Origin of the sequence: Rhodoferax sp. (assembly GCF_028714215.1) — a bacterium.
Taxonomy (GTDB): Bacteria; Pseudomonadota; Gammaproteobacteria; order Burkholderiales; family Burkholderiaceae_C; genus Rhodoferax.
The window spans coordinates 1-56,237 of sequence record NZ_JAQTMS010000001.1 but is presented as its reverse complement, the minus strand read 5'-3'; the positions used below and the strand labels follow the sequence as shown (position 1 = coordinate 56,237).

Here is a 56,237-nt window from a genome sequence, read left to right as displayed (position 1 = left end):
CTCTGGAGCGGGTCAGGGACGTTAAGCAATTGGGTCTGAATTACCGTGTTCCCCTGTATCGGCAGGGCGGCGTGCTGGGCCTGGCCTACACCCGTTCCGACGTGGTGGGCAGCTTTGGTACTTTCAACAGCACCGGTGCCGGGCAGACCTTGGGCGTCAATTACAGCCATTACCTGGAGCCCGACGGTGGACGGCGAAGCTATGTGACGCTGGGGCTGGATCAGAAACTGTTCAATGTCGCCCTGGTCAATGATGTTCCGGTGCCGGGCCAGCTGGAGCGCGGCAGTCGGCCCCTGAGCGTCGGCTACACCGCCCGGGTCGAGTCGGATGCCGCCGTATGGGGCTACAACACCGAACTGGCCATCAATCTGCCGGGCAGCCGCGGCAATGATTTGGCCGCTTACCAAAGTGAGGATGTGCGCGTCACCAGTGTCAACTGGAAGGCCTTGCGTGGCGGCGCCAACTACCTGTCGTCCTTCGGGTCGGGCTGGATGTGGAGTGCTCGCGGGCAGTTTCAGTACAGTGCCGGCGCGCTGATTTCGGGTGAGCAGTTTGGTCTTGGCGGCGCTTCCTCGGTGCGCGGCACCGGCGAGCGTGCCATCGCCGGTGACAGCGGACTGTTTTCGTCGCTGGAGATCACCGGCCCTGAACTCAGGCCGGGACTGCGTGCGCTCGGTTTCCTGGATGCCGGCTGGTTGCGCAACCGTAACCCGGATTTGAATCCCAACAAACCCGGCGCGGATCATCTGGTCAGCATTGGGCTGGGGTTGCGCTACGGTTCGGGTGCTTACGGTTTCTCGTTGGACTGGGGTCTTTTGTTGGTCGGCAGTGTCTTGCCGATGACCAGCAACTCGGACTTGCCGCAGACCGGAGATCAAAAAATTCATCTCAATTTGACCGCCAATTTCTGAATCGGTTTTCGCAGATGAAAAATACCGGCTTCTTCAAACGCCACGCGCTGCGCATCGGCCTCAGTTTGGTGATGACGACGCTGATGGCCTTGCATGTGGAGGGAGCCTATGACCTGGGATTTGTCAAGCGGCTCGAAAATTTCAGCTACGACCTCAGGCTCAAATGGACCATGCCGGCGGAACGTGATCCGCGCATCGTGATCGTCGACATTGACGAGAAAAGTTTGCAGGAACAAGGTCATTGGCCGTGGTCGCGGAACAAGTTGGCGCACTTGATCGATTTGCTGTTTGACAAGTACAAAGTCGACGTGCTGGGTTTCGACCTCATCTTTGCGGAACGCGATGAGAGTTCCGGGCTCAATCGCATGGAAGCGCTGGCCCGGGCGGAACTGAGCGGCGACGCAAATTTCAAGTCGGCGCTGGACCAACTCAAGCCGCAACTGAATTACGACCAGTTGTTTGCCGACAGCCTGAAAAACCGACGCGTGGTCCTGGGCTATTACTTCCGCCATGAACAGCAGCAGCGCAGTGCCGGTGTCGGTACCTTGCCGCCGCCGGCGCTGCCTCGAGGTGGTTTTGAAGCTGACATTGTCGGCGCCGCCGATGCCAGCGGGTTTGCCGCGAATCTGCCGGAATTGCAGGCCAGCGCCGCGGCCGGCGGTTTTTACAATGCCTCGCCGATGGTGGATACGGACGGCGTGTTCCGGCGCATTTCGCTGCTGCAAAGGTATGACGGTGCCTTGTACGAGACCTTGGGGCTGGCCGTGGCCAGATTGAATTTGCGTGAGCCCAAAATTGAACTGGGCTACGAGGACAACGAGAAGACCATCGACGCCCTGACTTACCTCAAGCTGGGCACACGGCACGTTCCCGTCGATCGCGATGTTGCGGCCCTGATTCCGTTTCGCGGCAAGCAGGGCAGCTTTGCCTACGTCCCGGCCAGTGATGTGTTGCGGGGCAAGGTGTCGCCCGAAATCTTGCGCGACACCATTGTGCTGATCGGCTCCACGGCGCCGGGACTGATGGATTTGCGCTCGACACCGATGCAGGACGTTTATCCGGGCGTGGAACTGCATGCCAACGTTATCGCCGGCATCATCGACAACAACATCAAGGGGCGCCCGGCCGATGTGCTGGGGTTCGAATTGAGTTTGGTGCTGGTGATCGGTGCGCTGCTGGCGCTGGCGTTACCGGTGCTCAGCCCCTTGTGGGCCAGCGCGCTGTCGGTGGCGGTGCTGGCGGCCCTGCTGGCTTTCAATCTGTCGATGTGGAAGTTCAGTCACGAGGTCTGGCCCCTGGCTTCGGGCCTGCTGCTGGCGACGGCCCTTTTTGTCTTCAACATGGCCTATGGCTTTTTTATCGAGTCGCGCGGCAAGCGTTTATTGAGCGGCTTGTTCGGCCAGTATGTGCCGCCCGAACTGGTCGATGAAATGGCGAAAGACCCGGGCGCTTACTCGCTGGCCGGCGAAAGCCGGGAGTTGACGGTACTTTTTTCAGACGTGCGCGGCTTCACCACGATTTCAGAGGGCCTTGATCCGACCCAGCTGACGCAGTTGATGAATGAATTTCTGACCCCCATGACGCATGTGATTCACCAGCATCGCGGCACCATAGACAAGTACATGGGCGATGCCATCATGGCTTTCTGGGGCGCCCCGGTGCGTGACGAGCAGCACGCCAGGCATGCGCTGCTGGCCGGGCTGGACATGATCAAGGGTCTTGAAGCGTTGCAGGATCATTTCAAGGCCAAGGGCTGGCCGCCGATCAGGATTGGTGTTGGCATCAACACGGGCGAAATGACGGTTGGCAACATGGGTTCGGAGTTCCGCCTGGCCTATACCGTGATGGGCGACGCTGTCAATCTGGGTTCCCGGCTGGAAGGCTTGACCAAGGAATACGGCGTGCAGATCATGGTTAGCGAGTTCACCCGGGCTGCCGTGCCGGACTTTGTCTACCGCGAGCTTGATCGCGTGCGCGTCAAGGGCAAGGAAAAACCGGTGGCCATTTTTGAGCCGATCTGCCCTTCGGGACAGGAAAGTCCGGCACTGAAGGAAGAACTGGCACTGCACGAGGCGGCGTTGGGCTTTTATCGGGAACAGAACTGGCCACTGGCGGAAGCCAAATTTGCTCAGTTGCAGGGGCTCTACCCGGATCGCTACCTTTACGACGTGTATGCAAAACGCATAACGTACTTGCGCCAGCACCCACCCGGCACCAACTGGGATGGGGCGTTTACCTTCACCACCAAGTGATTGCACAATAATAGGCATTGCCTGGCTACGGCTTTTCCCGAGGTGGCGGTCCTGTTGTGGCTGGAAGCGTGGTACCGTGCATTGGCAGTTGGGGTGCACGCCGCTTGGGCGTGGACCGGTTTCATATTGGTTTTCAACTCGCAAAAACGGGTTGTCGAGGGTAATTTCAAATGGCAGGTTTGCAATCAGGCGCTCCGACGCCGCAGGCGATTACGGTGCACGGTCAGTCCAGGGTGCTGGAGGTGAGTTTTTCGGACGGCGCCGAGTTTCGCATTCCGTTCGAGTTGATGCGGGTGTACTCGCCCTCAGCCGACGTGCAGGGGCACGGACCGGGGCAGGAGGTGTTGCAGACCGGCAAGCGACAGGTGGAGTTGACCGCTCTTGAGCCAGTCGGCAACTACGCTGTGCAGCCGACTTTTTCCGACGGCCATGACACCGGCATTTTTTCCTGGGATTACCTTTATTTCCTGGGCTCCCGGCAAGAGCAGCTGTGGGCCGACTACGAGGCCCGTCTGAAAACCGCCGGCGTCGAGCGCGATACCCCCATGCCCGAGAAGGCCGGATCGAGTTGCGCCAGTCGCTGACAGCGTACTCGGCGCTGACGGCCAGCGACGCGGCTGCCTTGAACCCCGTGATTGTGGCGAACTGGCAATAGCAGGGGCCCGTAGAGACGGCAAAGCGCGTTTTGTCGGTGCGAAAGTCAGCCACGCTGCTACCATTGGAGCCATGACAACAACACATTTTGGTTATCAATCGGTTGAAGAAACCGAAAAAGCAAAGCACGTGCGTGGCGTGTTTGATTCGGTGGCGCCCAGGTACGACCTGATGAACGACTTGATGTCGATGGGGCTGCACCGTGCCTGGAAGGCCTTTACGGTACTGGTGGCCAACCTCCAGGAGGGTCATCGGGTGCTGGACATTGCCGGTGGCACGGGCGACTTGGCGCTGGCCTTTTCAAAGAAGGTCGGGAAAAGCGGGTGCGTGGTGCATACCGACATCAATGAAGCCATGTTGCGCACCGGGCGGGATCGCTTGCTGGACGCCGGCGTGGTGCTGCCAACGCTGGTTTGTGACGCCGAGAAGCTGCCTTTTCCCAGCAACCATTTCGACCTGGTGAGTGTGGCCTTCGGTCTGCGCAACATGACGCACAAGGACATCGCGCTGGCGGAGATGAACCGGGTGCTCAAGCCGGGCGGCAAGTTGCTGGTGCTGGAGTTTTCCAAAGTGGCGCCACCGCTGGAAAAAGCCTATGACTGGTATTCCTTCAATGTTTTGCCCCAATTGGGCAAGCTGGTAGCCGGTGACGATGCCAGTTATCGCTACCTGGCGGAGTCGATTCGCATGCATCCGGGACAGGAGGAACTGAAAACCCTGATGAAGAGCAGTGGCTTCGGTCATGTCGATTACCATAACCTGACCGGCGGACTGGTGGCCTTGCACGTTGGAGTCAAGTGCTGAGGCTTGTGATTTTGCTAACCGTCCTCAACTGATCGATTGAATATTTGGGAGATATTATGAAATTTTGGTCCTTGGTACTGGCGGTATTTTTTCTGCTGGTAAGCGTCAATGCCGACGCCGCGCGTCTTGGTGGCGGGAGGTCTATTGGCCGGCAGTCAAGCAATGTGACGCAGCGTCAGGCGGTGCCGGCGCAGAACGCAGTGAAACCTCCCGCACCGGCGCCCGCCGCTCCGGCTACTGTCGCGCCCAAGCGGCCCTGGGGTGCCATGCTGGGCGGCTTGGCGGCCGGCTTGGGCCTGGCCTGGCTGGCAAATTCACTGGGCCTGGGCGAAGCCTTTGGTCAATTCATGATGTTTGCGCTGCTGGCGCTGGTCATCATGATGGCGGTCGGCTGGTTCATGCGATCCCGCAGGGCGGCGCAAACCGCGAATGCCGGCAGCACGCCATTTGCATTTCAGGGCGCGTCGAGCGCAAACACGATTCAGGCACCGGTCAGCTATCGACCGGAAAACGTGGGTAACGACGCCTCCGCCCGACCTTGGGAACGCAGCAATTCGACGTTCGATGCGCTGAAGGCTTTGCCCGCGGGTTCGGGGTCCATGATTGGTTCGGGCTTGTCCGGTTCGCAAAATTGGGGAATTCCGGCTGGTTTTGATACCGAAGGTTTTCTCAGGGCGGCGAAAGCCAATTACGTTTCCTTGCAGGCAGCGTGGGATAAATCCGATGTCAATGCCTTGCGCGTCATGATGACCGATGGGATGCTGAAGGAAATCCAGGCGCAACTGGCCGAACGCGAAGTGGGTGGCGGTGCAGCCAGTCTCACCGAGGTTGTGATGATTGAGGCGCAACTTCTGGGCATTGAAGATCTGGGCGACGACTACATGGCCAGTGTCGAGTTTTCCGGCATGATCCGCGAAGAGCCGTCGGCTGGAGCCAGTCCGTTCCGCGAAGTCTGGAACATGACCAAACCCAAGAGTGGCCAAAGTGGCTGGTTGGTGGCTGGAGTGCAGGCCTTGCAATAGACCACAAGCCGGGTCTGCGCCTAGGCGCTTGGAGATTCAGGGAATAATAGGGGGCTATGGCAACACAGTCCCCTTTTTTATGGCTGGAAGGTTTTCTTCAGAACCTTCCCCTTCCCCCCTTGCAACCTCCCGCGTGGGCGGTGGATGAGGTCCGACGGCGCGTCGTACTCTTGTTGAATCACATTTTGCTCCAGGAAAAAGAGGCGACAAACCGCCTTTTGGGGCAAAAAGGCCGCGTTGTGCATCTGCAATGGCGCACTTTTTCCATGACCTTGGTGGCAACCCCGGCCGGTCTTCTGGATCTTGCCCCTGCGCAGGCGAAGCCGGATCTGGTGCTGGCCGCCACCGAGGAATCTCCGTTGGTACTGGCGCAAGGGGTGCTGCGTGGAGACCGGCCGGCGATCCGAATCGAGGGCGATGTGCAACTGGCGGCCGAGGTGAACTGGCTGGTTGACCATGTCCGCTGGGATATTGAGGAAGATCTGGCGCGCGTGATTGGCGATGCGCCGGCGCATACCCTGGGCCAAGCGGCCCGCGGCATGGCCAAGGCCTTGCGTCAGTTCATTGGCGGCACGATGGCGAGCGGCTCCGACAAGGCGACGCAATGACGCGTCTATTTCGGGGCGGTTTCATTTTCTGGGTGATATTTCGCTATGGCCTGGATCAGCTGTTCCTGACAAGTTTTCAGAAGCCCTGGCTCAACGGCATTGCCAGAATCCTGTCGATCGGACGAAATCTCGAGGCCCCCCGCGGGCAACGCATTCGCGAAGCGCTGGAGCGACTAGGCCCTATTTTTGTCAAATTCGGACAGGTACTGTCGACCCGGCGCGACTTGATGCCGGTCGACATCGCGGATGAGCTGGCCCGCTTGCAGGACCGGGTGCCGCCTTTTGACAGCGACGTGGCGATTGCCACCATCGAGCGCGCCTTCCAGAAGAAGGTGACTGACATCTTTGTTTCGTTTGACCGGGAGCCGATTGCCAGCGCCTCGATTGCGCAAGTGCATTTTGCGGTGCTCAAGGACCGGACCGGCCAGGCCCGGGAGGTCGCTGTCAAGGTGCTCAGGCCGGGTATGTTGCCGGCGATTGAAAAAGACCTCAGCCTGATGCGCATGATGGCCGGCTGGGTGGACGGTTTGTCGGCCGGTGGCAGGCGCCTGAAACCGCGTGAAGTGGTGGATGAGTTCGACAAGTACCTGCACGACGAACTGGATCTGGTGCGTGAGGCCGCCAGTGCGGCGCAGTTGCGCCGCAACATGGCCGGGCTTGACCTGGTATTGGTGCCGGAGATGTTCTGGGACTATTGCATGCCCGAAGTCATTGTGATGGAGCGCATGCACGGGGTTCCGGTCAGCCAAGTCGATCGCTTGCGCGCGGCCGGGGTGGATATTCCGAAGCTGGCGCGGGACGGGGTCACGATATTTTTCACGCAGGTTTTTCGCGACGGCTTTTTTCACGCCGACATGCACCCCGGCAACATACAGGTCAGTATCGAACCAGCGACCTTTGGCCGCTATATTTCACTCGATTTCGGCATCATCGGCACACTCAGCCGGTCTGATAAAGAGTATCTGGCGCAAAATTTCACGGCCTTTTTCCGCCGCGATTACAAGCGCGTGGCGGAGTTGCACATCGAGTCAGGGTGGGTTCCTCCAGCCACCCGGGTGGACGAGTTGGAGTCCGCCATTCGCTCGGTGTGCGAGCCGTACTTTGACCGGCCACTGAAGGATTTTTCGCTGGGACTGGTGTTGATGCGCCTGTTCCAGACCTCCAGGCGTTTCTCCGTTGAAATCCAGCCGCAATTGGTGCTGTTGCAAAAGACACTGCTCAACATCGAAGGTCTGGGGCGTCAACTGGACCCTGATTTGGACCTCTGGAACACCGCCAAGCCGTTTCTGGAGCAGTGGATGATCGATCAGCTTGGTCCTAAGAAACTGATCGATCAACTGCGCAACGAGGCGCCACTTTACGCCAAGTTACTGCCCGAGTTGCCGAGACTCTTGTTCGACTTTCTCAAGGACGGCAAGTCCGGCCCGTCCCGCGCGCTCGATGAGCTCCTGCTTGAGCAGAGGCGGACCAACCGCTTGCTGCAAGGACTCGTGTATGGTTGTGTCGGCTTTGTGCTGGGTCTGCTGGCAATGCAATTGATTGCGCATGTTCGGCTTTTCTAGGCGGGACATTGAGGGGCATGGGCTGACAGGAGCAACGCCTTATAATTAAAGACTTTGCAACCTGAAATCAGAGTCTTATTGTCATGCCGATTTACGCGTATAAGTGCGAGTCCTGTGGTTTTACCAAGGACGTGCTGCAGAAATTGTCGGATGCGCCGCTGACAGATTGCCCTGCCTGTGCCGCGTCCACTTTCAAGAAACAGTTGACGGCGGCAGGTTTCCAACTGAAGGGCTCGGGTTGGTACGCCACTGATTTCAAGGGTGGCAGTGCCGCGGTGCCAGCCACAACGGCCAATTCCGACGCTGCCCCGGCTGTTACGCCGAGCACCAAGCCGGCTGAGACTTCGGTTGCAAAATCGGACTCGACGGGCAGTGCTGGCGGCTGTGGTGGTTCCTGCAGTTGCCACTGAGGACGCGCTGGCGAAAACCTGGATTTTTCTGTGCCAATCAAGAAGTACCTGCTTACCGGCCTGCTGGTCTGGTTGCCGCTGGCCATCACCATATGGGTGTTGTTGTGGCTGGTGGGCTTGCTGGATGCCATATTTGGCGGCTTGCTGACGGGCATTGGCGCTTTGACGCCGAGTTCAACGGCCATCTTCATCGAGCCGCTGCGTCATATCCCGGGTTTGGGCGTGGTTCTGGTTTTTTCGGCCTTGCTGGTGACCGGGGCGCTCGTTAGCAATGTGGCGGGTCGCTGGTGGTTGGCGCAGTGGGACCGGTTGTTTACCCACATTCCGATCTTCAGGTCAATCTACAACAGTGTGAAAAAAGTGTCGGATACGCTTTTTTCCAGTAATGGCAATGCTTTTCGCAAGGCCATGCTGGTCCAGTATCCGCGGGCCGGTGTATGGACCATCGCGTTCCAGACCGGCACCCCCAGCGGCGAGGTGGCAGGGCATCTGGGCAGCGACTTTGTAAGTGTCTACGTACCCACCACCCCGAACCCGACCAGTGGCTTTTTTTTACTGTTGCCACGCTCTGAGGTGATCGAGTTGCAGATGAGCGTCGATGAGGCGCTGACCTATGTGATTTCCATGGGTTCGGTGGCACCGGTCGCTCCAGTTGCCACTGTTCCAAAATAGTTTTATCCGTAACCTGTGCCGCCATTCGTGGTCGGCTATGAAAGTTGTCTATGGCCATGCGTTCCCACTATTGCGGTCTTGTGACCGAAGCCCTGCTGGGCCAAACCGTCAGTCTGTGCGGCTGGGTCAACCGTCGCCGGGATCATGGCGGTGTGATCTTTGTCGATGTTCGAGACCGCGAAGGTTTTGTGCAGGTGGTGTGCGACCCGGATCGTGCCGCAATGTTCCAAACCGCCGAAGGCCTTCGCAACGAGTACTGCATCCAGGTCAAAGGCCTGGTGCGCGCCCGCCCGCAAGGCACCACCAATGACAGCCTGAAGAGCGGCAAGGTCGAGGTGTTGTGCCATGAATTGACTGTGCTCAATCCTTCCGTCACGCCGCCGTTTCAGCTTGACGACGAGAACCTGAGCGAGACCACCCGATTGACACACCGGGTGCTCGATTTGCGCCGCCCCTACATGCAAAACAACCTGATGCTGCGTTACCGCGTGACGATGGAAGTGCGCAAGTTTCTGGATGCAAATGGTTTCATCGACATCGAAACGCCCATGTTGGGCAAGTCGACACCGGAAGGCGCGCGTGATTACCTGGTACCCAGCCGCGTCCATGCGGGCCACTTTTTTGCCTTGCCGCAGAGTCCCCAGTTGTTCAAGCAGTTGCTGATGGTGGCCGGCTATGACCGTTACTACCAGATCACCAAATGCTTCCGGGATGAAGACTTGCGCGCCGACCGCCAGCCCGAATTCACGCAAATTGATATTGAAACCTCGTTCCTCGGTGAGCAGGAAATTCGTGACCTGTTCCAGGGCATGATCACTACCGTGTTCAAGACCACGCTGAATGTCGATCTGGGCGAGTTCCCGGTCATGGCCTACAGCGAAGCCATGCACCGCTACGGCTCGGACAAACCTGACCTGCGTGTCAAGTTGGAGTTCACCGATCTGACGGATGTCATGACGGACGTCGATTTCAAGGTCTTCGCCAGTGCCGCCACCATGCCCGGTGGCCGTGTGGTTGGTCTGCGCGTTCCGGGCGGCGCACTCGAGACTGGTGGTCTGAGTCGCAGCGAAATCGATGCTTATGCCGAATTCGTCAAGATCTATGGAGCCAAGGGTTTGGCCTACATCAAGGTCAATGACTTGGCCAAGGGCCCGGGTGACAAAACCCTTCGGTGGCCCGGCCTGCAAAGCCCTGTCGTCAAGAATCTCCACGACAAAGCATTGGCCGAAGTGTTGGCACGCACCGGTGCGCAGAATGGCGACCTGATCTTTTTTGGTGCCGACAAGGCCAAGATCGTGAATGACGCGATCGGTGCCCTGCGCATCAAGATCGGGCATAGCGAGTTCGGCCGCAAGACAGGGTTGTTCCAGGATGGCTGGCGCCCAATGTGGGTGGTCGACTTCCCGATGTTCGAGTTTGACGAGGAAGCGCAGCGCTACACGGCGACCCACCATCCGTTCACGGCGCCCAAGGAAGGCCATGAAGACTGGATGGCGACGGCCCCCGAGAAGTGCATTTCCCAAGGCTACGACATGGTGCTCAACGGCTGGGAGATGGGGGGCGGCTCGGTCCGTATCCATCGCGCCGACGTGCAGAAAAAAGTATTCGATGCCTTGAAAATAACGCCCGAGGAAGCCCAGGATAAATTTGGTTTCCTGCTTGACGCCCTTCAATATGGCGCGCCGCCTCATGGTGGACTGGCGTTTGGTCTGGACCGGATCATCACCTTGATGACGGGTGCCGAATCGATCCGCGATGTGATCGCCTTTCCGAAAACCCAGCGTGCCCAATGCCTGCTGACCCAGGCGCCATCCCATGTGGATGAAAAACAGTTGCGCGAACTGCACATCAGGTTGCGCACGCCGGAGACGGCAAAACCAGTCTAGGTGGTTCCCGGGCTGGTATTCAGGCAGAATGAAAGGGCGCTCAATCGGCGCCCTTCTTATGTCGCGCAGCTACAAAATTCCCCAATCGGTACTGGTGGTGATTTACACCCCGGCATTCGATGTGCTGCTGATCAAAAGGGCCGATGCGGACGATTTCTGGCAATCCGTCACCGGCAGCAAGGACACGCTGGAGGAGTCTTACGCGCAATGCGCGGCGCGCGAGGTGCTGGAAGAAACCGGAATTGAATGCAGTTGCGGCACTTCGCTGGGAACAGGCCTGTGCGACTGGCAGTTCGAAAATGTGTATGACATCTATCCGCGCTGGCAACACCGCTATGCGCCTGGCGTGACACGCAACACCGAGCGCGTATTTGGTTTGAGGGTGCCGCCAGGAACGCCCGTTCGTTTGAGCCCACGCGAACATACGGCTTACCAATGGCTGCCCTACCGGCAAGCCGCGGCGCGCTGTTTTTCACCTTCCAATGCCGGCGCCATATTGAGATTGTCCGGTTTTGCAGAATCCGAGGTGCAAGCATGAATATCGTACGTGTTGCGACCTATAACATTCACAAGGGGGTCCAGGGGCTTGGCCCGCGGCGCCGGCTGGAAATTCACAACCTGGGCCATGCCGTCGAGCAGTTCGATGCCGACATTGTGTGCTTGCAGGAGGTGCGAAAACTGCACCGCCGCGAGGAACAGCATTTCACCCGCTGGCCGGATCTGCCGCAAGCCGAGTTTCTGGCGCCGGAAGGCTATGAGGCCGTCTACCGGACCAACGCATTCACCCGGCATGGGGAGCACGGGAACGCCGTCTTGTCGCGCTGGCCGGTGGTGACGCACCAGCACGAGGATATTTCCGATCACCGGTTTGAGCAGCGTGGCCTGCTGCATGTGGAGGTGATGGTGCACGGTTGTTCTGTGCATGTGGTGGTGGTTCATCTGGGGTTGATTCGTTCCAGCCGCACCCGCCAGGTGGCGCAGATGCAGCGCTTTATCGAGCGCGAAGTCCCGGCGGCCGCGCCGCTGCTCGTGGCTGGAGACTTTAATGACTGGGGAGCCCTTGTGCAGCGTGCATTGAGCGCTTCGCATTTGAGAGCCTTTGAGGGACAGCAGCATCCCACCTTCCCGGCCCGGTTGCCGCTGGTGCAACTCGATTACGTTTACGCCAGAGGTCTGACGCCGCTGGCGGTTCATGTGCCTCATGGGCATATCTGGTGGCGCATGTCGGATCATTTGCCGCTGATCGCCGAGTTCGGCCTGCCGCAAGTACCGTCCTCGACACTTTAAAGCACATGCATTCGCTGCGGCCCGGTCATCAAGTGCAACTGCTACAAGGCGGGCAAGCTTTTTTTGCCGCACTGGTGCAGGCCATTGACCGCAGTGCACATGAAATCCGGATGGAGACCTATATCTTCAACGTCGCAGCGAGCGGTGAGCAGGTGGCTGAGGCGTTGGAGCGCGCCGGGCAGCGCGGGGTGGAGGTTTATCTGGCCCTCGACGGGGTTGGCACACCCAGCCTGCCGACGCCATGGGTGGCTCGTTTTGCCGCGGCGGGCGTCAAGTGGTGCATTTTCTCGCCTCTGGGGCGTTTGGGCGTCCTGATTCCCAGTCGCTGGCGGCGTTTGCACCGAAAACTGTGTGTCGTGGATGGCACCGTGGCGTTTTGCGGCGGGATCAATGTGCTGGACGATTTTTATGATCCCAACCATGGCGTTCTGGACTCGCCCCGCTTTGACTTTGCGGTGCGCGTGACGGGCCCGCTGGTGCAGGCGGTGCATGAGGCGACGGCCCAGTTCTGGTGGCGCTTGCAGGCCGCCAGCACAGCGCGCAGCAGCGATTTCTCGGCCGCCTGGCGGGCCTTGCAGGAAGCAGTGTCACTGGCGCTACAGGCCCGTTCGGAGGCGCAGGCAGACGCGCAGGCCCCGGTTCCCGGCATTCTGGAGCACAGCACCCATGCGGAACTGGTGCTGCGCGATAACGTGCGCAACCGCTCCCGGATTGAACGTGCTTACCGAAAAGCCATTGGCCTGGCGCGGCAGGAGATCATTATTGCCAACGCCTATTTCCTGCCGGGCCGAAAACTGCGCAAAGGTTTGATCCTGGCGGCCCAGCGCGGGGTCCGGGTCCGTTTGCTGCTGCACGGGCGCTACGAGTATTTCATGCAGTACTACGCGACCCGACCGGTGTACGGTGTCCTGTTGGCGGCAGGCGTCGAAATTCATGAGTATTCGGTCGGGTTTCTGCACGCCAAGGTGGCCGTGATTGACGGCCACTGGGCAACCGTGGGTTCCTCCAATCTGGACCCGCTGAGTCTGCTGTTGGCGCGCGAGGCCAATGTGGTGGTGGACGATGCGTCATTTGCGCAAGACTTGCGCGTGCGACTTGAGAACGCCATGGCGCAGGGCGGCGTTCCGGTTGATCCGGCGGTTTACGCCAACCGGCCGTGGCGGCAACGTCTGCTGGATTGGATCGCGTTTGGACTGGTCCGGATTCTATTGTTCCTGAATGGGCAACGCTATTGATTCAGTAGCGTGTCATTCTCAATTGGCGTGCTCTTGTGGCCAAAAACCCTAGCTCTAAAACGCTGCTACCATTGTTCCATGTTAATGAAAAGTCAAAGCACCATGAATCCAGTCGATGCCGAAGAAGGCACCCCCGTATCGGTCAAGATCCGGGAGCGCTTGCTGGCGGCGCGCAAACGCTTCAATGCCAACGACAACATTGCCGACTTCATCCGGCCGGGTGAGCTTGATCGCTTGCTGGACGAGGTGGAAGAGAAGATGAAAGGCGTTTTGAGCAGCCTGGTGATTGACACCGAACACGACCACAACACCGACCAGACGGCACGTCGCGTTGCCAAGATGTACCTCAATGAGGTTTTCCTGGGGCGTTACGTCGATGCGCCGACGATCACCGAATTTCCCAACGCCGAACATCTGAACGAACTGATGATCGTTGGTCCCATTACCGTGCGCAGCGCCTGTAGCCATCATCTTTGCCCGGTGATCGGCCAGATCTGGATTGGTGTGCTGCCCAATGAGCACACCAACGTGATTGGTTTGTCCAAATACGCTCGTCTGGCGGAGTGGGTCATGGGACGGCCTCAGATCCAGGAAGAAGCGGTGGTTCAACTGGCTGACTTGATTCAGCAGAAAACCCAGCCGGACGGCCTGGCCATCGTGATGGAAGCGACCCATTTCTGCATGGGTTGGCGGGGCGTCAAGGACCTGGACAGCAAAATGATCAATTCGGTGATGCGGGGCAGCTTTCTTAAAGACCCCAATTTGCGCCGCGAGTTCCTTTCTCTGATCCCAAAGAAAGCTTGATCATGCTGGTACGTTTGCTTTATGCCAGTCGCGCCATCGACACCAGTGCCGAGGCCATCGACGCGATTCTGAGTCAGTCGCGCAAGCACAACCCGGAGTGTGGAATCACCGGTATTCTTTGCTATGGCGGCGGTATTTTTCTGCAAGCCATCGAGGGCGGACGCATGCCCGTGAGCGAGTTGTACGGCCACATTCAAAAGGATCCGCGCCACAAGGACGTGGTGTTGCTGCACTACGAAGAAATTCCGGAGCGTCGCTTCGGCGGTTGGACCATGGGGCAGGTGAATATGTCCAAGATCAACGCTTCCATTTTGCTCAAATATGCAGAAAAGCCGGAGCTGGACCCCTACTCGGTGTCGGGCAGTGTTTCCCTGGCGCTGCTGGAGGAATTGATGGCGACCGCCTGCATCATTGGTCGCGCCTGAGCCCTACCAGCGGACTCAGGGTTACTTGCCGGCAACCGGTGCCGCAATCGGGTCTTTGTAGTCGGCGCCGTTGACGGTCAGGCCTTGGGCCGAAAGTCTGGCGGCATTTTTCCGGCCCAGTCCCTTAACGCGCGCAATCAGGTCGTTCCAATCCTTGAAGGCACTCTTCTTGCGCTCGTCCAGAATCTTGCCCGACAGGGATGGCCCTATGCCCTTGATGCCATCCAGGTCGGCGGCGTTGGCCTGGTTCACTTCGACCGCGGCAAAGCAGGTGGCAGCACACAACAAGGCCACCACAGCCAGCATTTTCTTCAACATGAATCAACTCCCGAAGTTGACAAATAGAAAGATGAACACCGGCCTTGGCCGGGGCCAGCATCACAACGAGATCAATGCCTGGCGCGTTGACACGCCGGTGAGCGAATAGCTGGCGAAAATTTGGACTGTTCAGGCCTGGCCCGCCAGCCATTGCACGTATTTCGAGACCCCGCTCTGCACGTCGGCAAAAACATGGTCGCAGCCGGTGGCACGCAAGGCAGTCAAGTCGGCTTGGGTGTAGCACTGGTACTTGCCGCGCAGGGCCTGTGGAAACGGCACATATTCGATCAGGCCGGCCGCCGCGATGGCCTCATGCGTCAGCGCAGGCTCACCACGCTGCCCGCGCAGCGTGTTGACCACCGCGGTCGCGACGTCATTGAAAGGCTGTGCCCGGCCGCTGCCAAGGTTGAAAATACCGGAGACACCGGGGTGATCATAGAACCACAGGTTGACCGCCACCACGTCATCTACGAAAACGAAATCGCGCATCTGGGCTCCCGGGCCATAGCCACCGTAGTCGGCAAACAGTTTCACTTTCCCTTCGCTTTGAAACTGGTTGAACTGGTGAAAGGCGACACTGGCCATGTGGCCCTTGTGCTGCTCGCGTGGCCCGTACACATTGAAGTACCGAAAGCCCACCACCTGGCCGATCCGGCTGGCCAGCGAGTTCTGAAAGTTGACGCCACATTCGCGCCGCATGCGCTGGTCGAACAGAAGCTTGGAGTAACCGTAGACGTTCAGAGGCCGCTCAAAAGAGGGGTCCTCCCGGAACGTGTCCGACCCACCGTAAGTGGCAGCGCTGGAAGCGTACAGCAGTCGCGCGCCGCGTTTCTGGCAAGCGTGGAACAGGCTGCATGAGACAGTGTAGTTGTTGTCCATCATGAACTTGCCGTTGGATTCCATGGTGTCGCTACAGGCACCCTCGTGAAATACCGCCTCGATTTGGCCGAAGGAACCTCGTGTCAGCATGTCGTAGAAGACGCCGGCATCGACATAGTCCGAAATCTTCAGATCGGCGAGGTTGCGAAATTTATCGCCTTGCGTCAGGTCATCGACGGCGATGATGTCGTCGATGCCGCGGGCGTTCAAACCTTTGACGATATTGCTGCCAATAAAACCCGCGGCTCCGGTAACAACAACTCTCATGTGAACCTCTTGCGGGTTTCAGTGAAGACTAACTTGCGGGTGCAAGTTACGTCGGAGCTAAAACCCGCAGCTCCAGTAACTACAACTCTCATGCGAACAACTCCTCATAAGTAATCGTGGCGGTGCCGAATTTGCCCACCACCAAGCCGCCGGCCCGGTTCGCCAGGGGCAAGGCCGAGCGCAGGCTCATGCCGGCGGCCACCAGCGCTGCCATGGTCGCAATCACTGTATCGCCAGCACCCGTGACGTCAAACACTTCGCGTGCCTGGGCGTTGATATGCAGCGGTCCCTGGGCATCAAACAGCGTCATGCCTTCTTCGCTGCGTGTCAGCAGTACCGCTTGCAAGCCGAGTTGCTGGCGCAGGTTGTCGCACTTGGTTTGCAGGTCAGTCTCGTCCGACCAAGACCCAATGACTTGCGCCAGTTCGGTGCGATTGGGTGTGATAACACTGGCATTTTTATAGCGCGAATAGTCCGTGCCCTTGGGGTCGATCAGGATCGGTTTGTCGGCCGCGCGAGCCCGCGCAATCATTTCACTGATATGGGCCAAGCCACCTTTCCCATAGTCTGAAAACAGCACCGAATCGTGCTTCGGCAGCAGTTCGGCAAAAGTTGCGCTTTGCGAGGCCAGCACTTCGGTCTTGGGTACGTTTTCGAAGTCCAGGCGCAGCAATTGTTGCTGGCGTCCAATCACGCGCAATTTGACGGTCGTCTTGAGGCCGGGGTCGCGGCCAAAGTGGGCCCTGATGCCGGTTGCCTGGACCAGCGCTTCGAGCTTGTGGCTGGCTTCGTCTTCGCCCACCACGGTCAGCAGTGATGCTTGCGCGCCCAATGTCGCGACGTTATAGGCGACGTTGGCGGCACCGCCGCTGCGCTCCTCTTCGCGCGTGATACGCACAATGGGCACCGGCGCTTCCGGCGAGATGCGGTCCACTGCGCCGTACCAGTAGCGGTCCAGCATGACGTCACCGACCACCAGCACGCGTGCCCTGGATAAGGTTTCTTTGGAAATATTCATCATCTTTTGCATGAGTCCAGGCAAGCAACGCTGGTGTTCACAATTCCTCCACCCGTCTGGCCGGGTAACTGTCCCATGCCTGGCAACCCGGGCATTGCCAGAAGTGTTGCTTGGCCTCAAAGCCGCAGGCGGCGCAGCGGTAGCGCATCAGTGGTTTGACCGCGTGGTCCAGAGCCCTTTGTACCTGCGGGTGAAATTGCTCGTGTTCGAGTTTCTCACCGGCTATCCATTTGCTGGCGGCGACCAGTGAGGGTTCGTGTTCCAGATGCCGTACGTACCAGTCGCGCGCCGTTGACGACGGGTGTTTCAGGGTGGCTTCGAGTGCCACGATGGCATCCAGAACATCCAGCGAAGGGGACTGTTCGTAGTTGGTCTTGAGTAAATCAAGCGCCGCTACCGCATGCCCGGATTTGACCGCGAACTCGGCCAGGTTAGCGGCGATCAGGGGGGTTGCCGCAGGGGAAGACTCCAGTGCCTGCACCAGCGCCGCGTAGGCTGCTTCATGCTTGCCCTGGCTGTGCAATAGGTGTGCGATGGCGATGCGTGGTCGCGCTGCATCGGGCGCTGTAATGATCGCCTCTTGCAGCAAGGACAAGGCCGGCTCGGTCTGTTGGTTGGCCAGACAGGCAGCTGCCTGCTCGCACAGGTAGTGCGCCAGTCGGGCGTTGAAGCTGCCCTGGTTGGCGGCAGCCAGTTTTTGGGCGACTTGTGCAGCCTGCGGCCAGTCACGACTGCGTTCATAGTTGGCCAGCAGAGCCAGGCGCGCCTGCGCCTCAAAAGGCGTTCCTTCCAGCTTGAGTAGCGCGGCCTCGGCACGGTCCAGCAAACCGGCTTTCAAATAGTCCAGTGCCAGAGCATGCTGCGCGCGTTGATGATCGGTCAGGTTCAAGTCGCCACGTGACAGCAGATGTTCGTGAACCCGCACTGCGCGTTCGTATTCGCCCCGGCGTCGAAACAGATTACCCAGGGCAAAATGCAATTCCGAGGTGTCCGGGTCGTTCTGCACGGCCTCAATGAAGGCGTCGATGGCCTGGTCCTGTTGTTCATTGAGCAGGAAATTCAAACCTTTGAAATAGGCTTTGGGGGCCTGATGGTTCTCAATGCGCAACTGGCGAAGATCAAGGCGCGAGGCCAACCAGCCCAGCACGAAGGCCAGGGGCAGACCCAGCAGTATCCAGCTCAGGTCAAAATTCATGCGGGAACGGCGTAGGTTTGACCGGCGCCGTGTTGGATTCCGGTGACGCCTGGGTTCTCTGGGTCGCGGCGCGGCGCTGCTTCCACCAGCGCGGCACCATGCCCAGCGCGCCCACCGCCACCCCGGCGGCAAAAGTCCCCAGCACCACCAGGACCTGCGGTGCACGCCACTGGGTGCCAAAGAAAAAATGCACCGTGGTGTCCTGCTGGTTGTTCAGCGCGAAGGCAAACAAGGTAAAAAAAATGGCGGCTTTAAGTATCCACTTAAGCAGCCACAGGAGGTTTTTCATCGATCTTCCCAGTGACGGGTCGATTCTAACGGTCAGCTCTTGCTCTTGTTTTCGAGTTCGACCGTGCGCAGGTCCACTGCTTCACGCAGGGCCTTGCCCGGTTTGAAGTGGGGCACTCGCTTTTCTGGAACGGCTACGCTGGCGCCGCTACGTGGATTGCGTCCAATGCGTGGCGGTCTGTGGTTGATGGAAAAGCTGCCGAAACCCCGAATCTCGATTCGATGTCCGCGCACCAGCGCCTCGTTCATGGCGTCAAGAATGGCTTTGACCGCGAATTCTGCGTCGCGGTGGGTGAGCTGACCAAATCGGGCAGCCAGTTCTTCGACCAGGTCGGAGCGGGTCATTTTTGGCAGGTTAGTTGAGGACAGGGCAGTCAGTGGGCGTTGCCACATCGCTTGCCCTGTCCCGCTAGCGCATTACTTTTCGGAGTTGTCCAGCTTTGCGCGCAGCAAAGCGCCGAGGCTGGTCGTGCCGGCGTTTTCACGCGCCGAGGCCTGACTCAAGGTGGCCATGGCTTCGTTTTGGTCGGCTGCATCTTTTGCCTTGATGGACAATTGAATGTTGCGCGCCTTGCGATCCACGTTGACCACCACGGCGGTGATTTCGTCACCTTCCTTGAGTACATTGCGGGCGTCTTCCACGCGGTCGCGCGAGATTTCGCTGGCACGCAGGTAGCCGATGATGTCGTCGCCCAGATCGATTTCAGCGCCTTTGGCATCTACCGATTTGACCTTGCCGGTGACAACCTGACCCTTGTCATTGATGGTGGCAAAAGTGGTGAACGGATCGGAGTCCAGTTGCTTGATGCCCAGGGAGATGCGTTCGCGGTCAACGTCCACCGCCAGCACGATGGCTTCGACTTCCTGGCCTTTCTTGTATTCGCGCACAGCCGTTTCGCCGGGCTCGTTCCAGGACAGGTCGGAGAGGTGAACCAGACCGTCGATACCGGCTGCCAGACCGACGAACACGCCGAAGTCGGTGATCGATTTGATCGGGCCCTTGACGCGGTCGCCACGTTTGGTGTTCTGTGCGAATTCCTGCCAGGGATTGGCCTTGCACTGCTTCATGCCCAAGGAGATGCGGCGTTTGTCTTCGTCGATTTCCAGAACCATGACTTCGACTTCGTCACCCAGGGCAACGATCTTGCTGGGTGCCACATTCTTGTTGGTCCAGTCCATTTCGGACACGTGTACCAAGCCTTCGATACCGGGTTCGAGTTCCACAAATGCGCCGTAGTCGGCGATGTTGGTGATCTTGCCGAACATGCGGGTGCCTTGCGGGTAGCGACGGTTGACGCCCATCCAGGGATCGTCGCCCATTTGCTTGAGGCCCAGCGAGACGCGGTTTTTCTCGGTGTCGAACTTGAGGATCTTGGCGGTGATTTCCTGACCGGCTGTCACCACTTCGCTGGGGTGACGGACACGACGCCAAGCCATGTCGGTGATGTGCAGCAGGCCGTCGATGCCGCCCAAGTCCACAAAAGCGCCGTACTCGGTGATGTTTTTCACAACGCCTTGCACCACGGAGCCTTCTTTCAGGGTGTTCATCAGCTTGGCGCGCTCTTCGCCCATGCTGGCTTCGACCACGGCGCGGCGTGACAGCACGACGTTGTTGCGCTTGCGGTCGAGCTTGATGACCTTGAATTCCATGGTCTTGTTCTCATACGGAGACAAGTCTTTGGTGGGACGGGTGTCGACCAGCGAGCCAGGCAGGAAGGCACGGATGCCATTGACCAGCACGGTCAGGCCGCCCTTGACCTTGCCACTGGTGGTGCCGGTGACGAATTCGCCGGTCTCCAGGGCTTTTTCCAGACTCATCCATGAGGCCAGACGCTTGGCGGTGTCGCGCGACAGAATAGTGTCGCCATAGCCGTTTTCGATGGAACCGATGGCCACCGATACGAAGTCGCCAACCTGGACTTCGATTTCGCCCTTATCACTCTTGAACTCTTCAAGCGGCACGTAGGATTCAGACTTGAGGCCAGCGTTGACGACCACAAAGCTGTGCTCGATACGAACTACTTCGGCAGTGATAACTTCGCCTGGACGCATTTCGGTGCGTTGCAGGGACTCTTCAAACAGGGCGGCAAAGGATTCTGACATTTTTGATGCGGGGGTTCCGCGGTTTAGTTTGTTGAACCACACCAGCAGTGCGCAATGTGCTGCGCGAGAGGGCTGGCGTGGGCCGGGTACAACCCTTCAGATGGCTCCGAAAGGCTGTTTGCTCTGCCACCAGGTCAACACCAGATCGACTGATTCTTCAACCGTCAGATCCGAATTGTCCAGCAACCGGGCATCTTCAGCAGGTTTGAGAGGGGCGACACTGCGGGAAGAGTCCCGTGCGTCGCGTGCTGCCAGATCGGCGTGAAGAGATCGGAGTGTAGCCGAAATTCCCTTTGAAATCAATTGTTTGTAGCGCCTCTGTGCGCGTTGTTCAGCGCTGGCGGTCAAAAACACTTTGAGTGGCGCCTGCGGGAAGATGACTGTGCCCATATCGCGTCCATCGGCGACCAAGCCCGGTAACTGGCGAAAACCGTGCTGCAAGTCCACTAGCGCCAGACGGACTTGGGGCAAGGACGAAACCTTGGAGGCATTCATGCCCGCTGCCTCGGTACGGATGGCGTCGCTTACATCGATGCCATTCAAAAATACACGGTCCGATGCAAATTGAATCGACAAACCTTTGACCAAGTCTGCAATGGCTTGCTCCTGCGTCGCATCCAAGGCCAAGCCAGCCTGCACGGCAGCCAGTGCGGCGATGCGGTAGAGCGAGCCGGAATCCAATAAATGGTAGCCCAACTTTTGCGCCAGCGACGCCGCCAGGGTACCTTTGCCGGAAGCGCTTGGGCCATCGATGCAAATGACGGGGATGGTTTGCGCTGCTGCTTGAACCAGTGCAAACAGGGCTTCAAAATAGTCCGGAAAGGTCTTGGCCACGCACTTTGGGTCTTCGATGCGCACCGGCAGCCCTGCCGGGTTGAAGGCGGCCAGGGAAAAACACATGGCAAGCCGATGATCGTCGTAAGTGTGGATGCTGGCTGCCTTCCAATCGGAGGTGCTGGCCGGCGGTGTCACTCGAATGTAATCGCTGCCTTCTTCCACAGAGGCGCCGAGCTTGCGCAATTCACGGGCCATGGCGGCAATGCGGTCGGTTTCCTTGACGCGCCAACTGGCAATGTTGCGCAGCGTGGTGGTGCCATGGGCATACAAGGCCATCACCGCCAGCGTCATCGCTGCGTCGGGGATATGGTTGCAGTCCAGTTCGATGGCTTTGAGCGGCCAGCTGCCGCGTGACACTTCAAGCCAATTGGGGCCGCTGAGCACCCGAGCACCCATCATTTGCGCCGCTTCGACGAAACGGATATCACCTTGGATCGACTCCGCGCCGACGCCTTCAATGCGCAAGCCTTTTTGCCCCCTGGCCTCAGCGGCGATGGCGCCAACAGCGATGAAATAGCTGGCGGACGAGGCGTCAGCCTCAACGTGCAGCGTGCCGGGCGACGTGAACCGGCTGCCGGCTGCAATGGTGAAGCGTTGCCAGCCGTCACGCACCACCTGGATGCCAAAACGCGCCAGCAGATTGAGTGTGATTTCAATGTAGGGGCGGGAGATCAGTTCGCCCACCACCTCGATGATGATTTCTTTTTTGGCCACCAGTGGCAGTGCCATCAGCAGCGCGGTGAGAAACTGGCTTGATACGTCGCCCCGGACCCGGATCGGCGTGTCCAGCGAAAGCGTCGGTTTCCCGATGCGCAGCGGCGGGTAACCGTGCTGGCCCAGGTAATCGATTTGGCAGCCCAGTTGACGCAAGGCATCGACCAGATCGCCGATCGGGCGTTCGTGCATGCGGGGCACGCCACGCAATTCAAAATCGCCTCCCATCACCGCCAGCGCCGCGGTCAGCGGGCGGATCGCCGTGCCGGCATTGCCCATGAACAGATCGGCTTTGCGATTGCCCGGCTCGCCAGCCAGACCTTCGATCTCCACCGTGCTGCCGCTTTGGCGCACGGCACAGCCCAGCACCCGCAAGGCGTCGAGCATGACACGGGTGTCGTCGGACTCCAACAAATCGTGCAGCGTGGTTGTGCCCTGGCTTAACGCAGACAACAGCAGCAAGCGGTTGGAAATGCTTTTGGAGCCGGGTAGAACAATGGCACCGCTGGCTGTCGTGAGGTGCGGGATGTCGAGAAAGGCAGTGGCAAACATTATTTCTGGTTTTGCGCCATGCGCCACTTGGCACGGGTCAGACTGGCCTGGTCAATCAAGCCCTCAAGCGCCTCGCTATTGCCACTGGCGATCATCAGTTCCAGAGCCTGAAGGCTGTGCTGGAAAATCTTCAACTGGGTCAACAGTTCCTCGCGGTTGGACAGCAGGACGTCGCGCCACATCTTGGCATCGCTGGCGGCAATGCGGGAGAAATCGCGAAAGCCGGGACCGGCCAGCGACAGGTAATCTTTGCCCTGCGGTTGGCCCGAAATCGCATTCATGAGGGCAAACGAAAGCAGGTGCGGCAGGTGGCTGACAGCGGCAAAGGCGGCGTCATGCGACTCCGGCGACATGGTGACGACGCGGCAACCAAGCGCCGTCCAGACGTCCACTGCTTTTTGCAATTGGACCGTCAAAGTCCGTTCTATCGGCGTCAGAATCACCTGCTTGCCGTGGTAAAGCTCGGCGTCCGCATGCTCTACGCCGGAGACTTCCCGACCCGCTACCGGGTGGGCTGGCACGAAGGAGCCGATTTGCTCGCGCAGGGCCCGGCGGCCGGCGTCGATCACATCACGCTTGGTGGAACCTACATCCATGATCAGCATCGCCGGCGTTACCAGGTGTTTGATGGCTTTGAAAGTGGCTTCGGTTGCCGCAACGGGTACGGCGATCAGGACAATGTCGGACCCGGACACCGCCAGCATGGCGGAGGGTGCCTCCACATCTATGACGCCCATCTGGAGGGCGCGTTCGGTGCTGGAGGGAGATTTGCTGTAGCCGACGATCCGCTTCACCAGTCCGGCGTGTTTGAGCGCAAGCGCAAACGAGCCTCCCATCAGACCACAACCAATGATGCCTAATTGTTCAAACATTATTCAGCTACCGGGTAAGTACCCAACAATTTGTAGAACGCACAAAGTCCCTGCAGTTCCTTCAGGGCGGCGGCAACATGGGGCTGCGACGGGTGGCCCTGAATATCGATATAAAAATAGTACTCCCACTGGCCGGTGCGGGCTGGCCGCGACTCGAAACGGGTCATTGATACACCATGTGTCTTGAGCGGGACCAGAAGGTCGTGCACCGCGCCGGGGCGATTCGGCACGGACACAATCAGACTGGTGCAGTCCTTGCCCGAAGGGGGCGGTGTTCCCATCGTTTGCGGCAGGCAGATGATGGCGAAACGGGTCCGGTTGTAGGCGTCGTCCTGGATCGCATGCGCCGCAATATGCAGGCCAAACTGGGCTGCCGCACGTTCACTGGCCAGGCCCGCCCAGGCCGGGTTGGTGGTCGCCAGTTTGGCGCCCTCGGCGTTGCTGGAGACCGGACGGCGCTCGGCGTGCGGCAAGTTCTTTGACAGCCAGCTCTGGCACTGGGCCAATGCCAGCGGATGCGCCAGCACGGCTTCAATTCCATCCAGCGAGTTGACCAGCCGCAGCAGGTTGTGACGAACCAGCAGCGTGATCTCGCCGATCACATGGGTGGGTGAATGCAAAAACAGATCGAGTGAGCGCGTCACCATGCCTTCGGTCGAGTTCTCGACCCCGACGACGCCGAATTGCGCGCTGCCGGCCGCGGTGGAATGAAACACCTCATCGAAGTTGGCGCAGTAGATCAGGTCGGCGGCGCCACCGAAGAATTCAATCGCGGCCTGCTCGCAAAAGGTGCCGGCCGGCCCCAGCACGGCGACCCGCTGCGGCGCTTCCAGGGCCAGGCAGGCTGACATGATTTCGCGCCAGATGGCCGCCACATGCGGATTTTTCAGAGGCCCCGGATTGGCCAATTGAATCTTGTCGATCACCTGGGCCACGCGATCGGGTCGGAAGAACGCCGTGCCTTCGCGCTTTTTTACTTCCCCGACCTTTTCCGCCACCAGCGCGCGGCGATTGAGCAGCGTCAGCAACTGCTGGTCGATGGCGTCGATCTGGACGCGCAAGTCGGACAGACTCGGCAGCGGGGTGAGGGGCTTGGTCACGGGTCAGGCTCGCTTTTGTTCGAATTCCCGCAGGTAGTCCACCAGCGCCTGCACGCCCTCCATCGGCATGGCGTTGTAGATGCTGGCGCGCATGCCGCCGACCGATTTGTGGCCTTTGAGCTGCAGCAGACCATGGGCACGGGCACCGGCCAGAAACGCCTCGTTGAGGCTTTCATCACGCAAAAAAAACGGCACGTTCATGCGCGAGCGGCAATTGCCGGCTACTTTATTCAGGTACAGCTGCGAGCGGTCAATGGCGTCGTACAGCAGTGCTGCCTTGGCCTTGCTGCGGGCCTCCATGGCGGCGATGCCTCCCTGGCGCTTGAGCCACTGAAACACCAGCCCGGCCATGTAGATGGCGTAGGTGGGAGGGGTGTTGTACATCGACTGGTTGTCCGCCACCGTTTGGTAGTTGAAGGCGCTGGGGCAGATCGGCAGTGCCTGACCCAGCAGATCTTCCCGCACCACCACCAGCGTCAGGCCGGCCGGCCCCAGGTTTTTTTGGGCACCGCCAAACGCCAGTCCGACCCGCGACCAGTCCACCGGCCGCGACGCGACATGAGAAGAAAAGTCGATCACCAGGGGCGCGTCGCAGCCCAAGGCTTTGAGGTCGGGCAGCTCGTGGCATTCAACACCGTTGATGGTCTCATTGGTGCAAACATGCACGTAGCTGGCGCCCCGGCTGAGACGCCATGTGGCCGGCTCGGGCAGCGTGGTGTGGCCGTCCGATGCGTTGTTGGCCGCCGTATTGACGCTGCAGTATCTGCTGGCTTCATTGGCCGACTTCTGGCTCCAACTGCCGCTCACCACAAAGTCCACCACGCCGGCGCGCGACAGGTTCAGCGGCACGATCGCATTTTCCGCCAGACCACCGCCCTGCATGAACAGGATCTTGAAGTTGCCTGGCACCGCAAGCAGTTCGCGCAGGTCGGCATGCGCCTGCTGGTAGATGGCGCCGAACTCCTTGCCGCGGTGGCTCATTTCCATCACGCTCATGCCGCTGCCGTGCCAGTCCAGCATTTCGTCAGCGGCCTCGGTCAGTACTTCTTGCGGCATCGCGGCCGGTCCGGCGGAAAAATTAAAGGGTCGGTTTGTCAAGATTTGCACGTCAAAAATTTCTGCTCTCAGCCCACGAGCTCGTCAAGCTACGCAAATGGTAGCAGTCAACTGGCTGTATCGATGTTGTCTTCGGCACCGCTGTCAGTGTCTTCCGCTGGCGGGTTGGCGTCGTTTTCAACAATCCGCTGCAAGCCACTCAACTTGGAACCTTCGTCCAGGCCGATCAAGGTCACACCTTGCGTGGCGCGGCCGAGTTCACGAATCTCGCTGACGCGGGTGCGTACCAGGACACCCTTGTCGGTGATCAGCATGATCTCGTCGTCGGCATGCACCAGTGTGGCCGCTACCACTTTGCCGTTGCGTTCTGATTGGGTAATGGCAATCATGCCCTTGGTGCCGCGGCCGTGGCGCGTGTATTCGGTGATACTGGTGCGCTTGCCAAAACCATTCTGGGTCGCGGTGAGCACACTCTGCTGTTCGTCCTCGGCCACCAGCATGGCGATGACGCTTTGGCCCTCTTCCAGCGTCATGCCACGCACGCCGCGCGCTTGCCGGCCCATGGGACGCACATCGTTTTCGTCAAAGCGCACCGCTTTGCCACCATCGCTGAACAGCATCACATCGTGCTGGCCGTCGGTGAGCGCGGCGCCAATCAGGAAGTCTCCCTCGTCCAGGTCGACGGCGATGATGCCGGCCTTGCGCGGGTTGCTGAATTCATCCAGCGTGGTCTTCTTGACCGTGCCCATGCTGGTCGCCATGAACACATACTGGTCAGCCGGGAAACTGCGCTTGGCCCCGGTGAGTGGCAGCACCACGGTCACTTTTTCGCCCTCGGTCAGCGGGAACATGTTGACGATGGGGCGTCCGCGGGAACCCCGCGAGCCTTGCGGCACTTCCCACACCTTGAGCCAGTAGAGGCGGCCGCGGTTGCTGAAACAAAGAATGTAGTCGTGCGTGTTGGCGATAAAGAGCTGGTCGACCCAGTCGTCTTCCTTGGTGGCGGTGGCCTGCTTGCCGCGGCCTCCGCGCTTCTGTGCCCGGTATTCATTGAGCGGCTGGCTCTTGATGTAGCCGCCGTGCGACAACGTCACCACCATGTCGGTGGGTGTGATCAGGTCTTCGGTGCTCAGGTCGAACGAGCTGTGCTCCACCAGGCTGCGCCGCGCGCCCAGCTTGGTTTGGCCGAACTCGGTCTTGATGGCCGTGAGCTCTTCGCTGATGATGGTGGAGACGCGCTCGGGCCGGGCCAGGATGTCCAGCAGGTCGTCGATCTCGGCCATCACCTCCTTGTATTCCGCCACGATCTTGTCCTGCTCCAGCCCGGTCAGGCGCTGCAGGCGCATTTGCAGAATTTCCTGCGCCTGGGTGTCCGACAGGCGGTACAGCCCGTCGCGGCCCATGCCGTACATCTTCTCCAGACCATCCGGCCGATAGTCGTCGGCATTGACCACGCCGCCATCGGCACGGGTGCGGGTGAGCATTTCACGCACCAGGCTGCTGTCCCAGGGCTTGGCCATCAGTTCGACCTTGGCCACCGGCGGCGTCGGCGCGTTGCGGATGATGGCGATGAATTCGTCGATATTGGCCAGCGCGACGGCCAGGCCTTCCAGCACATGACCGCGTTCGCGCGCCTTGCGCAGGTTGAACACCGTGCGCCGGGTCACAACTTCGCGGCGGTGCTGCAAAAAGACTTCAATCAGGTCTTTCAGGTTGCACAGCCTGGGCTGACCGTCGATCAGCGCCACCATGTTCATGCCGAAGGTGTCCTGCAACTGCGTCTGCTTGTACAGGTTGTTCAGCACCACCTCGGGTACTTCGCCGCGCTTGAGCTCAATCACCAGACGCATGCCGGATTTGTCCGACTCGTCCTGGATGTGGCTGATGCCCTCTATCTTTTTCTCGTGCACCAGCTCGGCCATGCGCTCCTGCAAGGTCTTTTTGTTGACCTGGTAAGGCAGCTCATCGACGATGATGGCCTGGCGCTGGCCCTTGTCGATGTCCTCGAAGTGGCACTTGGCGCGCATCACCACCTTGCCGCGGCCCGTGCGGTAGCCGTCCTTGACGCCGTTGATGCCGTAGATGATGCCGGCGGTGGGGAAGTCGGGCGCCGGGATGATCTCCATCAACTCGTCGATGGAAGCTTCCGGGTTGCGCAGCAGGTGCAAGCAGGCATCCACCACCTCATTAAGGTTGTGCGGTGGAATATTGGTGGCCATGCCCACCGCAATACCACCCGAACCGTTGACCAGCAGGTTGGGCAGCCGGGTCGGCAGGACCAGTGGCTCTTTTTCCGAGCCATCGTAATTGGGGCCGAAATCCACCGTTTCCTTGTCCAGATCGGCCAGCAGTTCGTGGGCGATCTTGGCGAGGCGGATTTCGGTGTAACGCATGGCCGCCGCGTTGTCGCCGTCGACCGAGCCAAAGTTCCCTTGACCGTCGACCAGCATGTGGCGCATCGAGAAATCCTGCGCCATCCGGACGATCGTGTCGTAGACCGACTGGTCGCCGTGCGGGTGGTACTTGCCGATCACATCGCCGACGATACGGGCCGACTTTTTGTAAGCCCGGTTCCAGTCGTTGTTGAGTTCGTGCATCGCAAACAGGACGCGCCTATGCACCGGCTTGAGACCGTCCCGTGCATCGGGCAGGGCACGACCCACAATTACGCTCATGGCGTAGTCGAGGTAACTCCGGCGCATTTCCTCTTCGAGACTGATGGGCAGAGTTTCTTTGGCAAACTGGGTCATGGGGCGGCGGTCGTGGCTGGAGGCTAAAGTCAAGGACAAGTCTCGATTCTAAAGGGCAGACCTTGTGGTGTCGGTGCAACGGTGAGGTATATATATCGCTTGCTTTTGAAATCGAATTGCCTGGGGCGGTATTTGGGGTTTGTGGCCCAATCTGACTGTGGCACAATGGCGCGAACGCTTTAGGTGATGGGCATTTAGGGCGTCATATAAATATTCGCAGCGCTGCTGCGGCTTTTTCCCTTAAGGAGAACCATGAAGAAATTTAACAAAGTGGCAATGCTGATTGCTGCCGCAGCACTGTCAACTGTTGCCGGCGCGCAAACCATCGACAACTGGCGTGGTGCTACTGGCGATGTCTGGAAAAGCGCGACGGGCCTGTGCTGGCGCGACGCGACCTGGACGCCTGCGACGGCTGCTCCTGGTTGCGATGGCGCGATCGCGGCTCCCAAGCCGGCACCGGCCGCAGCTCCGGCTCCGGCTCCCAAGGCAGCCCCGGCACCGGCCGTAGTTGCACCGAAGCCGGCTCCGAAGCCGCAACCTCCCGTCGCCACCAAGGTGACTTATGCGGCCGACGCTTTCTTCGACTTCGACAAGTCGGTGCTGAAGCCCGAAGGCAAAGCCAAGCTGGATGATCTGGTCGGCAAAGTCAAGGGCATCAATCTGGAAGTCATCATCGCTGTCGGTCACACCGACTCCGTTGGCAACGATGCCTACAACCAGAAACTGTCGGTCAAACGCTCTGAGGCTGTGAAGGCTTATCTGGTGTCCAAGGGCATTGAGAAGAACCGGGTTTACACCGAAGGCAAGGGCGAGAAGCAGCCTGTGGCTGACAACAAGACCAAAGAAGGTCGCGCCAAGAACCGCCGCGTGGAAATCGAAGTGGTCGGCACCCGCGCAAACTGATAGTTGCTGTTCGCGCCAACAAGCGGTCAATAGCGGCCGCGTCAAAAAACCCCGCTTGGCGGGGTTTTTTGTTTTCAGTCAGTTTGGAACAGGTCGGAACCTGGACCTTGTTTTGCGGATAATCTCCCCATGACTTCAACATTGAATGCTGATCCGGCCGAACTGGCCAAGTTTTCCGACCTGGCCCACCGTTGGTGGGATATGGACGGCGAGTTTCGTCCCCTGCATCAAATCAATCCCCTGCGGCTGGAATGGATCAACGGTCTTTGTCCAATCAAGGGCCAGCAGGTTCTTGATGTGGGTTGTGGTGGTGGCATTCTGGCCGACGCCATGGCGCGCTGTGGCGCCCAAGTGACCGGTATTGACCTGGCCGGCAAAGCGCTTCGAGTGGCGCAACTGCATGCCATGGAAGCGCAGACGCCCAATGTGCAATACCAGGAAGTCAGCGTCGAAGCCTTGGCGCAGCAGCAGCCGCAGAGTTTCGACGTGGTGACTTGCATGGAAATGCTGGAACATGTGCCGGATCCGGCGTCGGTGGTGCGGGCCTGTGCCGCCCTGGTCAAACCGGGTGGCTGGGTATTTTTTTCGACCCTGAACCGCAACCCCAAATCCTTTTTGCTGGCGATAGTGGGCGCCGAGTACGTGCTCAATCTGTTGCCGCGTGGCACCCATGAATTCGCGAAAATGGTCCGGCCCAGCGAACTGGCGGCATACTGCCGCAGCGTTGACCTTGACTTGCGGTCTACGCGGGGCATGGCCTACAACCCGTTGACCCGGCGCTACTGGCTCAACACTGACACCAGTGTGAACTATCTCTTCGCCACGCAAAAACCTGGAAACGGGTCCCGGTGACCGGAATTACCGGCATGTTTGCGGATGTGCGGGCGGTGCTGTTCGATCTGGATGGCACCCTGATTGACAGCGCACCGGATATGGCGACCGCGGTCAACAGGATGCGCAGTGTCCGGGGCCTGCCTGCCATGCCGCCCGAATGCTACCGTCCAGCTGCCAGCTCCGGCGCTCGCGGCATGCTTCATGTTGCTTTTGGTCTGACACCCGCGGATACCGAATTTGCAGCGCTGCGGGAAGAATTTTCCAGAAATTATGAGCAATGCATGACGCAATACACCCAGGCTTTTGCCGGTGTGCCCGAACTGATTGCGCAATTGGTGGCGCTGGAGCTGCCCTGGGGTGTTGTGACCAATAAGGCAGCGCGTTTTACCGACCCCTTGACGCGCGCCATGCCCTTGTTTGCGTCGGCCCGGACCATCATCAGCGGCGACACCACGTCCCATGCCAAACCGCACCCGGAACCCCTGCTGGAGGCGGCACGACGACTGGCCATTGAACCGGCGCGCTGTCTGTATGTGGGCGACGACGAGCGGGATGTGGTGGCCGGCTTGGCCGCTGGCATGGGCACCGTGGCCGCCGGCTACGGCTACCTTGGCCTGCAAGGCGATCCGGCACAGTGGGGCGCGCACGCTACCATTAATTCTCCAGCGGCGCTCTTGCAATTGCTGGACAAGGCCTAAAATAGCGAGCTTGGGGCTGCACTGGTTTCGACGTGGGTACGGAATCGCTGTGGTGCATGTCGAGCTGAATGCGCTCGTAAAACAGATTCAAAAAAACTAACTGCAAACGACGAACGTTTCGCACTCGCTGCTTAATAACCAGTGAGCCTTACAACAGCAGGCCGGTGGGCTGGGCAAGGGGTTTTTAACGCAAGTTAAGGGCTCCCGGCTGTAAGGTCATACACATCGGCTGGCGCTGGATCGGGTACCTTGATCTGGCGCAAGAAAATAGGGTGCTGGCGTCCTGTGTAGCGTGTGGCTGCGCGATACAGGTGGCGAGACTCAAATCAGACCACTAAACATGTAGATCTGCTCGAAGATGGCTTACGGACGCGGGTTCAAATCCCGCCAGCTCCACCACCACACCGTCCAAGGCCGTTTGCTAAAGTCCAGCAAACGGCCTTTTTCTTTGACAAATCAACAGTTTACAGGTGTTTCGCGTCCGGTAAGGTCCATTAAAGCCCGTTGACAGCCAACGCAAAACCGGGGAACATACCGGGGAACGACCTGGGTATGTTGCTTATTTATTGTGCAGTTGTTCCCCGGTTTGACTTTTGTTCCCCGGTAGGAGTCCGCCATGCTGACCGACAAACACTGCAAAAACGCCACTTGCGCCCCGGAGAAAAAGCGAGCCCGCTTCACCGACGCTGGCGGCCTGTACCTGGAGGTAAGCCCGGCCGGGTCAAAGCGCTGGTTCTGGAAAACCTATGCCGGCGGCAAAGAGAGTCGCATGGCGCTTGGCGCTTACCCGGCCATGGGCTTGAGCGACGCCCGCAAAGCCCGTGACGCTGCCAAGCTGCACAAGTCCGAGGGACGCAACCCGGTAGAAGTGCGCAAGGTGCAAAAGCTGCGTGCCTTGCGCCCTGAAGGCGACACCTTCAAGGCCGTCGCCATGGAGTGGTACGAAAAACAGGTACCGCAATGGAGCCCCAGCCATGCTGATCGATCGCTGCGCCAACTGGAGCGCGACCTATTCCCCTGGATTGGCGCCCGGCCGATCGCAGACATTCACGCCATGGAACTGCTGGCCGCCCTGCAAAAGGTGGAAGAACGGGGGGCCATCGAAACGGCCGACCGGGTGCTGATGCTGGCGCGTCAAATCTGGGATTACTGGCTCCCGACCACCAACGTACAGCAACGCAACATCACCGAGGGGCTGCAATCCCGATTGACACCCTACCGGGGCAAAACCTTTGCCGCGATCGTGGCGCCGGCGCGGTTCGGGGATCTGCTGCGTGCCATTGCCGTTTACAAGGGTGGCGTGACCGTGCGCACCGCTTTGCAGCTTGCGCCACTGCTGTACCAACGCCCCGGCAACCTGCGCGAAATGGAGTGGACAGAGCTTGACCTCGACGCGGCGCTGTGGACCATCCCCAGCTCCAAAATGAAGCGCACCAAGTTGGAAAAGGAGCAGGGCGAAGCCCATACTGTGCCATTGCCCACGCAAGCCGTGGCGCTGCTGCGCAGCCTGCATCCCGTGACTGGCCATGGCCGCTATGTCTTCCCCGGTCAGCGCAGCCACGAACGCCCCATATCCGACAACTCAGTGCGCAGCGCCTTGTATGCCCTGGGGCTGGGCAAGGAGCAAACCTGGCACGGATTCCGGGCCAGCGCCAGAACGATGATGGTCGACCAGTTGAACCTTGACCCCCTGGCCATTGAAGCCAACCTGGCCCACGCGGTGAAAGACGCCAACGGGCGCAGCTACAACCGCACCCAGTACCTGGCGCAGCGGTTCAGTCAGATCCAGCAATGGGCGGACTACCTCGACAAGCTGCGCAAGGGTGCAGACGTCATCACACTACCCCAGCGGGCTGCATGAAGATGGCCGGCGCCGGTCGCTTTTGGGAGGTTGCACCCCGTTTACCGGCTGCTACTTTGCAAAAACACTGCGACAGTGAGGGCAAATCGGCAAAACCCAGCAACCATGCGGGTTTCAGGCCGATTTGGAAGTGAGGGCAAAGTGAGGACAAACTGAGGGCAAAGTGAGGGCAAATCTATATGATGAAATTGATTCAATCTCTTATCTCTACTCTTTTCCCGCCGGCCAGCCTCGGCACCGGCCCGGTTTCGGGCTTTGCCGGATGCCTTCACACCGTGCCGGAATTGAGCGCAAAGAGGCCTTCCCTTGGAACCATTCACACGCGGCGGCCAATTGACAGGTTTGCGGCGCACCAGGTGCATATCGCCCTGCTGACCTGAGAAAACCGCCATGCCCGGCGGCGGTTTGAGCCGGGCAATAAAGGCGGCGGTGCAGGTGTACATACCACCTGCACCGCCTGACCACTAGCGATCACGAAAGGATCGAAAATGGCTGAGCAACAATTTACACCAAACGCAAAGACGAATAAGTTTGCCTTTGAATTCCTTGAGGACGAACTGGAGACTCTGCTGGCGCTGTCAATCACTTTAATGAATCGGTTGGAGCCGGAGGATCCGAAAAACCCAAGCGACAGAGACGACATAACATCATGGCGACTTTCGCAGGTTTTGAACGACAGACTTGCAACGGTGGAATTTTCAAACAATATGCGGATGCTGATGCTGGGCAGCGCAGACGTCTGCAATTCCTCAGCGGAGGTGTCTCATGCTTGATGTGCAATTGGCCAAAGAGAAAGCCCCACCGGCGGTACAACAGTTTTCATCGAGCAACGTTGCTTCGGTGGTGCGCAATGTTCAGGCTGCTCGGGCAGTTCTTCGCACCGTCGTTTTGACGATTGAATCTCAAGAGGACGGGTCGACCTGTTTTGATGATAAGTTGGGCACGTCACGGTGGCACTCGGCTATTGTTGTAGTCTGTTCAAGACTGCAAGTTGCGCGAGATGAATTGATGGAAACAGGCGGTTCACCACCTCTTGATTGGTTTACACCGCTGACATTGGCTGAGGCGCTAGATGCTGCTTTGTGGTACGGGCACTCGTGCCGTGACGATGAGCGGCTATCTAACCTTGAAACAGTCAGCGCGGCCCAAGTCGTGATTGATTCACTGGATGAACTCTTGCAAGAATGTGACGCGATCGGACTGGACAGAGCAGCACCAGCCCATTGAAATTCCTACACGTCTACCGCGCACCTGATGCATCGCTGGCTGGTGGTTTTGTGTCTGGCAACTTGTAAATCAACGCTTAACAGTTTATGATTCTCACTTTCCGACACAAAGGGCTTGAAACGTTCTTCAAAACCGGACGCATGGCGGGCATTCAACCCATGCATGCAAAGCGCTTGCGCGAGCTGCTGACCGCCTTGAACGTCGCCAGCGGCCCGCAAGACTTGGGCCGCCCAACTTGGCGGCTGCATGGGTTGACTGGCGACCGTGCCGGGTTTTATGCGGTGACCGTGCAAGCCAATTGGCGGCTGGCCTTTCGGTTTGTCGGCGCGGACGTGGAACTTTTGGACTATCTGGATTACCACTGAGAGACAACATTGTGAACATGCACAACCCTGCCCACCCGGGCGAACTACTGACCGGATGGCTTGATGATTTGGACGCCAGCGTGACCGCCTTTGCCGCGCATATCGGCATCAGCCGTGTCATGCTGTCCCGCGTGCTGCACGGGCATGCCGCCGTGAGCGCCGACATGGACCTGCGCTTGTCCGAAGCCCTGGGCACGACGCCGGGCTATTGGTTGGCGCTGCAAATTCAGCGGGATTTATGGATGGCACGCCAGACCGCCAAAGAGCGCAAGCGCATCAAGCGCATGGCCACGCCGGAGCCCGTGGCCGCATAACCCGTTTCGCCACGCCTACCCCGCGCCTGATCCGCAAAGGGGAAAAGCCGGAAACCTTCACCGGCCTGGCGCTGGCACCCAATGAAGGCTGCACCGTGAAGGGGATGCGATGGGTGATTCCGAACAACAAAAAGCCAACCAGAGGTATTTGAACTGGTTGGCTACACCGCTTGCTGTGAAAAGTCGGGACACCCTGAAATTGGCCTGTAGTGCTTTGAAACTGTCAGACGATATCTTTTCGCAAGTCGAATTTCAAACTCGGTTGCTGAGGGACTTTCATACTCACGGAAAGCAGAAATTAAAATCACCACGAGAGCAAGTCAAATCATTGGAAGACGTGGAAACTGCGGCAAAAGCTTTGCATAAGGCTATTCAGAATTTGGATCAGGTGCAATGCGTCGGGATTTGGTACATGTTGCCTTCAGACGAACTTTCAACCTCTCGCGTTATTCAAATTTCAACAGAGAAAGCAAGCGCTACGGTTGGCACAGTCGTGCCAGATAGTCACGTTGTGTACCCGACCCTAAGGGGGCGCGTTGGTCATATCGGTGCTGAGGCCGAACGGTTGTCAAAGATTGCCCATTCGCTGTGCCAAGCTGAAGGCGGGAAAAGTAAGGCAGGGGGGAAAAAGAATGTTCAAAGTTACTACGCGTGGCATGTCGGCAAGATCTATGAAGCGGTCAAGGGCACGACCATAAACCTGGGGCGCAATGGAAATTTTTCGAGGCTCTGCACCGCAGTGTATGACGCTGCAGGGGTAAATATTGATCCGGATGGGGCCATCCGCAAACTGGTGTCTGATCGCAAACTGGCAGAACAAATATCGGATGACGCCCCCTTTTGATGGTGGACAAAAGGTGCCAATAAATTCGATGGAAAATTCCATCATGAAATGGCAGTAGTTAAATCCTTTACGGCGTGGAGGGTTTAAGAAAAACTCGGGTTTTCAACGAAGGGAAACCCATGAAACCCCAAGCAAACCCGCCCGCGTCCAGTCATGAAATTTTGCTTCGACTTCCCCAAGTTGAAGCCCGCGTCGGACTTCGCAAATCCAGCATTTACGAAATGCTGAACCGCACCCCACCCGCATTTCCGCGCCCCTTGAAATTGTCCCGGCGTGCCGTGTGCTGGCCTGCGTCGGCAATCGACGCATGGATCAATGAGCGCATCGCCGCCGGGGTACAAACACCAGAACGTTGAAGGGGCACTCATGAATGCCTCCAACAATGCGGCAAATGTGGCCTTGATAGCCCTCCGGCACGAGTCGTGGCTCTACACCAGCCGTAATCCTGGCAAGGTGCCGCCCGCAGACTCTCCAAGCCGCCCGGCGCTGGCTGTGCTTTGGAAGGCGGCGCACGGCGCAGCAACCAAAAGGCGAAACCTTCGCACCTTCGGCCATCGTGGCCATCGATTCGGCGTCGTGTATTTCGGTAGCCAGCTTTGCGTGATGGATTGGGCCACCCGCGCAATTCTTGTACGTCCGCCCACTTCAATGGCGGCCCTGGCTGACGTGCTGGGCTCACAGGACTATTGACCATGGCCAGCGATACCACCACCCAGCGACAGATCGACACTCGGCAGGGGCAAGCCGTTCGCGTTGCCGATTACCTGGAGCAACACCCCGACAGCACAGCCAAGGAAATTGATGCCGCGTGCGACACCGGTTGCATTTCCAAGGTGCTTTCCGACATGCGGCGCATGGGGTACGGCATTCACAAAGACCGGCGCTTCGTCCCTTGTGCTGGTGGCGACGTCACGCGGCATGTGCGCACCTACGCACTGACACACCGACCCGACGCCCAGCCCGACCTGTTCACCCCTGCATGAAAACCACCATCACGCCCGAGCTGATCCGCAGTGCCTTGCAATACGTACCGGCAAACCTGCCCCGAGATGAATGGGCACGTGTCGGCATGGCCATCAAGTCCGAGTATCCAGACGACACCGGGCGCGAGCTGTTCAGCGAATGGAGCGCCACTGCTGCAAGCTTTGACGCCAAGGCCACGCAATCAACCTGGCGCAGCATCAAGGCCGGCGGCGGCGTGAGCATCGGCACGCTGTTGCACCTGGCCAAAGAAAACGGCTTCACGTTGCCCAAAGCCGACCAGGCAGCCAGCAAACCAGATCCCGAAACAGTGGCCCGCCTGGCACGCGAGCGGGCCGAACGACAGCAGGCCGAACAGGCCCGGCAACAAGCTGCCTACGCTCACGCCGCCAGTGAGGTGCAAACGCTGTGGGCACAGGCCAGCGAGACAGGCATCAGCCCTTATCTGGCCCGCAAGGGGGTACAGGCCCACGGCGTGCGCTTCGCTGCTGATGGCTGGCTTTTGGTGCCGCTGCGCGATGCGGCCGGCACACTGTGGAATGTGCAGCGCATCGCCCCCGAAAAGAACCATAACGGAAAAGACAAGTTCTACGGCCCGCCGGGCATAAAGGAGGGTGAGGGCGGACGCAAGTCTGGTCTATGGCATTTGCTGGGCGATGCGGCCACCGATCCCGCCGGGCCTGTCGTGGTGCTGGTGGCAGAGGGTTACGCCACGGCCGCAAGCCTGCATGAAGCCACACACCGCCCGGTGGCCGTGGCCTTTGATGCCGGCAACCTGGCACACGTTGCCAAAGCACTGCGCACGCAATACCCGGCCGCCCTGTTGGTGCTGTGTGGCGATGACGATTTACAGACGTCTGCACGCACCGGCCACAATCCGGGCCGTGACAAGGCCACAACGGTGGCGCGAGCCGTGCGTGGTCTTGCCGTCTTCCCTGAAAACTTGCCCGAAGGCGGCAGCGACTTTAACGACCTGCACCAGGCGGCGGGACTTGAGGCGGTGCGCAACATTGTGGAGACTGCGATTGATGCGCACCAGGCAGCCCAAACAGCCGCACACGCTGCGCAAGCGGACAAGGCGGGCCAGCGCAGCCAGAACACGCTGCGCAAGCCCAGCGGGGCCGATAGCGGCTCCGGCGCGACGGGCCGCGATCATGACCCCTTCACTGTCGACGATTCCGGCGTGTGGTTTGTGGGTACCGACCAGGACGGCAAGCGCAAGCCCCCCGAGTGGATTTGCAGCCGCTTGGACGTGCGGGCCCGCACCCGCGACCAGGACGGCGGCGGTTGGGGTTATTACCTGAGCTTTGCCGATCCGCTGGGCAACGTCAAACAATGGGCCATGCCCGCCCGCATGTTGTCGGCGGACGGTGGCGAATACCGGGCAACGCTGCTGAATATGGGCCTGCACATTGCGACGTCACCCCGTGCCCGCAACCTGCTGACCACCTACCTGCAAAGCCGTGACCCCGATGAATTCGCAAGCTGTACCGACCGCATAGGCTGGCACGGCCGCGCCTTTGTGTTGCCGAAGGAAACCATTGGCGACAGTGCAGAACGCATCGTGTTTCAGAGCGATAGCGCAGTAGAAAACACATTCCGAAGCAAGGGCACGTCCGACCAATGGCGCGAGCGTGTCGGGGCTTTGTGTGCGGGCAATTCGCGCCTTGTCTTTGCCGTGGCCTGTGCCTTTGCCGGGCCGCTACTGCGACCGGCGGGCATGGAGTCCGGGGGCTTTCATTACCGTGGCGATAGTTCCAGCGGCAAAACGACCGCTTTAAAGCTGGCCGCCAGCGTGTACGGCGGCGCCAGTTACTTGCAAAGATGGCGGGCAACCGATAACGCCCTTGAGGCCATTGCAGCCCAGCATTGCGACGGCCTGCTGATCCTTGACGAACTGGCACAGATCGACCCCAAGACTGCGGGCGAATGTGCCTACATGCTGGCCAACGAACAAGGCAAGGCCCGCGCTACCCGCACCGGCACGCCACGCACCCGGCAGGCATGGCGGTTGCTGTTTCTGTCCGCTGGCGAATTGGGCCTCGCCGACCACATGGCAGAGGGTATGAAGCGCACCCGCACCGGGCAAGAAATACGCATGGCAGACATTCCCGCCGATGCTGGCCTGGGGCTGGGTGCATTTGAAAATATCCACGGACACGCGGGCGGCCATGCCTTTGCAATACACATCACGCACCAGGCGCAAGCCGTCTACGGTGCCACGGGCCGCGCCTGGCTGGAGTGGTTGACCGCCCATGCTGATACGTTGAAGGCCAGCATTCGCAAAACGGCCAACACCTTGGCTGCACTGTTGGTCCCTAAGAACTCAAGCGGACAAGTGGAGCGGGTAGGGGCTCGCTTTGCGCTGGTGGGTGCGGCCGGCGAGCTGGCCACGGCGGCGGGCCTGACCGGCTGGCCAGTGGGTGAGAGTGAGCGGGCCGCCCGTGCCTGCTTTGATGCCTGGCTTGCGGCCCGTGGCGGCATCGGCAATGGTGAGGTGGTGACCATGCTGCGGGCTGTGAGGCGCTTTCTCGAAATGCACGGCGAAGGTCGCTTTGCCATGTGGCACCGTGGCAGCGATGACCACGCCCCCAAGACTTTGAACCGGGCAGGCGTGCGGCGCATGTTGAACGACCAGGGTGAACCGATCAAGACCAACAGCCAGCACGGTGCAGAGTTTGGTGACCGGATGCCCGCCGCCCTGGGTGAAGATGTGAGCTTTGAATATTTCATCCTGGCTGAAACATTCCGGGGCGAAGTCTGCCAAGGCTTCGACTATCGGGTCGTGTGCCGCGTGCTGTTTGATCACGGCTGCCTGGCGCCCGATGGCGGCCGCCCGTTCGACTGTAGGCCGCGCCTGCCCGGCATAGGGCCTGCAACGTGCTACCGGATCACGCCTGAGATATTCAACCTTGAGCTGTGAACCCCCTGTGCTTTTTCCCAATGTTTTAACCCAAGGAGAAATTATGGCCAATGAAGTCAACAGCAACAATCCAGACCTGTCGAGTCAACGCGCAGACCTGGAGGCCCGCATCGCCCGGGCGCAAGACGCCCTCGATTTTGTGGATCGCGCCGAACGCGAAGCTGCTCAGATCGCCGCGACAATGCGGGGCCTTGCCGCTGTCAAGGGTTCACGGGGAGAGCGCAGGAAGGGGGGCAGGAATGCGCAGAACTTTGAGACTAAGACTGCCAAAACAAGAGACAGAACTCGGGCGTTGGCAAAGGCCGTATTGGTTGATCTGCATACACAACTGGCGAGGCTGAACGGGTCAGCAGACGGAACCCCCTGACGGTCTCTTCTATCTCCATCGCAACCAAGGTGCCTTGTTGGGATGCCGCTTCAGTACATGACCCCGGTCACCGCCACCGAAACGCTGGTGCGCCACGTGCCCGCCGGACCGAAGCGGGACGAACTGATTGAACTCGTTCGTATTGGCATCAAATTTCAGCGGCAACAGCACACAGGAAAACGCCCGGGGCACCTGGCGCAGCTGGTGCTTGATTGTGCAAGGCGTGCCGGGCCGCCGTACTCGTTCGCGCAGTTGCTTGATCAATTGGAACTGGAGGCTGCTCGCCGGCAATTACACGGCGAGCGGGCGTCACCAGTTGAAAAGATCGATCGCATATGGCAACTGGCGACGGTCCACCTACCGAAGCGCGGCCGCGTGCAAGTGCCGTTCAAGACGCTGCAAAACCACCTGACCGACACCAAGAAAAAATTACGCGAGGAATTCCCGGCTCTCCCCAAATCGGGAATTTGACAGCGTATCTTGACGTGAACACTGCACTCGCACGGTGCGCAATTTTCAACAGCAACAAGGAAAGGAAGTTATGGAACGAGCAACAGCAAGACGAAGCGGACAACGTAAAACGCCGATTGAACAAATACCCCCTTTCAGAAACCACTTGGAGCGCGAGAACATCACGCTTCAAGAGTTTCACCAAAGGCAGAGCCTCGCACCCGGCTGCGACGCCAACAGCGAAGCACTGAGTCTGCACCATCGGAAAGTTATGACCAACAAAGGAACCAAATGAACACGGAGATCGATATCCGCCTTGAACGCGATCCGCGCTATACGGCCGCAGTTGAGCACTACACCAAGCTGAAACTGGAATTGGACGCGCTCGAACGCAAGCGCGATGAAGTGCAATCCGGCCTTAACTCACTGGCTGACCATGCTCGCAACAGGATCACCGAGGAAGCGACAGCGTTGCTATCAGGTGGTACTCTCGCCGCCGGCTTGAATCGGGGGGCACTCACCCAAACCCTTGGAGAGCTCACGCACAAAATCATTGTGCTGAGAGAGGCGGTGTCAATGCAGCAGAACATCTTCTCCGAGTTGCGTAGCGTGGTGGGCAAGGGCATTGCCACCGACCTATTGCCGCAACACAGGGCCAACGTCGCGGCGCTGGCCAAGGCGGCGATTGAAATGAACATCGCCATGGAACGGGAGGACGCTTTGCGTCGCGCACTTCATGACACAAACGTGCCGGATTGCGGCATTCTTCGGCCTATGACGATGCCTGGAGTTGGCTTTCTCCGGGACAATCAAAGTCGAATCTTCCGCTTCCTGCTGGAGTGCGAACAGTATGGGTTCGTTCAAGCGTCCGACCTTCCTGACATTGTCCGCGCCCAGATTCCACCCAAGGCCAAACCTACACCGTCCACCGGCGCACGCCGCGCCAACGCAGACGGATGGGTTAACGCGTGACTTTAGGGCGCTTCAAGCTGCTGTTGGCGTGGCGCCCGGACGTGGATCTGCGCGACGCTCTGGTATTCGGCGGAATCGCGATGATCGGTCATGGTATCGCAGCGCTATCGCCACCGGCCGCATGGGTCGTTTGCGGACTTATGCTTTTCTGGCTGGGGGTGCGGCTATAACCGAATCGCAGCGCATCAGGAACACAAACTCGTTAGGGACATAGCCCTGCGGGGCCCTGGTGCGCTGCGTCCAGCCCGCCTGGCTTATGCCCATGACTGATTCTCAAAAAAGTTACGCACCAAATTTCCCGGCTCTCGCTAAATCGGGAATTTGACAGCGTATCTTGATGTGAACACTGCACTTGCAGGGCACTTGATTAAGGTAATCGCTATGGCAGCCATCGAAGATGTCTTGTCCGATCTCAAAGAGCAACGTCGCCACTGGAATGAATTCAAAGCGGCACAGAACACACGCCTGAGCATCGCTGAAAAAGAGATTCGCGCCTTGTTCGTCAAAACGGGTCGATCCAACTTCAGCACGCGGGGAAATAGCCAGAAACAACTCAAAGGACACGCATCATGATCGCTGGCGCCCTCGAAATTCAAATATCGGCAGATTTTGCGCAGCTTGCGCAGGATTTTCAGGCCGCCAAGCAGATGACCAACGACTCTATGTCTGCAATTGGTTTGTCAATGGTTCAGGTGCAAAATTCGATCAATGCGATGTCTGCTGTTGAAAAAGAGCGTGCATCTCTTTTCGGTCGTACTTGGGAGGAAACCAAGCGCCTGCTGGCCATTGCCAAGGACGCCGCCGACAACACGGCCGCGTCGCTGGTGGCGCTCAAAATCGACCCCAATGCGCTCAGAGTGCCGGATGCTGCGTTTGAATCATTGAAGACGTGGCAGGAGAAGTTCGCCTACGCAATCGGTGGCGCCACCGCAATTGGTATTGACAAAGCGCAGGCTCTTTGGCAAGACTTCAAGGATTACACCGAAAAAACGGTTGTGATCTGGGGCATCGCTTTTGCCACCGGGGTGGCCGCCGCTGTCTTGGGCGCTGTCTATGCCGCCTACAAAGGCATAGATTTCCTGGTCGGGCTTATCACCGGAGAAAGCTATAAGACTGCTGAAATTACCGCGCTCGTCTCGATGAACAAGGAAGTTCAAAAGCTTCAGGACAATCTTCCATTGAGCGCGGTCGGAGCATCATCCTTGAACGAGGCTTTAAAGGTCCTTGGCATAAGCTCCACCGACTACGTAGGAACGCTCGGGAAAGCCACCATCGCCGCGCACACCAACACCACCGAACTGGATCGATTGGGTATCACCTACAAAGACCAAAACGGTGTTTTGCTTGACTCGAAGGAAATTCTGATCAATGCCGCTGGTGTGTTGGGAACCTACAAAGAGGGATGGGATCGCAACGCTGCCGCGCAAGCCATCGGCATGGGCACCGAGAAGCAAATTCAAGACGCCATAGCAATCACCAATGATAAGGTTCAAACCGCAAAAGACAGCCTCATCGCCTACGGCCTGATCATTGGCCCTGGCACGCAGAAACAAGTTGACCGGTATGAAACGGCGATGCAGACCTTCACTCGAGAATCCGAGTTAACCGGGCAAGGATTCAAGCGCGTCATCGCCGACAACTTCATGCCGATCCTCACGGATTTGGCCGAATATTTCTCAGATGGATTCCCGAAAGCGATATTTGTGTTTCGACAGGCGTTAGCTATCGCTACTTCGGCCTTTTATGCCTTCAAGACGGGGGTTTTTATTGTGGCTGAGGGGGTTCTCGGAATCCTTGAATCAATAGGCATTGGCATAGGTACGCTCGGTGCTGCGTCAGTCGCCGCCCTATCCGGGAATTTGACGGGCGCAAAAGACATTTTGGTGGCGGGCTGGTCGGATGCAAAAAACAGACTTGGAGCAATCGGCGACAACATCAGTGGCCAGATGCTTCACAACGCGCAGGCTATCAATCAAGCGTTCGGCGCTGACAGCCTGGGTGCAAACGCTGCCGCCGATGCGGCTACCAGCGTCGGGAACGCATGGACAGGTGCTGATGTGCCCGGAAAAGTCGGCTTGATGAAAGACGCCTATGACAAATTGATTTCTTCAATCGAAGCAAAAATTCTAAGTGGTCAAATAGAACTTGATGGCACTGGCAAGTTGACTGACGCGCAGAAGATTCAGGCCAAGCTCTATTCCGATATGACCAACAGCCTCATCATTTTGACCGATGAAGAGCTTCAAAACACGCTTGCAATGATCGATCAACTCGACGCCATCAATCAGGCTAAAGACGCGCAGATTCAACAGGCCGCGGAGACGGTCAATTTCACAAAGTCTCTTCAAGACCTTGAGAAGCAGCTCGGCAGAACAAATGACCAAACAATTGCCGAGAGAACTCTCTATATGCTGACCATCGGCACGCTCAAGGATTTGACCGATGAGCACAAGGCCGAGCTTCTCGCGGTGGCTGGAGAAATCGACGAACACAACATCTTGAAAGACGTTCTCAAGGCCGAGACTGAATACCGCAAGGTCATGGATGACGTGATGTGGAAAAGCATCGACACCATTCGCAACGCTCGCAATGCCGCCAATGACCAAATCGACCAGTACGTGTACGAAACAACGCTGATTGGCAAGACCGCCGACCAGATCATCTTCCTGAACGCGCAGCGCCAGATCGAAATTCAATACCGCCAGCAGGTTCAACAGCTAGGCTCAATTTATGGCAACGACATAGAAGGCTTCAACCGCGCCAAGGGTCAACTCGACACTGTCACCGAGACCCTGCGCGAAAAGCTCATTCCGGCGATGCAAACCCGACTGACCATGGAAAAGGATTGGGTCACCGGTGCCAATCAAGCCTACATCGACTACATCGCCAGCGCCGGCAATGCAGCCAATCAGGCCAAAACCCTATGGGGGAATACTTACAAGGGCATGGAGGACGCCGCCTACAGCTTTTTCAGGCATGGAGCGTTCGAAGCCGAAAACCTCATTGAGACGTTGAAGGACTCGCTCGCCCGCCTGGCCGCGCAGAAATTCACGGTCTGGATTACGGGCGAGTTGAGTGGCGTTGGAACATCCTTGCTTGACGCGCTGGGGCTGGGCGGCTTGATTAAGTCAAAAGCTGCTGAATCGGCCGCCGGGAGCGCTGCGACCAGTGTCGGCATCGGAAGCGGTGTTTCAACATTCGCAAGCGCACTCAATGGCACCACCTCTGTCCCCAACGCGCTGGGCACCGTTGCGGCCAACATGGGGTACGGCGGTGGCGGGATCGATGGACTGCTGGCGACAAACGGGGCATATGGAACGGCGGCCGGAACTGCAACGGAAGCCGCCGGCGCGGGATCTGGTTTGATGTCCGCTCTTGGCCCAGCCGCCCTGATGGCGCTTGGCTTCATGGCCTTGTCCGGCCCCGCAAAGCCCTACCAGGTGCTTGAAACGGGCGATCTGCCAAACCTCGCCGACCTCTACACCGGGATCATCACGGCCAATCAAAACAGTTCTGAAAACGTTTTGCTGCACGACATTTCGTACCAGAAAAATTACTTCCCCAACGACAAGAGCATTTGGTACGAGATTTTTGGCAACGGCGTGCCGTTCGGCGCAGTCAAATCACTGTCCGAAATTGGCTCGTTATTTTCAGGCGCCAAGGCAAGCGATCAGATCCCGGGCTTTGCGGATGGCGGCGACTTCAGTGGCGGCCTGCGCGTTGTCGGCGAGCGTGGCTGGGAGCTGGAGGCCACCGGCCCGTCGCGCATTTGGAATGCTGACCAGATCGCCTCCATGCTGCGCTCCGGCGGCGCCAGCGATCCGGAGTTGATCTCAGAAATGAAACTGCTGCGTGCCGAAGTCGAAGGCTTGCGCGACGAGGCACGCGCCACGGCCGGCCACACATCCAAATCCGCTCGCTTGTTGGAGCGTGCAATGCCCGGCGGAGATGCCATTGCAACCAGGGCCGTTACATGACCAGTAGCGTCATCAGGCCCATCCGCTGACAGACGCAATGCTGGTCAGCAGCATGGCGCCAATACCACCACAATCCAGACTGATTTCGTAGCGGCCATTGCGCAGGTCGCGGTCGCCAGAAAATGGGAGCGGCCGGCGACAAAATTGTCGCCTGGTGAGTTACCCTGGCCACATCTCCGTAACGGTTCCCAAATGTTTCGAGATCAACGCGTCTTGAGAACATCGCTCCCCGCCTGGGGATTGCCGGGCCGCCGTTAGGCGGTGGTGTGCGGGATTTTTACCGCGCTGCAAATGCCTGCAATCACTGGCACCAGACACCAGAATAAGTGCAGGGCCGCACGTCCTTGCACTTACCCGGAAAAATTTGCCCTCACTTTTTTTGAGCCTGAGGGCAGACTGAGGACACGCAAACCCAATGCCCATGCGGTTGTCGCAGTGCCCTCAGTTGTCGCAGTCCAAATGTCGACACCCCGAAGCGCACGCCCAGCCGATGCGCTGCCCAAAGTGCCCCGTGGCTGAGTGTTGGAGCTGGCGCCGATAGCCGGGCAAGGTGGCAGGGCAGCCAGCCACAAGCCTGCATGAGTGACCGCCGCCCGCCTTGCAGCGCTGCTCAAGGCGGCCGTGCGTTGGAGCTGGTGCCCCGATGGCTTGGCGCGGTGGTAGGCAGCCACGCACCCAGCCGCCCGCGGGTCGTGTGCTGGTCGACCATGGTTGCCTGGCACCCGATGGTGGCCGCCCGTTCGACTGTAGGCCGCGCCTGCCTGGCATAGGGCCGGCAACGTGCTACCGGATCACCCCTGAGATATTCAACCTTGAGCTGTGAACGCCTGTCTGTGCTGTGCGTTGGAGCTGGCGCCGATGGCTTGGCATGGTGGCCTGGCCGCAAGCCTGCATGAGCACCAGCCGCCCGCCCTGCTGCGTTGCTCAAGGCAGCTGTGCGTTGGAGCTGGTGCCGATGGCCTGGCGTGGTGGCGGGGCGGCCGGGCCGGGGTAGGGCGGGTCAAATCTCTGGCACTTTCAATCGGGAAACCGATAGCTTAAGCAATCTTTTGCGTGCGGGAATTATGAGGGGGGGGGTACTCCGATTCCATGATCTATGATTTGTTGTATTTCAGCCAAACTCTCACCGAGCTGCGGCGACCCAAAAAATAATCTAGCGATGGCGCCTAGGAATCACGCTAAACCGGGGTAGCAAACACCAAACCGGGGAACAAACCGGGGAACAAAATTTAGTTGAAAAAGTGAAAACCTAGCGTTCATGCGGGTTGCGGGGCATCATTCAATTGACGCCAGCCCACCATATCCCCTGACAAAGGCCGCCAAGGACAACCACTTGGCGGCTTTTTTCAATGCAAATCCGTGGCGATAATTGCTTATGTTCAAAGTAAAACCCGTCGCCGCGGATCGATTGCCTGAGTTGCTGCGGCTGATGCCCAAGGCAGAACTGCATATGCACGTGGAGGGCTCGCTGGAACCGGAGTTGATGTTTGCGCTGGCCCAGCGCAACGGTGTTGCGATGGCTTACCGGGACGTTGAAGCGCTGCGCGGCGCCTATGTGTTTGACGACCTGCAAAGCTTTCTGGACATCTACCATGCTGGCACGCTGGTGCTGCGCACCGAACAGGATTTCTACGACATGGCGCATGCCTATCTGGCGCGTGCTGCGGCGGACAACGTGGTCCATGCCGAGATTTTCTTTGACACGCAAACGCATACCGGCCATGGCCTGAGCACGGACCTGGTGATCAAGGGTTTGCACCGCGCCTGCGTCGCTGCCCAGGCAGAATTTGGCATCAGCGCGGCCCTGATTCTTTGCTTCTTGCGGCACCTGAGCGAGCATGAGGCGTTGGAGTGTCTGGAGCAGGCCTTGCCGCAGCGCGACAAGTTGCTGGGGGTGGGGCTGGCATCGAGTGAAGTGGGTCATCCGCCGGAAAAGTTTGCCCGCGTGTTTGCCCGTGCCCGCGCGCTGGGTTTCAGACTGGTGGCGCACGCCGGCGAAGAAGGTCCGCCGGCCTACATCTGGAGTGCGCTGGACGTCCTCAAGGTGGAGCGTATCGATCACGGGGTGCGGGCCTTGCGCGACCCGGCGCTGATGGCGCGTTTGGCCAGAGACCGCATTCCGCTCACGGTCTGTCCCCTGTCAAACCTGAAACTGCGCGTGTGTCCTACCTTGGCCCAGCACAACCTGGGGCACTTGCTGGATGCCGGCATCGTGGCGACCGTCAACTCGGACGACCCGGCTTACTTCGGTGGTTACATCAACCAGAACTTCACCCAGACCTTTGCCGCGCTGGATTTGAGTGCTCAGCACGCGTACCAGTTGGCATACAACAGTTTTGCTGCGAGTTTTATCGACGAGACGCTCAAGCGCCGGTACATCGAGCGCCTGAACGCCACCTTCGAGAATTTCAACTGAGACGCGATTGACCGGGTACGGCTAAAATAGCCCCAAGGCCCGCTGCTCCGGCGGGCTTTGTTTTGTGTTTCGGAGCCATGTAGAGGACTACCATGTATAAAAACCTCGCAGCCGCGCTCGCGGCCGCCTGTTTTATTTTCCCCGTTTTTTCCCAAACTGCCGCACCAGCCAGCGCCGCCAAAGAGACGCTTAAAGTCGGCTTTGTCTACGTTGCGCCGTTGACCGACACCGGTTGGGTGCGCCAGCATGATGAGGGCCGCCAGGCCATGGAGGCGGCGCTGGGCGCCAGGGTCAAAACCACTTATGTTGAAAATGTGGCCGAAGGGCCGGATGCCGAACGCGTGATTCGCGATCTTGCGGCCACCGGCCACAAGCTCATCTTCACACCCAGTTTTGGCTACATGGAACCCACGCTTAAGGTGGCGCAGGAATTTCCGGACGTCAAGTTCGAATCCATCACCGGCTACAAGACCGCGCCCAATGTGGCGGTGGCCAATGCCCGTTATTACGAGGGTCGTTACCTGGCCGGCATCGCCAGCGGGCGCATGACGCAAACCAGGCTGGTAGGCTATGTGGCGGGCTTTCCGATCCCGGAAGTGATACAGGGTATCAATGCCTTTACCCTGGGCCTGCGTTCGGTCAATCCCAAGGCGGAAGTCAAACTGGTCTGGCTCAACAGCTGGTTCGACCCGACCCGCGAACGCGACGCCGCCATGACGCTGTTCAATCAGAACGTCGACGTGATTGCCTTTCATACCGCTTCATCGGCCATCATGGCCGCTGCGCAAGAGCGCGGCAAGCTGGCCGTGGCCTACCACTCGGACATGCGGAAAATTGCACCGGACGCACAGATCGTGGCAGTGACCCACCAATGGGGCAAGTACTACACGCAGCGCGCGCAGGCGGTGCTGGACGGTAGCTGGAAAAGTGGCAACGTTTGGGGTGGCGTTAAAGAGGGCATGATCCGGATGGAGGGCTTCGGACCCAAAGTCCCGAAGGCCGTGCAGCAAGAAGTATTGGCGCGGCAAAAAGACATTGCGGCGGGCAAACTGCATCCCTTCCACGCCGGCAAGGTGTTGCTGGACAATGAAGGCAAGGAAGTCGTTGCCCAAGGCCAGACTCTGAGTGACGAACAAATCCTGAAGATGAATTGGCTGGTGCAAGGGGTGCAGGGCAAGCTGCCCTGAAGGTTCTAGCGGTTAAGCTCTCTGGCCATGAAAGCTTACCGCGCCGCCATCCTGCGCTTTACCCCCGAGGGCGAGCCACGTCACGCTGCCATTTTTGAAGAAGACGGCTTGTTGCTGGTGGGGCCCGATGCCAATGGCATGCGGGTGGTACAGGCGGTCGGTCCCTACCGTGAACTGCGGCAGCAATGGCCCGATGTGGTGCCGGAACATTTGCCGGGGCGCATCATCGCTCCCGGCTTTGTCGACCTGCACATCCACTTCCCGCAGACCAATGTCATCGGCGCCGCCGCCGACGGACTGCTGCCGTGGCTGGAGCAACACACCTTCCCGGAGGAAAAACGCTTCTCGTCGCCCGAATACAGCGCGCGGGAAGCCACGTTTTTCACGGCTGAATTGTTGCGCAACGGCGTTACCACCGCATTGGCGTTCGCCAGCTCGCATACCGAATCGGTGAATGCCCTGTTTGCCGAGGCACGGCGCAAGAACATGCGTCTGATCACCGGGCTGTGCCTGATGGACCGCAATGCCCCGCCCGAGGCCCTCAACCGGGGGGCGTCGGACGGTGCCTTTGACGCCACCGAACAGAGTCTGATCGACTCTGAAGCATTGATCGACAAGTGGCATGGCAAGGGCCGCCTGGGGTACGCCATCACACCGCGCTTTGCGCCCGGCTGCAGTGACGCCCAGTTGCGCGGCGCCGGTGCCCTGGCAGCCCAATACCCCGAGGTGTGGATTCAGTCGCATGTGGCGGAAAACCGGGAAGAAATCAAATGGGCGCGCCAGCTGTTCCCGGCCTCACGCAGCTACCTGGCCACCTACTTCGATTTTGGCCTGCTGCGCGAACGCGCCGTCTACGCTCATTGCGTCCATATTGACGATGCTGACCGCGCCCTGCTGCGTGACAGCGGCGCGGCGGCGGCAATCTGCCCGACCAGCAATCTGTTCCTGGGCAGCGGCTTTTTCGACTACGCCGGGGCGGACCGCGTCGGCTTCCGATACGGCCTGGCCAGCGACGTCGGCGCGGGCACCAGCTTCAGCCCATTTCACACCATGCTGGCGGCTTACTGCGTGGGGCGCGAAGGTCAGACCAAAGCGGGTCTGTCCCTGTCGCCGCAGCATCTGTGGTGGCAACACACGGCGGGCGCGGCGCAAGCACTCGGGCTGGACGGCAAAGAAGGCCGACCGGCCGTCGGCAACCTGTTGCCAGGCTGTGAAGCCGACTTTGTCGTGCTCAACCCGCAGGCCACGCCTTTGCTGGCGCGCAGAACGGCACAGGCCGATAGCCTGGACCAGTTGCTGTTTGCCATGATTGTGCTGGGAGACGATCGCCTGATCGAGAGAACGGTGATCTCGCAAGAGGCCCTGCGTACAATCTGCCAACCTTAGGAGATGTGTCCCCATGAGTATCAAAAGCGACAGATGGATTCGCCACATGGCGGAGACCACCGGCATGATCGAGCCCTTCGAGCCGGGCCAGATCCGCGAGCGCGACGGCCACAAAATTGTCAGCTACGGCACCAGCAGCTACGGCTACGACATCCGCTGCGCTCCCGAGTTCAAGGTTTTCACCAACATCCACAGCACGGTGGTGGACCCGAAGAATTTCGACGAAAAGAGTTTTGTCGACTTCAACGAGGACGTGTGCATCATCCCGCCCAACAGTTTTGCCCTGGCGCGGACCCTGGAGTACTTCCGCATTCCGCGCAACGTGCTGACCATTTGCCTGGGCAAGAGCACTTACGCGCGCTGCGGCATCATCGTCAACGTGACGCCCTTCGAGCCGGAGTGGGAGGGCTACGTGACGCTGGAATTCTCGAACACCACGCCGCTGCCGGCCAAGATTTACGCCGGCGAGGGCTGTGCGCAAGTGTTGTTCTTTGAAAGCGATGAAGTTTGCGAGACCAGCTACAAGGACCGGGGCGGCAAGTACCAGGGGCAGCATGGCGTGACGCTGCCCAGGGCGTAACCGGGTTTGCCGCCGCGCCGCCGCCCGGCTTCCCGGCGGTTTGGAGGATAATACCGGTTTGCCCCCAGTCCGTGGGGTGCACCACGCTATCGGACTGATAGCGCCAGATACTGGCTGTGAATGACCGATTTGACTTCTGATTTGACTCCTGACGCGTTACCGATGGCCTTTGCCCAGCTGCAACTGGCCGCACCACTGGCCCGCGCCGTGGCCGACCTTGGCTACGAGTCCATGACCCCGATCCAGGCGCAAGCCATTCCGGTGGTGTTGCAAGGCCGCGATGTGATGGGCGCGGCCCAAACCGGCACCGGCAAGACTGCGGCGTTTTCGCTGCCGCTGTTGCAACGCATGCTCAAACACCAGAGCAGTTCAACCTCGCCGGCCCGCCATCCGGTGCGTGCGCTGGTGTTGTTGCCGACGCGTGAGCTGGCCGACCAGGTGGCGCAAGCCATCAAGGATTACGCCAAGCACACCCAGTTGCGCTGCGCCGTGGTGTTTGGCGGCATGGACATGAAGCCGCAGACCATTGAGCTGAAAAAAGGCGTTGAAATTCTGGTCGCCACGCCGGGTCGCCTGCTGGACCATATCGAGGCCAAGAACGCCGTTCTGAACCAGGTCGAATACGTGGTGCTGGACGAGGCCGACCGCATGCTCGACATCGGCTTCCTGCCCGATTTGCAGCGCATCCTCTCCTACCTGCCCAAGCAGCGCACCACGCTGCTGTTTTCCGCCACCTTCTCGCCCGAAATCAAGCGCCTGGCAGGCAGCTACCTGCAGGACCCGGTGACGATTGAAGTGGGCGGCTCCAACGGTACGGCGGCCACTGTGGAACAGCACTTCTACAGTGTCGGTGACGATGACAAACGGCACGCCTTGCACCAGATCCTGAAGCAGCGCGATTTGAAGCAGGCCTTTGTTTTTGTCAACAGCAAACTGGGCTGTGCCCGGCTGGCCCGTTCTCTGGAGCGCGAAGGCCTGAAAACCACCGCCCTGCACGGCGACAAGAGCCAGGATGAACGTCTCAAGGCACTGGACGCTTTCAAGAAAGGCGAGGTCGATCTGCTGGTCTGCACCGACGTCGCGGCGCGCGGTCTGGACATCAAGGATGTGCCGGCGGTTTTCAACTTCGATATTCCCTTCAATGCCGAGGATTATGTGCACCGCATCGGTCGCACCGGGCGCGCCGGCGCGCTCGGTCTGGCGCTCAGTTTTGTCTCCAAGAGCGATGCCCGCCTGGTGGCCGATATTGAAAAGCTGCTGAAGACAAAAATCGAGTTGGAGGCGGTCGAGTTCGATGAAAATGTGCCCGACATCCACCGCCAGGGTCGCATCAATGACGGCCGTCGCATGTACGCCGAGGGTGTGCCGGACGACTCGCGGCACGGCAGCCATCGCTCTGGCGCCCTGCGCGACGTTGCGCGTGAAGGCCAGTTTGCCCGGCCGGAACGCCCGCCGCGGCGCGATTACACGCGGCCCACGCCGGCGGCGCGCGACCCGTTTTTCGACAAGCCCTACGAAGCTCCGCCAACCGCCGAGACCACCCCGACCTGGGACGCCACGGTCAGCCGGCCCGGTGCGCGCAGCATATCGGCCAACATCAAGCCCAAGCGCCGGGTGGCGGCCTTGTTCAAGGCCGAGTAGCGTTTCGGAACGGCTGCGTCAACCAGGCTTCTGGGCCTGTTGACATTTAACCTGGATCAGTTCTTGCGCCAGCACGGCGGCCTTGTCTGAACCGGTCGCGCCACCCAGGCGCAGTGCGCTCAGGCAGCCACCCCAAACGCAGCCGGTATCGAGCGACAACACATCGGAGCGCGCCAGCCAGCCCAGGGTTGACCAGTGCCCGAAAGCGACGGTGACGTTGGCCGTCCGGCGGCCTGGCACATCAAACCACGGCAGATAGCCTGGCGGCGTGGCGGCAGTGCCTTCCTTGCTGGCAAATTCCATCCGGCCGTCGGCATCGCAAAATCGCAGCCGGGTCAGGCTGTTCACAATCACGCGCAGCCGGGCCGTGCCGCTGAGCTGGTCGCTCCAGGAGCTGGGCTCATCGCCGTACATCCGCGGCAAAAATTCCGCCAGTGCGGGGCCGCGCAGAACCTCCTCTACCTCTCTTGCCAAGGCCATTGTCTGGCTGGCAGTCCAGGCCGGAAGAACGCCGGCATGAACCATCAACACTGCATGACCGTCTATTTTTTTGAACATCGCCATGGGCTGCCCCCTTAACCAGTCCAGCATGGGCTGGCGGTCCGGTGCGTCCAGAATGGCGTCCAAGGTGTCCTTGGGATGGCGCTTGCGCGCACCATAGGCCAGCGCCAGCAGGTGCAGGTCGTGGTTGCCCAGCACGCTCTGAACCGACCCGCCATAAGCCATCAGACGGCGCAGCACAGCGGCCGAGTCCGGTCCGCGGTTGACCAGATCGCCCAGCAGATAAAGTGTGTCGCGGCTGGCCGAAAAGGAAATCTCATCCAGTAGCCGTTGCAATGCGCTGTCGCAACCCTGGATGTCGCCAATAAGGTAGAGTGCCATGGTGTTCATTCTCGCTGCTGATTCATGGATTTTTTGCTGATTGTTTTTTTGACCCTGCTCAACGGCGTGTTTGCCATGTCGGAGCTGGCCCTGGCAGCGAGTCGCAAAGCGCGCCTGAACGCCATGGCCGAGGCCGGCGACAAAGGGGCACAGGCGGCGCTTACGCTGCTGGGCAATCCGAATCAGTTCCTGTCGACGGTGCAGGTCGGCATCACCTCCATCGGTGTTCTCAACGGCATTGTCGGCGAGTCGGCTTTCAGTGCCGGCGTGGCGGCCTGGCTGCACGGTTTTGGCGTTGCCGACAAGGCCGCCGCCATCTCCGCCACCGCCATCGTGGTCACGCTGATCACTTTCACCACCATCATTTTTGGCGAGTTGGTGCCCAAGCGCATCGGCCAGTTGCACCCGGAACCGGTGGCCCGCTGGGTGGCGCGCCCGATGCTGTGGCTGGCCACCGCGACCAAGCCGTTTGTGAAACTGCTGTCCGGGACCACGGCAGCGGTACTCAAGTTGTTGCGCATCGACACCAACACGGTGCGGCCGGTGACCGAGGAGGAAATCAGCGCCAGTCTGGAAGAGGGGGTTGACGCCGGCGTCATTGAGCAGCATGAGCACCAGATGGTGCAAAACGTGTTTCAACTCGATGAGCGATCGCTGACTTCGCTGATGGTGCCGCGGGCGGATGTGGAGTGGCTCGATGCCGGCAACACCGTGGCGCAGAGTCTGAATTTGGCTGGTAGCGGCGGCCAGGGCGGTGCCCATTCCTGGTACCCGGTGTGCCGCGGCTCGCTCGACAACGTGGTGGGTGTGATCAGCGTCGCCCGCTTGTTGCAACTGGGCTCGGCGACGCCCGGTAGCATCGAGTCTCACGCCATACCCGCCACTTTTGTACCGGAAACCCTGAGTGGCATGGAATTGCTGGAACAGTTTCGCGCCAAGGCCGGTCGTTTTGTCTTTGTGGTCGACGAGTACGGCGTGGTGCAGGGCACGCTGACGCCGCGCGACCTGCTGGAAGCCATCACCGGCGAATTGCAGCCGGGGGCACAGGCCGATGCCTGGGCGACGCAACGCGACGACGGCAGCTGGCTGCTGGATGGCTTGATGCCGGTGGGCGAACTCAAGGTGCGTCTGGACCTGGACGATCTGCCGGAAGAGGACAGAGGCCGTTACAACACGGTGGCCGGTTTGCTGCTGTCGGTGTCGGGCCACCTGCCGGCGGTCGGCGAGCGCATCGAGTGCGCCGGCTGGTTGTTCGAGGTGCTTGATCTGGATGGCAGGCGCATCGACAAAGTGCTGGCCAGCCGGCTGGAACGCTGCATTGCCGACGCCCTGGTCTGACGCCTTACCGATGCGACAATGGTGACGGCCAAGGTGCCTGCCGTGTCGTCACAAGGTGCCAGGGAAACTTTAAGTTCAAAGGATTTTCAACATGTTCAAGCACATACTGGTTCCGGTGGATGGTTCAGCGACAGCGCAGTTGGCGGTTGACAAGGCGATCGGTCTGGCCAAGGCCTTTGACAGTCGCGTGACGGCCATTTTTGTCATCGATCCCTATCCGTTTACCGGGGTCGGGACCGATTTCGCCTACGGCCAGGCCGAGTACCTGAGCGCCGCCACGGCCGAAGCCAACGCCGCCATCAAGGCCGCCAAAATGGCGCTGGAGCAAGCCGGTGTCAGCGTCAACACTTCGGTGATTGAATCGCATGCGGCCTGGCGCGGCGTGGTAGAGGCGGCCCAGGCCATGCAAGCCGACTTGATCGTGATGGGCTCGCACGGCCGCAGCGGTCTGGAAAAACTGGTGCTGGGCAGCGTTACGCAAGCGGTGCTGTCGCACACGCAACTGCCGGTGCTGGTGGTGCGCGGCTGAAGCCGCCGCGCTTCACGCCCTCAACCGCACTGCCCGACGTAGCCGCAGGCGGTGCAGAAGTCGCAGCCGTCCTTGTGAATGACGGTCGGGTTGCCGCACTCCGGACACACCTTGCCGGCCATGGTCGTGGGGGCCGCCTGGTTCTTCGGCGCATCCAGCACGCCCATTTCCCGCAACGGCAAGCCTTCTTCGTCCAGCACGCCCAGCATGGCGTAGCGGTGGATGATGAGGCGTGCGATGTAAGCCACGGTGGAGGGCCAGGTCTGCTGGCGCCGCTCGCCATGCGGCAAGCCCGGCACGAAGGCCATGAAGTGGCCCAGCGGCTCGGCATAGTTGAGCAGTTTGCGCAGCTTCATGCCGATCCAGGCCGGATCGATCACCCGCATGTCCAGCGACAGCAAGCGGGCCAGGCCATCCAGGGCGCGTGGGTAGTTGCCGGAAAAACCGACCGCGCAGGGCCGGGTCACGATGACCCCGTCCTGGCCCGGCAGATTGACTTCCTTGAGGGTGACCGTGAAGGATTCGCCGGTGGCCGGGTTGTCGACATCGACCGACCAGGCCAGGGTGCCGGACGGGCCGGTCTGCGGTTCGCCGCGGCTGAACATGGCGTCCAGCACCGGGGTTGCCACCTTGGAGCCTTTGCCCGGCAAGGCCTTGAGCTGGTCGCAGCGCCAGCGGATGACCGCTGCCGTGGCCGCCACCACGCCCGGGAACAGGCGACGCTCGCCGTGCGGCGGGAACGGCATCTCAAACGAATGCTCTTCGGCCACCGTGGCCAGGGCGTCGAGCTTGAGCTCCAGCCAGGCCGGGTCATTGGCGCGCAAGTCCATGGACAGCGTCTTGGCCAGTGCGCCCAAGCCGCGCGGCTGCTCGGTGCCATTGACCCAGACTTCGAACGGCTTCGGCGCGCCGCCCTCTTCGGGTGCCAGTTCGCCGACAAACAAGGCGAAGTCGTCGAACGGGTGATGCACCATGAAAGTCCAGGCCGGGTTGCCGCCGGGCAGTTCGGGCCGGCTCGGCCAGCGCAGCGAAGACAGCACCGGCACCGGCAGACGCTCCAGTGACAAGCGGTGATTGGTGC

General features: G+C 59.7%; 54 protein-coding genes, 1 other RNA gene and 1 pseudogene (1 of these 56 running past the window's edge). 42 read left to right on the top strand and 14 right to left on the bottom strand.

Features of this window, described 5'->3' with window-relative positions; translation table 11 throughout:
* From PHS32_RS00280 to PHS32_RS00210, 15 genes are all read left to right on the top strand, one after another.
* Positions 1 to 911 carry the 3' portion of a ShlB/FhaC/HecB family hemolysin secretion/activation protein gene (locus PHS32_RS00280; protein WP_301076885.1) on the top strand. 556 nt of this gene lie to the left of the window's left edge, so the window shows 911 of its 1,467 coding nt (coding positions 557–1,467); its start codon lies beyond the left edge, outside the window; its stop codon occupies positions 909 to 911.
* Between the two features lie 14 nt (positions 912 to 925).
* A complete protein-coding gene (locus PHS32_RS00275) occupies positions 926 to 3,163 on the top strand; it encodes an adenylate/guanylate cyclase domain-containing protein (RefSeq protein ID WP_301076746.1) in 2,238 nt (745 codons plus the stop codon).
* Positions 3,164 to 3,333: 170 nt separating this feature from the next.
* Positions 3,334 to 3,747: a DUF971 domain-containing protein gene (locus PHS32_RS00270; RefSeq protein WP_301076745.1), complete on the top strand. Its 414-nt coding sequence runs from the start codon at positions 3,334 to 3,336 to the stop codon at positions 3,745 to 3,747.
* Positions 3,748 to 3,889: 142 nt separating this feature from the next.
* On the top strand, positions 3,890 to 4,621 hold the full coding sequence (gene ubiE / locus PHS32_RS00265) for a bifunctional demethylmenaquinone methyltransferase/2-methoxy-6-polyprenyl-1,4-benzoquinol methylase UbiE (protein WP_301076744.1): 732 nt from the start codon (positions 3,890 to 3,892) through the stop codon (positions 4,619 to 4,621).
* 56 nt (positions 4,622 to 4,677) lie between these two features.
* On the top strand, positions 4,678 to 5,643 hold the full coding sequence (locus PHS32_RS00260; protein ID WP_301076743.1) for a Tim44-like domain-containing protein: 966 nt from the start codon (positions 4,678 to 4,680) through the stop codon (positions 5,641 to 5,643).
* A 56-nt stretch (positions 5,644 to 5,699) separates the two neighbouring features.
* Complete coding sequence (locus tag PHS32_RS00255) at positions 5,700 to 6,251, top strand: hypothetical protein (protein ID WP_301076742.1); 552 nt, start codon at positions 5,700 to 5,702, stop codon at positions 6,249 to 6,251.
* Positions 6,248 to 7,813, top strand: coding sequence for a ubiquinone biosynthesis regulatory protein kinase UbiB (gene ubiB, locus PHS32_RS00250; protein WP_301076741.1), 1,566 nt, complete (start codon positions 6,248 to 6,250; stop codon positions 7,811 to 7,813). The genes PHS32_RS00255 and ubiB overlap by 4 nt, the downstream gene beginning before the upstream one ends.
* Before the next feature lie 83 nt (positions 7,814 to 7,896).
* Entirely contained in the window at positions 7,897 to 8,223 is a 327-nt protein-coding gene (locus PHS32_RS00245; protein ID WP_301076740.1) for an FmdB family zinc ribbon protein, read from the top strand.
* Positions 8,224 to 8,259: 36 nt separating this feature from the next.
* Positions 8,260 to 8,895 carry a DUF502 domain-containing protein gene (locus PHS32_RS00240; RefSeq protein WP_301076884.1) on the top strand — a complete coding sequence of 212 codons (636 nt, stop codon included), beginning with the start codon at positions 8,260 to 8,262 and terminating at the stop codon, positions 8,893 to 8,895.
* Positions 8,896 to 8,945: 50 nt separating this feature from the next.
* Positions 8,946 to 10,781 (top strand): aspartate--tRNA ligase, encoded by a 1,836-nt coding sequence (gene aspS / locus PHS32_RS00235; RefSeq protein ID WP_301076739.1) that lies wholly within the window; start codon positions 8,946 to 8,948, stop codon positions 10,779 to 10,781.
* 58 nt (positions 10,782 to 10,839) lie between these two features.
* Positions 10,840 to 11,319, top strand: coding sequence for a dihydroneopterin triphosphate diphosphatase (nudB, locus tag PHS32_RS00230; RefSeq protein WP_301076738.1), 480 nt, complete (start codon positions 10,840 to 10,842; stop codon positions 11,317 to 11,319).
* On the top strand, positions 11,316 to 12,068 hold the full coding sequence (locus PHS32_RS00225; protein WP_301076737.1) for an endonuclease/exonuclease/phosphatase family protein: 753 nt from the start codon (positions 11,316 to 11,318) through the stop codon (positions 12,066 to 12,068). Before nudB ends, PHS32_RS00225 begins: the two co-directional genes overlap by 4 nt.
* A gap of 5 nt (positions 12,069 to 12,073) precedes the next feature.
* Complete coding sequence (gene clsB, locus PHS32_RS00220) at positions 12,074 to 13,303, top strand: cardiolipin synthase ClsB (RefSeq protein WP_301076736.1); 1,230 nt, start codon at positions 12,074 to 12,076, stop codon at positions 13,301 to 13,303.
* Positions 13,304 to 13,405: 102 nt separating this feature from the next.
* Positions 13,406 to 14,107 (top strand): GTP cyclohydrolase I, encoded by a 702-nt coding sequence (folE, locus tag PHS32_RS00215; RefSeq protein ID WP_301076735.1) that lies wholly within the window; start codon positions 13,406 to 13,408, stop codon positions 14,105 to 14,107.
* 2 nt (positions 14,108 to 14,109) lie between these two features.
* The gene (locus PHS32_RS00210; protein WP_301076734.1) at positions 14,110 to 14,532 is read left to right on the top strand and encodes a BLUF domain-containing protein; all 423 of its coding nucleotides are present in this window, start codon (positions 14,110 to 14,112) and stop codon (positions 14,530 to 14,532) included.
* Positions 14,533 to 14,553: 21 nt separating this feature from the next.
* Here the strand turns inward: PHS32_RS00210 and PHS32_RS00205 are convergent, their stop codons facing one another.
* The 12 genes from PHS32_RS00205 to gyrA form a co-directional block, all read right to left on the bottom strand.
* Positions 14,554 to 14,850, bottom strand: coding sequence for a helix-hairpin-helix domain-containing protein (locus tag PHS32_RS00205; RefSeq protein ID WP_301076733.1), 297 nt, complete (start codon positions 14,848 to 14,850; stop codon positions 14,554 to 14,556).
* A 129-nt stretch (positions 14,851 to 14,979) separates the two neighbouring features.
* Positions 14,980 to 15,996, bottom strand: coding sequence for an ADP-glyceromanno-heptose 6-epimerase (gene rfaD, locus PHS32_RS00200; protein ID WP_301076732.1), 1,017 nt, complete (start codon positions 15,994 to 15,996; stop codon positions 14,980 to 14,982).
* A gap of 88 nt (positions 15,997 to 16,084) precedes the next feature.
* A complete protein-coding gene (rfaE1, locus tag PHS32_RS00195) occupies positions 16,085 to 17,014 on the bottom strand; it encodes a D-glycero-beta-D-manno-heptose-7-phosphate kinase (RefSeq protein ID WP_301076731.1) in 930 nt (309 codons plus the stop codon).
* Positions 17,015 to 17,051: 37 nt separating this feature from the next.
* Complete coding sequence (gene lapB / locus PHS32_RS00190) at positions 17,052 to 18,209, bottom strand: lipopolysaccharide assembly protein LapB (protein ID WP_301076730.1); 1,158 nt, start codon at positions 18,207 to 18,209, stop codon at positions 17,052 to 17,054.
* Positions 18,199 to 18,498, bottom strand: coding sequence for a lipopolysaccharide assembly LapA domain-containing protein (locus tag PHS32_RS00185; RefSeq protein WP_301076729.1), 300 nt, complete (start codon positions 18,496 to 18,498; stop codon positions 18,199 to 18,201). The genes lapB and PHS32_RS00185 overlap by 11 nt, the downstream gene beginning before the upstream one ends.
* Positions 18,499 to 18,530: 32 nt before the next feature.
* On the bottom strand, positions 18,531 to 18,842 hold the full coding sequence (locus PHS32_RS00180; RefSeq protein ID WP_301076728.1) for an integration host factor subunit beta: 312 nt from the start codon (positions 18,840 to 18,842) through the stop codon (positions 18,531 to 18,533).
* Between the two features lie 72 nt (positions 18,843 to 18,914).
* Complete coding sequence (gene rpsA, locus PHS32_RS00175; RefSeq protein ID WP_301076727.1) at positions 18,915 to 20,600, bottom strand: 30S ribosomal protein S1; 1,686 nt, start codon at positions 20,598 to 20,600, stop codon at positions 18,915 to 18,917.
* A gap of 96 nt (positions 20,601 to 20,696) precedes the next feature.
* The gene (locus PHS32_RS00170) at positions 20,697 to 22,703 is read right to left on the bottom strand and encodes a bifunctional 3-phosphoshikimate 1-carboxyvinyltransferase/cytidylate kinase (protein ID WP_301076726.1); all 2,007 of its coding nucleotides are present in this window, start codon (positions 22,701 to 22,703) and stop codon (positions 20,697 to 20,699) included.
* A complete protein-coding gene (locus tag PHS32_RS00165) occupies positions 22,703 to 23,575 on the bottom strand; it encodes a prephenate dehydrogenase/arogenate dehydrogenase family protein (RefSeq protein ID WP_301076725.1) in 873 nt (290 codons plus the stop codon). Before PHS32_RS00165 ends, PHS32_RS00170 begins: the two co-directional genes overlap by 1 nt.
* Complete coding sequence (gene pheA / locus PHS32_RS00160) at positions 23,575 to 24,675, bottom strand: prephenate dehydratase (protein ID WP_301076724.1); 1,101 nt, start codon at positions 24,673 to 24,675, stop codon at positions 23,575 to 23,577. Before pheA ends, PHS32_RS00165 begins: the two co-directional genes overlap by 1 nt.
* Before the next feature lie 3 nt (positions 24,676 to 24,678).
* Positions 24,679 to 25,773 (bottom strand): 3-phosphoserine/phosphohydroxythreonine transaminase, encoded by a 1,095-nt coding sequence (gene serC / locus PHS32_RS00155; protein WP_301076883.1) that lies wholly within the window; start codon positions 25,771 to 25,773, stop codon positions 24,679 to 24,681.
* Positions 25,774 to 25,838: 65 nt separating this feature from the next.
* Complete coding sequence (gene gyrA, locus PHS32_RS00150) at positions 25,839 to 28,481, bottom strand: DNA gyrase subunit A (RefSeq protein ID WP_301076882.1); 2,643 nt, start codon at positions 28,479 to 28,481, stop codon at positions 25,839 to 25,841.
* 252 nt (positions 28,482 to 28,733) lie between these two features.
* Here gyrA and ompA point away from each other — a divergent pair, with 252 nt between their 5' ends.
* The 25 genes from ompA to PHS32_RS00025 all read left to right on the top strand — a co-directional run bounded on the left by ompA (position 28,734) and on the right by PHS32_RS00025 (position 52,407).
* Positions 28,734 to 29,384, top strand: coding sequence for an outer membrane protein OmpA (ompA, locus tag PHS32_RS00145; RefSeq protein ID WP_301076723.1), 651 nt, complete (start codon positions 28,734 to 28,736; stop codon positions 29,382 to 29,384).
* Positions 29,385 to 29,513: 129 nt separating this feature from the next.
* Complete coding sequence (gene ubiG, locus PHS32_RS00140) at positions 29,514 to 30,236, top strand: bifunctional 2-polyprenyl-6-hydroxyphenol methylase/3-demethylubiquinol 3-O-methyltransferase UbiG (protein WP_301076722.1); 723 nt, start codon at positions 29,514 to 29,516, stop codon at positions 30,234 to 30,236.
* 14 nt (positions 30,237 to 30,250) lie between these two features.
* Positions 30,251 to 30,916: an HAD-IA family hydrolase gene (locus PHS32_RS00135; protein ID WP_301076721.1), complete on the top strand. Its 666-nt coding sequence runs from the start codon at positions 30,251 to 30,253 to the stop codon at positions 30,914 to 30,916.
* Between the two features lie 12 nt (positions 30,917 to 30,928).
* Positions 30,929 to 31,315, top strand: a transfer-messenger RNA (tmRNA) gene (gene ssrA, locus PHS32_RS00130).
* Positions 31,316 to 31,532: 217 nt separating this feature from the next.
* A complete protein-coding gene (locus PHS32_RS00125; protein WP_301076720.1) occupies positions 31,533 to 32,777 on the top strand; it encodes an integrase arm-type DNA-binding domain-containing protein in 1,245 nt (414 codons plus the stop codon).
* Between the two features lie 179 nt (positions 32,778 to 32,956).
* The gene (locus PHS32_RS00120; protein WP_301076719.1) at positions 32,957 to 33,157 is read left to right on the top strand and encodes a hypothetical protein; all 201 of its coding nucleotides are present in this window, start codon (positions 32,957 to 32,959) and stop codon (positions 33,155 to 33,157) included.
* 108 nt (positions 33,158 to 33,265) lie between these two features.
* The gene (locus PHS32_RS00115) at positions 33,266 to 33,550 is read left to right on the top strand and encodes a hypothetical protein (protein ID WP_301076718.1); all 285 of its coding nucleotides are present in this window, start codon (positions 33,266 to 33,268) and stop codon (positions 33,548 to 33,550) included.
* A complete protein-coding gene (locus PHS32_RS00110) occupies positions 33,543 to 34,004 on the top strand; it encodes a hypothetical protein (RefSeq protein ID WP_301076717.1) in 462 nt (153 codons plus the stop codon). Before PHS32_RS00115 ends, PHS32_RS00110 begins: the two co-directional genes overlap by 8 nt.
* A gap of 86 nt (positions 34,005 to 34,090) precedes the next feature.
* On the top strand, positions 34,091 to 34,369 hold the full coding sequence (locus PHS32_RS00105; RefSeq protein WP_301076716.1) for a type II toxin-antitoxin system RelE/ParE family toxin: 279 nt from the start codon (positions 34,091 to 34,093) through the stop codon (positions 34,367 to 34,369).
* A gap of 17 nt (positions 34,370 to 34,386) precedes the next feature.
* Complete coding sequence (locus PHS32_RS00100; protein ID WP_301076715.1) at positions 34,387 to 34,683, top strand: HigA family addiction module antitoxin; 297 nt, start codon at positions 34,387 to 34,389, stop codon at positions 34,681 to 34,683.
* 109 nt (positions 34,684 to 34,792) lie between these two features.
* The gene (locus tag PHS32_RS00095) at positions 34,793 to 35,527 is read left to right on the top strand and encodes a hypothetical protein (protein ID WP_301076714.1); all 735 of its coding nucleotides are present in this window, start codon (positions 34,793 to 34,795) and stop codon (positions 35,525 to 35,527) included.
* Between the two features lie 119 nt (positions 35,528 to 35,646).
* On the top strand, positions 35,647 to 35,883 hold the full coding sequence (locus PHS32_RS00090) for an AlpA family phage regulatory protein (RefSeq protein ID WP_301076713.1): 237 nt from the start codon (positions 35,647 to 35,649) through the stop codon (positions 35,881 to 35,883).
* Positions 35,884 to 35,893: 10 nt separating this feature from the next.
* Complete coding sequence (locus PHS32_RS00085; RefSeq protein WP_301076712.1) at positions 35,894 to 36,217, top strand: hypothetical protein; 324 nt, start codon at positions 35,894 to 35,896, stop codon at positions 36,215 to 36,217.
* 2 nt (positions 36,218 to 36,219) lie between these two features.
* Positions 36,220 to 36,510 (top strand): hypothetical protein, encoded by a 291-nt coding sequence (locus tag PHS32_RS00080; protein WP_301076711.1) that lies wholly within the window; start codon positions 36,220 to 36,222, stop codon positions 36,508 to 36,510.
* On the top strand, positions 36,507 to 39,431 hold the full coding sequence (locus PHS32_RS00075; protein WP_301076710.1) for a DUF927 domain-containing protein: 2,925 nt from the start codon (positions 36,507 to 36,509) through the stop codon (positions 39,429 to 39,431). The genes PHS32_RS00080 and PHS32_RS00075 overlap by 4 nt, the downstream gene beginning before the upstream one ends.
* A gap of 43 nt (positions 39,432 to 39,474) precedes the next feature.
* Positions 39,475 to 39,798, top strand: coding sequence for a hypothetical protein (locus tag PHS32_RS00070; RefSeq protein WP_301076709.1), 324 nt, complete (start codon positions 39,475 to 39,477; stop codon positions 39,796 to 39,798).
* A gap of 57 nt (positions 39,799 to 39,855) precedes the next feature.
* The gene (locus PHS32_RS00065; RefSeq protein WP_301076708.1) at positions 39,856 to 40,269 is read left to right on the top strand and encodes a hypothetical protein; all 414 of its coding nucleotides are present in this window, start codon (positions 39,856 to 39,858) and stop codon (positions 40,267 to 40,269) included.
* Between the two features lie 270 nt (positions 40,270 to 40,539).
* Entirely contained in the window at positions 40,540 to 41,220 is a 681-nt protein-coding gene (locus PHS32_RS00060) for a hypothetical protein (protein WP_301076707.1), read from the top strand.
* 381 nt (positions 41,221 to 41,601) lie between these two features.
* Positions 41,602 to 41,793 carry a hypothetical protein gene (locus PHS32_RS00055; protein ID WP_301076706.1) on the top strand — a complete coding sequence of 64 codons (192 nt, stop codon included), beginning with the start codon at positions 41,602 to 41,604 and terminating at the stop codon, positions 41,791 to 41,793.
* Positions 41,790 to 45,197, top strand: coding sequence for a phage tail tape measure C-terminal domain-containing protein (locus tag PHS32_RS00050; protein ID WP_301076705.1), 3,408 nt, complete (start codon positions 41,790 to 41,792; stop codon positions 45,195 to 45,197). Before PHS32_RS00055 ends, PHS32_RS00050 begins: the two co-directional genes overlap by 4 nt.
* Positions 45,198 to 46,572: 1,375 nt before the next feature.
* Positions 46,573 to 47,613 carry an adenosine deaminase gene (locus PHS32_RS00045; protein WP_301076704.1) on the top strand — a complete coding sequence of 347 codons (1,041 nt, stop codon included), beginning with the start codon at positions 46,573 to 46,575 and terminating at the stop codon, positions 47,611 to 47,613.
* 92 nt (positions 47,614 to 47,705) lie between these two features.
* On the top strand, positions 47,706 to 48,800 hold the full coding sequence (locus PHS32_RS00040) for a BMP family ABC transporter substrate-binding protein (RefSeq protein WP_301076703.1): 1,095 nt from the start codon (positions 47,706 to 47,708) through the stop codon (positions 48,798 to 48,800).
* 27 nt (positions 48,801 to 48,827) lie between these two features.
* Positions 48,828 to 50,186 carry a guanine deaminase gene (guaD, locus tag PHS32_RS00035; protein WP_301076702.1) on the top strand — a complete coding sequence of 453 codons (1,359 nt, stop codon included), beginning with the start codon at positions 48,828 to 48,830 and terminating at the stop codon, positions 50,184 to 50,186.
* Between the two features lie 13 nt (positions 50,187 to 50,199).
* Positions 50,200 to 50,766 carry a dCTP deaminase gene (gene dcd, locus PHS32_RS00030; RefSeq protein WP_301076701.1) on the top strand — a complete coding sequence of 189 codons (567 nt, stop codon included), beginning with the start codon at positions 50,200 to 50,202 and terminating at the stop codon, positions 50,764 to 50,766.
* A gap of 120 nt (positions 50,767 to 50,886) precedes the next feature.
* Positions 50,887 to 52,407, top strand: coding sequence for a DEAD/DEAH box helicase (locus tag PHS32_RS00025; RefSeq protein ID WP_301076700.1), 1,521 nt, complete (start codon positions 50,887 to 50,889; stop codon positions 52,405 to 52,407).
* Positions 52,408 to 52,425: 18 nt separating this feature from the next.
* Here the strand turns inward: PHS32_RS00025 and PHS32_RS00020 are convergent, their stop codons facing one another.
* Positions 52,426 to 53,289 carry a symmetrical bis(5'-nucleosyl)-tetraphosphatase gene (locus PHS32_RS00020; protein WP_301076699.1) on the bottom strand — a complete coding sequence of 288 codons (864 nt, stop codon included), beginning with the start codon at positions 53,287 to 53,289 and terminating at the stop codon, positions 52,426 to 52,428.
* Between the two features lie 24 nt (positions 53,290 to 53,313).
* On the opposite strand from PHS32_RS00020, the gene PHS32_RS00015 reads away from it, so the two are divergent.
* Together PHS32_RS00015 and PHS32_RS00010 are read left to right on the top strand one after the other, a co-directional pair.
* Positions 53,314 to 54,627 carry a hemolysin family protein gene (locus PHS32_RS00015; RefSeq protein ID WP_301076698.1) on the top strand — a complete coding sequence of 438 codons (1,314 nt, stop codon included), beginning with the start codon at positions 53,314 to 53,316 and terminating at the stop codon, positions 54,625 to 54,627.
* A gap of 91 nt (positions 54,628 to 54,718) precedes the next feature.
* Positions 54,719 to 55,156: a universal stress protein gene (locus PHS32_RS00010; RefSeq protein ID WP_301076697.1), complete on the top strand. Its 438-nt coding sequence runs from the start codon at positions 54,719 to 54,721 to the stop codon at positions 55,154 to 55,156.
* A gap of 20 nt (positions 55,157 to 55,176) precedes the next feature.
* Here the strand turns inward: PHS32_RS00010 and PHS32_RS00005 are convergent.
* Positions 55,177 to 56,237 (bottom strand): annotated as a pseudogene (locus tag PHS32_RS00005) (ribonucleoside-diphosphate reductase, adenosylcobalamin-dependent); the annotation flags it as partial.

Bases quoted from the DNA above. Each gene is read 5' to 3' on its own strand.
- PHS32_RS00020 (WP_301076699.1), bottom strand. From the start codon at position 53,289: ATGGCACTCTACCTTATTGGCGACATCCAGGGTTGCGACAGCGCATTG.
- PHS32_RS00090 (WP_301076713.1), top strand. From the start codon at position 35,647: ATGAAACCCCAAGCAAACCCGCCCGCGTCCAGTCATGAAATTTTGCTT.
- PHS32_RS00210 (WP_301076734.1), top strand. From the start codon at position 14,110: ATGCTGGTACGTTTGCTTTATGCCAGTCGCGCCATCGACACCAGTGCC.
- PHS32_RS00025 (WP_301076700.1), top strand. From the start codon at position 50,887: ATGACCGATTTGACTTCTGATTTGACTCCTGACGCGTTACCGATGGCC.
- PHS32_RS00165 (WP_301076725.1), bottom strand. From the start codon at position 23,575: ATGTTTGAACAATTAGGCATCATTGGTTGTGGTCTGATGGGAGGCTCG.
- PHS32_RS00245 (WP_301076740.1), top strand. From the start codon at position 7,897: ATGCCGATTTACGCGTATAAGTGCGAGTCCTGTGGTTTTACCAAGGAC.
- PHS32_RS00065 (WP_301076708.1), top strand. From the start codon at position 39,856: ATGACCCCGGTCACCGCCACCGAAACGCTGGTGCGCCACGTGCCCGCC.
- PHS32_RS00085 (WP_301076712.1), top strand. From the start codon at position 35,894: ATGAATGCCTCCAACAATGCGGCAAATGTGGCCTTGATAGCCCTCCGG.
- ompA (WP_301076723.1), top strand. From the start codon at position 28,734: ATGAAGAAATTTAACAAAGTGGCAATGCTGATTGCTGCCGCAGCACTG.
- folE (WP_301076735.1), top strand. From the start codon at position 13,406: ATGAATCCAGTCGATGCCGAAGAAGGCACCCCCGTATCGGTCAAGATC.
- rfaD (WP_301076732.1), bottom strand. From the start codon at position 15,996: ATGAGAGTTGTTGTTACCGGAGCCGCGGGTTTTATTGGCAGCAATATC.
- PHS32_RS00050 (WP_301076705.1), top strand. From the start codon at position 41,790: ATGATCGCTGGCGCCCTCGAAATTCAAATATCGGCAGATTTTGCGCAG.
- aspS (WP_301076739.1), top strand. From the start codon at position 8,946: ATGGCCATGCGTTCCCACTATTGCGGTCTTGTGACCGAAGCCCTGCTG.
- PHS32_RS00040 (WP_301076703.1), top strand. From the start codon at position 47,706: ATGTATAAAAACCTCGCAGCCGCGCTCGCGGCCGCCTGTTTTATTTTC.
- PHS32_RS00180 (WP_301076728.1), bottom strand. From the start codon at position 18,842: ATGACCCGCTCCGACCTGGTCGAAGAACTGGCTGCCCGATTTGGTCAG.
- PHS32_RS00205 (WP_301076733.1), bottom strand. From the start codon at position 14,850: ATGTTGAAGAAAATGCTGGCTGTGGTGGCCTTGTTGTGTGCTGCCACC.
- PHS32_RS00095 (WP_301076714.1), top strand. From the start codon at position 34,793: ATGGGTGATTCCGAACAACAAAAAGCCAACCAGAGGTATTTGAACTGG.
- PHS32_RS00185 (WP_301076729.1), bottom strand. From the start codon at position 18,498: ATGAAAAACCTCCTGTGGCTGCTTAAGTGGATACTTAAAGCCGCCATT.
- clsB (WP_301076736.1), top strand. From the start codon at position 12,074: ATGCATTCGCTGCGGCCCGGTCATCAAGTGCAACTGCTACAAGGCGGG.
- PHS32_RS00225 (WP_301076737.1), top strand. From the start codon at position 11,316: ATGAATATCGTACGTGTTGCGACCTATAACATTCACAAGGGGGTCCAG.
- ubiB (WP_301076741.1), top strand. From the start codon at position 6,248: ATGACGCGTCTATTTCGGGGCGGTTTCATTTTCTGGGTGATATTTCGC.
- PHS32_RS00100 (WP_301076715.1), top strand. From the start codon at position 34,387: ATGCACAACCCTGCCCACCCGGGCGAACTACTGACCGGATGGCTTGAT.
- PHS32_RS00015 (WP_301076698.1), top strand. From the start codon at position 53,314: ATGGATTTTTTGCTGATTGTTTTTTTGACCCTGCTCAACGGCGTGTTT.
- PHS32_RS00075 (WP_301076710.1), top strand. From the start codon at position 36,507: ATGAAAACCACCATCACGCCCGAGCTGATCCGCAGTGCCTTGCAATAC.
- PHS32_RS00070 (WP_301076709.1), top strand. From the start codon at position 39,475: ATGGCCAATGAAGTCAACAGCAACAATCCAGACCTGTCGAGTCAACGC.
- rfaE1 (WP_301076731.1), bottom strand. From the start codon at position 17,014: ATGAATATTTCCAAAGAAACCTTATCCAGGGCACGCGTGCTGGTGGTC.
- ubiG (WP_301076722.1), top strand. From the start codon at position 29,514: ATGACTTCAACATTGAATGCTGATCCGGCCGAACTGGCCAAGTTTTCC.
- rpsA (WP_301076727.1), bottom strand. From the start codon at position 20,600: ATGTCAGAATCCTTTGCCGCCCTGTTTGAAGAGTCCCTGCAACGCACC.
- dcd (WP_301076701.1), top strand. From the start codon at position 50,200: ATGAGTATCAAAAGCGACAGATGGATTCGCCACATGGCGGAGACCACC.
- PHS32_RS00260 (WP_301076743.1), top strand. From the start codon at position 4,678: ATGAAATTTTGGTCCTTGGTACTGGCGGTATTTTTTCTGCTGGTAAGC.
- PHS32_RS00105 (WP_301076716.1), top strand. From the start codon at position 34,091: ATGATTCTCACTTTCCGACACAAAGGGCTTGAAACGTTCTTCAAAACC.
- PHS32_RS00170 (WP_301076726.1), bottom strand. From the start codon at position 22,703: ATGTTTGCCACTGCCTTTCTCGACATCCCGCACCTCACGACAGCCAGC.
- PHS32_RS00255 (WP_301076742.1), top strand. From the start codon at position 5,700: ATGGCAACACAGTCCCCTTTTTTATGGCTGGAAGGTTTTCTTCAGAAC.
- nudB (WP_301076738.1), top strand. From the start codon at position 10,840: ATGTCGCGCAGCTACAAAATTCCCCAATCGGTACTGGTGGTGATTTAC.
- PHS32_RS00135 (WP_301076721.1), top strand. From the start codon at position 30,251: ATGTTTGCGGATGTGCGGGCGGTGCTGTTCGATCTGGATGGCACCCTG.
- PHS32_RS00055 (WP_301076706.1), top strand. From the start codon at position 41,602: ATGGCAGCCATCGAAGATGTCTTGTCCGATCTCAAAGAGCAACGTCGC.
- PHS32_RS00045 (WP_301076704.1), top strand. From the start codon at position 46,573: ATGTTCAAAGTAAAACCCGTCGCCGCGGATCGATTGCCTGAGTTGCTG.
- lapB (WP_301076730.1), bottom strand. From the start codon at position 18,209: ATGAATTTTGACCTGAGCTGGATACTGCTGGGTCTGCCCCTGGCCTTC.
- PHS32_RS00010 (WP_301076697.1), top strand. From the start codon at position 54,719: ATGTTCAAGCACATACTGGTTCCGGTGGATGGTTCAGCGACAGCGCAG.
- PHS32_RS00120 (WP_301076719.1), top strand. From the start codon at position 32,957: ATGATGAAATTGATTCAATCTCTTATCTCTACTCTTTTCCCGCCGGCC.
- gyrA (WP_301076882.1), bottom strand. From the start codon at position 28,481: ATGACCCAGTTTGCCAAAGAAACTCTGCCCATCAGTCTCGAAGAGGAA.
- PHS32_RS00110 (WP_301076717.1), top strand. From the start codon at position 33,543: ATGCTTGATGTGCAATTGGCCAAAGAGAAAGCCCCACCGGCGGTACAA.
- guaD (WP_301076702.1), top strand. From the start codon at position 48,828: ATGAAAGCTTACCGCGCCGCCATCCTGCGCTTTACCCCCGAGGGCGAG.
- PHS32_RS00080 (WP_301076711.1), top strand. From the start codon at position 36,220: ATGGCCAGCGATACCACCACCCAGCGACAGATCGACACTCGGCAGGGG.
- ubiE (WP_301076744.1), top strand. From the start codon at position 3,890: ATGACAACAACACATTTTGGTTATCAATCGGTTGAAGAAACCGAAAAA.
- PHS32_RS00115 (WP_301076718.1), top strand. From the start codon at position 33,266: ATGGCTGAGCAACAATTTACACCAAACGCAAAGACGAATAAGTTTGCC.
- PHS32_RS00060 (WP_301076707.1), top strand. From the start codon at position 40,540: ATGAACACGGAGATCGATATCCGCCTTGAACGCGATCCGCGCTATACG.
- PHS32_RS00275 (WP_301076746.1), top strand. From the start codon at position 926: ATGAAAAATACCGGCTTCTTCAAACGCCACGCGCTGCGCATCGGCCTC.
- PHS32_RS00270 (WP_301076745.1), top strand. From the start codon at position 3,334: ATGGCAGGTTTGCAATCAGGCGCTCCGACGCCGCAGGCGATTACGGTG.
- PHS32_RS00125 (WP_301076720.1), top strand. From the start codon at position 31,533: ATGCTGACCGACAAACACTGCAAAAACGCCACTTGCGCCCCGGAGAAA.